This is a genomic window from Methanolobus sp. WCC4 (assembly GCF_038022665.1).
In the GTDB taxonomy this organism is placed as follows: domain Archaea; phylum Halobacteriota; class Methanosarcinia; order Methanosarcinales; family Methanosarcinaceae; genus Methanolobus.
Map to the genome: position 1 here is coordinate 1,959,713 of NZ_CP150629.1, position 57,671 is coordinate 2,017,383.

64 protein-coding genes, 1 tRNA gene and 1 pseudogene (2 of these 66 running past the window's edge) are annotated in these 57,671 nt (G+C 40.7%); 35 read left to right on the forward strand and 31 right to left on the reverse strand.

Features of this window, described 5'->3' with window-relative positions:
- From V7O63_RS09380 to V7O63_RS09390, 3 genes are all read left to right on the forward strand, one after another.
- Nucleotides 1-154: the end of a hypothetical protein gene (locus V7O63_RS09380; RefSeq protein ID WP_340818210.1), read on the forward strand. The gene continues 566 nt to the left of window position 1, outside the view; 154 of the gene's 720 nt are visible here — the last part of the coding sequence; its start codon lies off the left edge, out of view; its stop codon occupies nt 152-154.
- 316 nt (nt 155-470) lie between these two features.
- Nucleotides 471-1,559 carry an asparaginase domain-containing protein gene (locus V7O63_RS09385; RefSeq protein WP_340818212.1) on the forward strand — a complete coding sequence of 363 codons (1,089 nt, stop codon included), beginning with the start codon at nt 471-473 and terminating at the stop codon, nt 1,557-1,559.
- Entirely contained in the window at nt 1,549-2,277 is a 729-nt protein-coding gene (locus V7O63_RS09390; RefSeq protein ID WP_340818214.1) for a hypothetical protein, read from the forward strand. The genes V7O63_RS09385 and V7O63_RS09390 overlap by 11 nt, the downstream gene beginning before the upstream one ends.
- Nucleotides 2,278-2,311: 34 nt before the next feature.
- On the opposite strand, the gene V7O63_RS09395 is transcribed toward V7O63_RS09390, so the two are convergent.
- Nucleotides 2,312-2,968: a YggS family pyridoxal phosphate-dependent enzyme gene (locus tag V7O63_RS09395; RefSeq protein ID WP_340818216.1), complete on the reverse strand. Its 657-nt coding sequence runs from the start codon at nt 2,966-2,968 to the stop codon at nt 2,312-2,314.
- A gap of 171 nt (nt 2,969-3,139) precedes the next feature.
- Between V7O63_RS09395 and mtaA the strand changes: the two genes are divergently transcribed.
- The 4 genes from mtaA (at nt 3,140) to lon (ending at nt 10,253) form a co-directional block, all read left to right on the forward strand.
- Nucleotides 3,140-4,192, forward strand: coding sequence for a methylcobamide:CoM methyltransferase MtaA (gene mtaA, locus V7O63_RS09400; RefSeq protein WP_340818217.1), 1,053 nt, complete (start codon nt 3,140-3,142; stop codon nt 4,190-4,192).
- Between the two features lie 70 nt (nt 4,193-4,262).
- A complete protein-coding gene (locus tag V7O63_RS09405; RefSeq protein ID WP_340818218.1) occupies nt 4,263-7,016 on the forward strand; it encodes a UPF0182 family protein in 2,754 nt (917 codons plus the stop codon).
- A gap of 396 nt (nt 7,017-7,412) precedes the next feature.
- Entirely contained in the window at nt 7,413-7,790 is a 378-nt protein-coding gene (locus tag V7O63_RS09410; RefSeq protein WP_340818219.1) for a MarR family transcriptional regulator, read from the forward strand.
- A gap of 75 nt (nt 7,791-7,865) precedes the next feature.
- Nucleotides 7,866-10,253, forward strand: a complete 2,388-nt coding sequence (gene lon, locus V7O63_RS09415; RefSeq protein WP_340818221.1) for an endopeptidase La — start codon at nt 7,866-7,868, stop codon at nt 10,251-10,253.
- A gap of 117 nt (nt 10,254-10,370) precedes the next feature.
- Here the strand turns inward: lon and V7O63_RS09420 are convergent, their stop codons facing one another.
- Entirely contained in the window at nt 10,371-11,252 is an 882-nt protein-coding gene (locus V7O63_RS09420) for a cation diffusion facilitator family transporter (protein ID WP_340818223.1), read from the reverse strand.
- 71 nt (nt 11,253-11,323) lie between these two features.
- On the opposite strand from V7O63_RS09420, the gene V7O63_RS09425 reads away from it, so the two are divergent.
- A complete protein-coding gene (locus tag V7O63_RS09425) occupies nt 11,324-11,959 on the forward strand; it encodes a VTT domain-containing protein (protein ID WP_340818225.1) in 636 nt (211 codons plus the stop codon).
- Nucleotides 11,960-11,988: 29 nt separating this feature from the next.
- Here V7O63_RS09425 and V7O63_RS09430 read toward each other — a convergent pair whose 3' ends face one another.
- Together V7O63_RS09430 and V7O63_RS09435 are read right to left on the reverse strand one after the other, a co-directional pair.
- Nucleotides 11,989-12,273, reverse strand: coding sequence for a ferritin (locus V7O63_RS09430; RefSeq protein ID WP_340818226.1), 285 nt, complete (start codon nt 12,271-12,273; stop codon nt 11,989-11,991).
- Nucleotides 12,274-12,419: 146 nt separating this feature from the next.
- Nucleotides 12,420-13,025 (reverse strand): isoprenylcysteine carboxylmethyltransferase family protein, encoded by a 606-nt coding sequence (locus V7O63_RS09435; protein WP_340818228.1) that lies wholly within the window; start codon nt 13,023-13,025, stop codon nt 12,420-12,422.
- 156 nt (nt 13,026-13,181) lie between these two features.
- On the opposite strand from V7O63_RS09435, the gene V7O63_RS09440 reads away from it, so the two are divergent.
- Complete coding sequence (locus V7O63_RS09440; protein WP_340818229.1) at nt 13,182-13,610, forward strand: glyoxalase/bleomycin resistance/extradiol dioxygenase family protein; 429 nt, start codon at nt 13,182-13,184, stop codon at nt 13,608-13,610.
- 51 nt (nt 13,611-13,661) lie between these two features.
- On the opposite strand, the gene V7O63_RS09445 is transcribed toward V7O63_RS09440, so the two are convergent.
- From V7O63_RS09445 to V7O63_RS09485, 9 genes are all read right to left on the reverse strand, one after another.
- A complete protein-coding gene (locus tag V7O63_RS09445) occupies nt 13,662-14,264 on the reverse strand; it encodes a hypothetical protein (RefSeq protein ID WP_340818230.1) in 603 nt (200 codons plus the stop codon).
- Between the two features lie 142 nt (nt 14,265-14,406).
- A complete protein-coding gene (locus V7O63_RS09450) occupies nt 14,407-15,372 on the reverse strand; it encodes an NAD(P)-dependent alcohol dehydrogenase (RefSeq protein WP_340818232.1) in 966 nt (321 codons plus the stop codon).
- A gap of 17 nt (nt 15,373-15,389) precedes the next feature.
- Entirely contained in the window at nt 15,390-16,100 is a 711-nt protein-coding gene (locus V7O63_RS09455; protein ID WP_340818234.1) for a DUF4386 domain-containing protein, read from the reverse strand.
- Between the two features lie 122 nt (nt 16,101-16,222).
- On the reverse strand, nt 16,223-16,609 hold the full coding sequence (locus V7O63_RS09460; RefSeq protein WP_340818236.1) for a VOC family protein: 387 nt from the start codon (nt 16,607-16,609) through the stop codon (nt 16,223-16,225).
- Nucleotides 16,610-16,709: 100 nt separating this feature from the next.
- Nucleotides 16,710-17,198, reverse strand: a complete 489-nt coding sequence (locus V7O63_RS09465) for a hypothetical protein (protein WP_340818238.1) — start codon at nt 17,196-17,198, stop codon at nt 16,710-16,712.
- A gap of 49 nt (nt 17,199-17,247) precedes the next feature.
- Nucleotides 17,248-17,565 (reverse strand): multidrug efflux SMR transporter, encoded by a 318-nt coding sequence (locus V7O63_RS09470; protein WP_340820831.1) that lies wholly within the window; start codon nt 17,563-17,565, stop codon nt 17,248-17,250.
- A gap of 274 nt (nt 17,566-17,839) precedes the next feature.
- Complete coding sequence (locus V7O63_RS09475; RefSeq protein WP_340818240.1) at nt 17,840-18,511, reverse strand: DUF4386 domain-containing protein; 672 nt, start codon at nt 18,509-18,511, stop codon at nt 17,840-17,842.
- A gap of 42 nt (nt 18,512-18,553) precedes the next feature.
- A complete protein-coding gene (locus V7O63_RS09480; RefSeq protein WP_340818242.1) occupies nt 18,554-18,949 on the reverse strand; it encodes a zinc-binding dehydrogenase in 396 nt (131 codons plus the stop codon).
- Nucleotides 18,946-19,674 carry a DUF4386 domain-containing protein gene (locus V7O63_RS09485; RefSeq protein ID WP_340818243.1) on the reverse strand — a complete coding sequence of 243 codons (729 nt, stop codon included), beginning with the start codon at nt 19,672-19,674 and terminating at the stop codon, nt 18,946-18,948. The genes V7O63_RS09480 and V7O63_RS09485 overlap by 4 nt, the downstream gene beginning before the upstream one ends.
- 148 nt (nt 19,675-19,822) lie before the next feature.
- On the opposite strand from V7O63_RS09485, the gene V7O63_RS09490 reads away from it, so the two are divergent.
- Nucleotides 19,823-20,248: a hypothetical protein gene (locus tag V7O63_RS09490; protein ID WP_340818244.1), complete on the forward strand. Its 426-nt coding sequence runs from the start codon at nt 19,823-19,825 to the stop codon at nt 20,246-20,248.
- A gap of 182 nt (nt 20,249-20,430) precedes the next feature.
- Here V7O63_RS09490 and V7O63_RS09495 read toward each other — a convergent pair whose 3' ends face one another.
- Nucleotides 20,431-20,850: a GNAT family N-acetyltransferase gene (locus V7O63_RS09495; protein ID WP_340818245.1), complete on the reverse strand. Its 420-nt coding sequence runs from the start codon at nt 20,848-20,850 to the stop codon at nt 20,431-20,433.
- A gap of 399 nt (nt 20,851-21,249) precedes the next feature.
- Here V7O63_RS09495 and V7O63_RS09500 point away from each other — a divergent pair, with 399 nt between their 5' ends.
- Nucleotides 21,250-21,849, forward strand: coding sequence for a 4Fe-4S binding protein (locus tag V7O63_RS09500; protein WP_340818246.1), 600 nt, complete (start codon nt 21,250-21,252; stop codon nt 21,847-21,849).
- A 23-nt stretch (nt 21,850-21,872) separates the two neighbouring features.
- Here V7O63_RS09500 and V7O63_RS09505 read toward each other — a convergent pair whose 3' ends face one another.
- Entirely contained in the window at nt 21,873-22,583 is a 711-nt protein-coding gene (locus tag V7O63_RS09505; RefSeq protein ID WP_340818247.1) for a formylglycine-generating enzyme family protein, read from the reverse strand.
- A gap of 353 nt (nt 22,584-22,936) precedes the next feature.
- Nucleotides 22,937-24,187 carry an ATP-binding protein gene (locus V7O63_RS09510; protein ID WP_340818248.1) on the reverse strand — a complete coding sequence of 417 codons (1,251 nt, stop codon included), beginning with the start codon at nt 24,185-24,187 and terminating at the stop codon, nt 22,937-22,939.
- Nucleotides 24,188-24,453: 266 nt separating this feature from the next.
- On the opposite strand from V7O63_RS09510, the gene rsgA reads away from it, so the two are divergent.
- From rsgA to V7O63_RS09525, 3 genes are all read left to right on the forward strand, one after another.
- Nucleotides 24,454-25,569: a ribosome small subunit-dependent GTPase A gene (gene rsgA, locus V7O63_RS09515; protein WP_340818249.1), complete on the forward strand. Its 1,116-nt coding sequence runs from the start codon at nt 24,454-24,456 to the stop codon at nt 25,567-25,569.
- Between the two features lie 39 nt (nt 25,570-25,608).
- A complete protein-coding gene (locus tag V7O63_RS09520) occupies nt 25,609-26,037 on the forward strand; it encodes a hypothetical protein (RefSeq protein ID WP_340818250.1) in 429 nt (142 codons plus the stop codon).
- 88 nt (nt 26,038-26,125) lie between these two features.
- Nucleotides 26,126-26,566 carry a hypothetical protein gene (locus V7O63_RS09525; RefSeq protein WP_340818251.1) on the forward strand — a complete coding sequence of 147 codons (441 nt, stop codon included), beginning with the start codon at nt 26,126-26,128 and terminating at the stop codon, nt 26,564-26,566.
- 168 nt (nt 26,567-26,734) lie between these two features.
- On the opposite strand, the gene V7O63_RS09530 is transcribed toward V7O63_RS09525, so the two are convergent.
- A complete protein-coding gene (locus V7O63_RS09530; RefSeq protein WP_340818253.1) occupies nt 26,735-27,043 on the reverse strand; it encodes a (2Fe-2S) ferredoxin domain-containing protein in 309 nt (102 codons plus the stop codon).
- Between the two features lie 175 nt (nt 27,044-27,218).
- On the opposite strand from V7O63_RS09530, the gene V7O63_RS09535 reads away from it, so the two are divergent.
- The 5 genes and pseudogenes from V7O63_RS09535 (at nt 27,219) to V7O63_RS09555 (ending at nt 30,831) form a co-directional block, all read left to right on the forward strand.
- Nucleotides 27,219-27,767, forward strand: coding sequence for an N-acetyltransferase (locus V7O63_RS09535; protein ID WP_340818254.1), 549 nt, complete (start codon nt 27,219-27,221; stop codon nt 27,765-27,767).
- Between the two features lie 144 nt (nt 27,768-27,911).
- Entirely contained in the window at nt 27,912-28,301 is a 390-nt protein-coding gene (locus V7O63_RS09540) for a potassium channel family protein (protein ID WP_340818255.1), read from the forward strand.
- Between the two features lie 390 nt (nt 28,302-28,691).
- Nucleotides 28,692-29,771, forward strand: a pseudogene (locus V7O63_RS09545) (hypothetical protein); the annotation flags it as partial.
- 43 nt (nt 29,772-29,814) lie between these two features.
- Complete coding sequence (locus V7O63_RS09550) at nt 29,815-30,279, forward strand: PEF-CTERM sorting domain-containing protein (protein ID WP_340818256.1); 465 nt, start codon at nt 29,815-29,817, stop codon at nt 30,277-30,279.
- Nucleotides 30,280-30,354: 75 nt separating this feature from the next.
- On the forward strand, nt 30,355-30,831 hold the full coding sequence (locus V7O63_RS09555) for an SdrD B-like domain-containing protein (RefSeq protein WP_340818257.1): 477 nt from the start codon (nt 30,355-30,357) through the stop codon (nt 30,829-30,831).
- A gap of 74 nt (nt 30,832-30,905) precedes the next feature.
- On the opposite strand, the gene V7O63_RS09560 is transcribed toward V7O63_RS09555, so the two are convergent.
- Nucleotides 30,906-32,342 carry a TrkH family potassium uptake protein gene (locus V7O63_RS09560; RefSeq protein WP_340818258.1) on the reverse strand — a complete coding sequence of 479 codons (1,437 nt, stop codon included), beginning with the start codon at nt 32,340-32,342 and terminating at the stop codon, nt 30,906-30,908.
- Between the two features lie 252 nt (nt 32,343-32,594).
- On the opposite strand from V7O63_RS09560, the gene V7O63_RS09565 reads away from it, so the two are divergent.
- The 7 genes from V7O63_RS09565 to V7O63_RS09595 all read left to right on the forward strand — a co-directional run bounded on the left by V7O63_RS09565 (nt 32,595) and on the right by V7O63_RS09595 (nt 36,926).
- Nucleotides 32,595-33,458 carry an HD domain-containing protein gene (locus V7O63_RS09565; protein ID WP_340818259.1) on the forward strand — a complete coding sequence of 288 codons (864 nt, stop codon included), beginning with the start codon at nt 32,595-32,597 and terminating at the stop codon, nt 33,456-33,458.
- An 86-nt stretch (nt 33,459-33,544) separates the two neighbouring features.
- Nucleotides 33,545-33,919, forward strand: a complete 375-nt coding sequence (locus V7O63_RS09570) for a VOC family protein (protein WP_340818261.1) — start codon at nt 33,545-33,547, stop codon at nt 33,917-33,919.
- A gap of 71 nt (nt 33,920-33,990) precedes the next feature.
- The gene (locus V7O63_RS09575) at nt 33,991-34,365 is read left to right on the forward strand and encodes a VOC family protein (RefSeq protein WP_340818262.1); all 375 of its coding nucleotides are present in this window, start codon (nt 33,991-33,993) and stop codon (nt 34,363-34,365) included.
- A 174-nt stretch (nt 34,366-34,539) separates the two neighbouring features.
- On the forward strand, nt 34,540-35,331 hold the full coding sequence (locus tag V7O63_RS09580) for an MBL fold metallo-hydrolase (protein WP_340818263.1): 792 nt from the start codon (nt 34,540-34,542) through the stop codon (nt 35,329-35,331).
- A 267-nt stretch (nt 35,332-35,598) separates the two neighbouring features.
- Complete coding sequence (locus tag V7O63_RS09585) at nt 35,599-35,862, forward strand: 2TM domain-containing protein (protein ID WP_340818264.1); 264 nt, start codon at nt 35,599-35,601, stop codon at nt 35,860-35,862.
- Nucleotides 35,863-36,116: 254 nt separating this feature from the next.
- A complete protein-coding gene (locus V7O63_RS09590; protein WP_340818265.1) occupies nt 36,117-36,686 on the forward strand; it encodes a pyridoxamine 5'-phosphate oxidase family protein in 570 nt (189 codons plus the stop codon).
- Nucleotides 36,687-36,776: 90 nt separating this feature from the next.
- A complete protein-coding gene (locus V7O63_RS09595; protein ID WP_340820832.1) occupies nt 36,777-36,926 on the forward strand; it encodes a CRISPR-associated endonuclease Cas1 in 150 nt (49 codons plus the stop codon).
- 330 nt (nt 36,927-37,256) lie between these two features.
- Here the strand turns inward: V7O63_RS09595 and V7O63_RS09600 are convergent, their stop codons facing one another.
- The 3 genes from V7O63_RS09600 to V7O63_RS09610 form a co-directional block, all read right to left on the reverse strand.
- Complete coding sequence (locus tag V7O63_RS09600; RefSeq protein WP_340818266.1) at nt 37,257-37,829, reverse strand: acetate uptake transporter; 573 nt, start codon at nt 37,827-37,829, stop codon at nt 37,257-37,259.
- Nucleotides 37,814-38,038, reverse strand: a complete 225-nt coding sequence (locus V7O63_RS09605) for an acetyl-coenzyme A synthetase N-terminal domain-containing protein (RefSeq protein ID WP_340818267.1) — start codon at nt 38,036-38,038, stop codon at nt 37,814-37,816. Before V7O63_RS09605 ends, V7O63_RS09600 begins: the two co-directional genes overlap by 16 nt.
- 360 nt (nt 38,039-38,398) lie before the next feature.
- On the reverse strand, nt 38,399-39,148 hold the full coding sequence (locus tag V7O63_RS09610) for a class I SAM-dependent methyltransferase (protein WP_340818268.1): 750 nt from the start codon (nt 39,146-39,148) through the stop codon (nt 38,399-38,401).
- Between the two features lie 163 nt (nt 39,149-39,311).
- Here V7O63_RS09610 and V7O63_RS09615 point away from each other — a divergent pair, with 163 nt between their 5' ends.
- The 6 genes from V7O63_RS09615 (at nt 39,312) to V7O63_RS09640 (ending at nt 45,046) form a co-directional block, all read left to right on the forward strand.
- Nucleotides 39,312-40,145, forward strand: coding sequence for a helix-turn-helix domain-containing protein (locus V7O63_RS09615; RefSeq protein ID WP_340818271.1), 834 nt, complete (start codon nt 39,312-39,314; stop codon nt 40,143-40,145).
- Nucleotides 40,146-40,460: 315 nt separating this feature from the next.
- The gene (locus V7O63_RS09620; RefSeq protein ID WP_340818272.1) at nt 40,461-40,898 is read left to right on the forward strand and encodes a MarR family transcriptional regulator; all 438 of its coding nucleotides are present in this window, start codon (nt 40,461-40,463) and stop codon (nt 40,896-40,898) included.
- Nucleotides 40,899-40,906: 8 nt separating this feature from the next.
- Nucleotides 40,907-42,139: an MFS transporter gene (locus V7O63_RS09625; protein WP_340818273.1), complete on the forward strand. Its 1,233-nt coding sequence runs from the start codon at nt 40,907-40,909 to the stop codon at nt 42,137-42,139.
- A 417-nt stretch (nt 42,140-42,556) separates the two neighbouring features.
- A complete protein-coding gene (locus V7O63_RS09630) occupies nt 42,557-43,333 on the forward strand; it encodes a dienelactone hydrolase family protein (protein WP_340818275.1) in 777 nt (258 codons plus the stop codon).
- Nucleotides 43,334-43,564: 231 nt separating this feature from the next.
- Nucleotides 43,565-44,350, forward strand: a complete 786-nt coding sequence (locus V7O63_RS09635) for a winged helix-turn-helix domain-containing protein (protein ID WP_340818277.1) — start codon at nt 43,565-43,567, stop codon at nt 44,348-44,350.
- A gap of 156 nt (nt 44,351-44,506) precedes the next feature.
- Nucleotides 44,507-45,046, forward strand: coding sequence for a hypothetical protein (locus tag V7O63_RS09640; RefSeq protein WP_340818278.1), 540 nt, complete (start codon nt 44,507-44,509; stop codon nt 45,044-45,046).
- 22 nt (nt 45,047-45,068) lie between these two features.
- On the opposite strand, the gene V7O63_RS09645 is transcribed toward V7O63_RS09640, so the two are convergent.
- The 6 genes from V7O63_RS09645 to V7O63_RS09670 all read right to left on the reverse strand — a co-directional run bounded on the left by V7O63_RS09645 (nt 45,069) and on the right by V7O63_RS09670 (nt 51,685).
- Nucleotides 45,069-45,467 (reverse strand): hypothetical protein, encoded by a 399-nt coding sequence (locus V7O63_RS09645; RefSeq protein ID WP_340818279.1) that lies wholly within the window; start codon nt 45,465-45,467, stop codon nt 45,069-45,071.
- A 611-nt stretch (nt 45,468-46,078) separates the two neighbouring features.
- Nucleotides 46,079-47,506, reverse strand: coding sequence for a preprotein translocase subunit SecY (locus V7O63_RS09650; protein ID WP_340818281.1), 1,428 nt, complete (start codon nt 47,504-47,506; stop codon nt 46,079-46,081).
- Nucleotides 47,507-47,907: 401 nt separating this feature from the next.
- Nucleotides 47,908-50,565 (reverse strand): hypothetical protein, encoded by a 2,658-nt coding sequence (locus tag V7O63_RS09655; RefSeq protein ID WP_340818282.1) that lies wholly within the window; start codon nt 50,563-50,565, stop codon nt 47,908-47,910.
- Entirely contained in the window at nt 50,562-50,891 is a 330-nt protein-coding gene (locus V7O63_RS09660; RefSeq protein WP_340818284.1) for an HNH endonuclease, read from the reverse strand. The genes V7O63_RS09655 and V7O63_RS09660 overlap by 4 nt, the downstream gene beginning before the upstream one ends.
- A 15-nt stretch (nt 50,892-50,906) precedes the next feature.
- On the reverse strand, nt 50,907-51,545 hold the full coding sequence (locus tag V7O63_RS09665) for a hypothetical protein (protein WP_340818285.1): 639 nt from the start codon (nt 51,543-51,545) through the stop codon (nt 50,907-50,909).
- Complete coding sequence (locus V7O63_RS09670) at nt 51,542-51,685, reverse strand: hypothetical protein (protein ID WP_340818286.1); 144 nt, start codon at nt 51,683-51,685, stop codon at nt 51,542-51,544. The genes V7O63_RS09665 and V7O63_RS09670 overlap by 4 nt, the downstream gene beginning before the upstream one ends.
- 106 nt (nt 51,686-51,791) lie before the next feature.
- Between V7O63_RS09670 and V7O63_RS09675 the strand changes: the two genes are divergently transcribed.
- Together V7O63_RS09675 and cas1 are read left to right on the forward strand one after the other, a co-directional pair.
- Nucleotides 51,792-52,667, forward strand: coding sequence for a hypothetical protein (locus tag V7O63_RS09675; protein ID WP_340818287.1), 876 nt, complete (start codon nt 51,792-51,794; stop codon nt 52,665-52,667).
- Nucleotides 52,667-53,872, forward strand: a complete 1,206-nt coding sequence (gene cas1 / locus V7O63_RS09680) for a CRISPR-associated endonuclease Cas1 (RefSeq protein ID WP_340818288.1) — start codon at nt 52,667-52,669, stop codon at nt 53,870-53,872. Before V7O63_RS09675 ends, cas1 begins: the two co-directional genes overlap by 1 nt.
- Before the next feature lie 56 nt (nt 53,873-53,928).
- Here cas1 and V7O63_RS09685 read toward each other — a convergent pair whose 3' ends face one another.
- Nucleotides 53,929-54,648: a PEF-CTERM sorting domain-containing protein gene (locus tag V7O63_RS09685; protein ID WP_340818289.1), complete on the reverse strand. Its 720-nt coding sequence runs from the start codon at nt 54,646-54,648 to the stop codon at nt 53,929-53,931.
- A gap of 268 nt (nt 54,649-54,916) precedes the next feature.
- Nucleotides 54,917-55,000, reverse strand: a tRNA-Leu gene (locus V7O63_RS09690).
- An 86-nt stretch (nt 55,001-55,086) separates the two neighbouring features.
- Here V7O63_RS09690 and V7O63_RS09695 point away from each other — a divergent pair.
- Nucleotides 55,087-55,854 (forward strand): MBL fold metallo-hydrolase, encoded by a 768-nt coding sequence (locus tag V7O63_RS09695; protein WP_340818290.1) that lies wholly within the window; start codon nt 55,087-55,089, stop codon nt 55,852-55,854.
- Between the two features lie 97 nt (nt 55,855-55,951).
- Here V7O63_RS09695 and V7O63_RS09700 read toward each other — a convergent pair whose 3' ends face one another.
- Together V7O63_RS09700 and V7O63_RS09705 are read right to left on the reverse strand one after the other, a co-directional pair.
- Entirely contained in the window at nt 55,952-56,494 is a 543-nt protein-coding gene (locus tag V7O63_RS09700; protein ID WP_340818292.1) for a DJ-1/PfpI family protein, read from the reverse strand.
- A gap of 237 nt (nt 56,495-56,731) precedes the next feature.
- Nucleotides 56,732-57,671, reverse strand: partial view of a Cache 3/Cache 2 fusion domain-containing protein gene (locus V7O63_RS09705; RefSeq protein ID WP_340818293.1) — the 3' portion only. The gene runs 1,124 nt beyond the window's last position; only the last 940 of its 2,064 coding nucleotides appear in the window; the start codon falls outside the window, past its right edge; it ends in the stop codon at nt 56,732-56,734.

Genomic DNA, 57,671 nt, shown 5'->3' on the forward strand with positions numbered 1-57,671 from the left:
ATCCAAAGCAAAAGGAATCAAAGTATATCCCGGTGAATCCCATGTCGATGAAAGGATGAGATTATACTATTTCAAAAATGGAAATATCCGTCTTGTATTCGATGATCCTGAACACACTGAGAAAATAACCAATGCACTTGAGATACCATATTGAATCGGTTATTTTGCAGATTTCCTACCCAAATAGAATTATTTAGTGTGCATACCGTCCAAACTCAAGTATCAATATTCTAATAAATCATGCGCTTCTTTCATTAAATGTGCTAGATGTCAATGGGCAAAAATGATATTAAAGAAGACTTTTTGTAGAAACTATCAAATAGCAGACTAACGAATTTAGTTTATTACTCAATCTAGGACAACATAAGGTTCAATCATTTAGGGAAAATTATGCTATACAATTCTTGTACGTTTGTAGTGGAATCATCTTACATCAAAGATACATTTAAATATAGTAATACATTATAAAAATGGTAATGACTAAATTAAGGATAATATACACTGGTGGAACTATTGGTGGTAAATTTAGTGATTCCGGTGATATAGGTCATGATCTTACAAGAAAAACATTTATAAGTACTTTGTCTAATAAGTATTCTTCTCTTGAAGACTATTTGAAAAAAAAAGATGTAAGTTTATCTTTTGACACACCAATTAGAGAATTTAGTGAAAATCTAATTCCTTCTGATTGGTCGAAGTTAGCAAAATCAGTTGATAATGCTATTAATGAAGGAATTGATTCTATAATAATTGCGCATGGAACTGATACTATGTGCTATAGTTCAGCTGCTTTATCTTTTATGCTTCAAGGTATTAAAATTCCAGTAGTATTTACTGGATCAAATATTCCTTTAGAAGGAGAAGGGACTGATGCTGTTACTAATATGCATGATGCATTTAGAGTAGCATTGGATAAAAGGTTTAAAGGAGTTTTTTTAGTATTTTCAGGGATACCTGACAAACCTAGTGACATTCACCTTGGTTGTAGGGTCAGAAAGAAAAAATTTTATGATAACTGCTTTGATTCCATTAACACAAATAAAATTGGAATACTTAAAAAGAATATATTTTCATCAAATTATAATATAAATATTGTTAATGATAAGTTGTTCAATAGTGTTATTGAAGCAAATGATAATAAGGATTATAATTTGATTAATGCATTGGATGAAAAAATTTCTTTTTTCAAAGTTTATCCCGGTTTTAATCCAGATTTGATAAGTTATGTTGTCGAGAAAAAAACAAAAGCTATTATTTTAGAGCTTTATAATGCGGGCACAGGATGCACACGAAATAATCATTCTTTAATTCAATCTATTAAAAAGGCAAATGATATTCCAGTATTTATTACTTCTCAGCATGAAGGTAATGTATTAATGGACACTTATAAGACCTCTTTAGAATTAAAAGAAGCTGGAGCTATTCCTTTAAGGGATATGATTACAGAGGCTGCAATTCCAAAATTGATGTGGATATTAAAACAAAAAACTAATAAAGATGAAATTATAGACTTGATGCTTACTAATGTTTCTGGAGAAATAGATTGTTATGAGCATTAAGACATGTTTGCGTGATATTTTTTTTAAAATAGATTCATCTGAAAGAACAAATACTGTAATTATGATTTTGCAAATAATTGCAACACTTTCTGCATTCTCATATTCCTACTTTAAAGATACACAAATAGAATGGATTGGAATTTTTCCTTTTATTTTTGCATTTTGTCAATTTACAGTTCTAGCATATTTAATTATTGTTGGTATTGTTTCGGGAAAGTACCGCCCAATAAAACTGAGATTAAACAGAACTACTGGAATGCTTTATGACAATACAACAAATTTTAGAAATATTGCGTTAAGAGACGAAACATTAAATCTTATTTTAGATAAGTTTTCAAAGGAGGACGCTTACGACTTGGGAAAAGAAGTAGGTAAGAACTTTTGTATAAACTTTGTGAAAGAACTACACCGCAAGGGAACTGAATTGAGTATAGACGATAAACTAAAAAAATGGATTGAATATGATTCAAGCTCTGGTATAGGTAAATTTCAAATTATAGAACACTCTAATTCTCCAATACACATAAAGATTAAGATTTCTTCTCCATTTATTGGTGATTGCCCTATTAGTAAAGAACCAAATAGTCGATGCAAATTTTTACTTGGATATGTTGAGGGTTTAATTTCCCAGTTATATTCTACTGAACTCACGCTAGGTTCAGGATGTTCGTACAACTCAAGTCCTTCACATTGTACTTTAACTTTGAGCCCTAAATGAGCAAAGAACATGTTCCAATAACATATATAAGTTTTTAAACCCTGTCACCGAATAGTGCAGAACCTATACGGACCATGGTGGCCCCTTCCTCTATAGCAACCTTATAGTCACCGGACATGCCCATGGACAAATTCTGAATGTCGATATTATCATATTTTCCCTCAGTTTCAGTCTTCAGTTCATCAAAGAGGGCTTTCATCTTTTTGAAATAAGGACGTGCCTGCTCTGGTGGAACATAAGGGGGAATGCACATGAAACCTGTGACCCGGATATTCTTGAGTTCAGCAATGTCCTGCAATGCCTGTTCTATTTCCTTTATTTTGAAGCCGTGTTTCTGTGGCTCATCGCCTATGTTGACCTGAAGGTAGATCTCCTGGACCTTGTCTGCTTCCCTGGCTCTCTTGTCGATCTCCTGTGCGATCTTGAGCGAGTCTACCGACTGGATCACATCGAAGAACTGAACGGCTTTTTTGACCTTGTTTGTCTGCAAATGTCCTATCAGGTGCCTTGAAGATGGGAGGAGGTCATCGGATTTTCCTTCATACTCCTGAACCCTGTTCTCACCAATTATCGTAGCTCCGGCTTTGATAGCCTCGTTTATCCTTTCAGGGTCCACGGTCTTTGTGACACAGACCAGTTCAGTATTTCCAAGTTCTTGCAAGACCGCGGTAATATTTTCTTTTACTGACATACTTTTCCCGGAATAAGATCATGTTTCAATTATCATATAGGTATTCTTAGATAGAATATGTTACTACTTAGCTTTTAACCCATTTACCATCTTCGTTATTTTCAGACTTTTTCCATCCCTTAAGCTCTGGTCAGAACTATCTATTTTTTATGTTAGTCCTTCATCAATAAGATGGGGAATTCTATCACTCAGGAAAAAGATGTTCTCAGAAAAAGATTCAATGATATCCTTAAAGGGAAAGGTACTGACATTCCTCCTGTAGGTACTGTCACAACCTCACCTGTACTGGAACTAATGGATATCATCGGTGCAGAACGACCGGAAGCAGACAGAGTGCCTGAGAAAATGGCACAACTTACATCCTCATTACATAGTGTTTCCAAATTCGAGATAATACGTTTTCCTTTTGATGTAACCGTTCTCGCTGAAGCACTTGGCTGTGGAATAGACCCCGGTACCAAAGCAAGGACTCCTGCCGTGGTGTCTCATCCTTTCAAAGACAGGTTCAAAGAACAAGCTGACATGCTCGATGTACATGAAGAACTTCTGGATAAAGGAAGGATCCCGGTAGTCCTGAGAACGTGCGAGATCTTAAGAGAAAATAAAGAACTGAATGCACCCATCGTAGCAGGTATTGAGGGACCTGCTGACCTTGCAGCTTCTATTTGCGGGATCAAACCGTTCCTTAAATGGACAATTAAAAAACCAGAACTTGTGACAGCCATTGTAAACAGATGTGTTGATGCCTGCATATTGTATGCTAATGCATGTCTGGACCATGGCGCTGACGCGGTGGTGATCGCGGATGCGACTTCTTCTCCGGATATGATGGGACCGGATGCTTTCAGGAAATTGATGAAAAATGAATATTCAAGGCTCGCTGATAGTATACAGGGAAATTGTATCAGCCATATATGTGGGCGGACGGACAACATCATCCCTGACCTTCTGGACTGTGGTTTCAATGCATTGAGTATCGAGGAAAATGTGGGTGATCTGAGACACATTATTGCTCAGGCTCACGAGGAGAATATAGCTGTAATAGGTAATATCTCCACATCAGATACCCTGATAAATAAAAGTGCTGCCGAAGTAAAAAGTGAAGCCCGAAAGTGTCTTGAAAGCGGTATAGACATACTTGCTCCCGGGTGTGGGATCGCACCGGAAACACCTTTGAGGAATCTTCTGGCAATGGCAGAGGCACGGGATGAATATATCTCTTAATTCCTGGTGCATTACGGATTAAGCGTGTAATAGATATAACATAGGTTTCACACTGAATAAGGGGTGTTCTATGAAAGTTATAAAAATTCTTCTTTTCCTGATAATTGCATTATTTTTTGGAATCGGACCTTTCGTAGGTATCTATACTGATTATCTGTGGTTCGACATGATAGGCTATACTTCCGTGTTCACAACGATATTACAATGGAAGATCATCACAATAATACCCGGATTCCTGCTTTCTTTTATCTTTCTCTATGTCAATGCGAGATATGCAGGGGATTCCATAAGGAAGATACTGGAAGAAAAGGAGATCAGACGTAGCAGGACTGAGTCGGAAGAGTCGGCCGTTGTCCTGATAGCCATTGCTGCATTCTCATTGCTCTTTGGTCTTGGATTCAGCGCAAGCTGGAGAACGATCCTGTTATATCTGAACAGCTCCACATTTGGAATAGAGGATCCGATACTCATGAACGACATCGGGTTCTACGTGTTCCAGTTACCGCTCATACAGATGATCCGCGGAGCATTGCTGACACTTACTATCATCTCCATCATACTGGCCGTTGTCCTGTACTTCGTCAAGCTTCAACCTGTGTTCAGGTCAGAGGCTATCGAGATCGATGATACGGAAGAATCCTACTTCCTTTATCAGACAGGTGGTCTTAAGGATATAATGCCTTCAAGGGTGCTTGTACATCTATCAGCTCTCTTCGCTTTCTTTTTTGTATTGATAGCATTCGGCTTCTTCCTTAACAGGTACGACATACTGTTCTCACAACAGGGTGTTGTCGCTGGTGCCGGCTATACGGATGTACATGTCAGGCTTCCGATCTTCAACATACTGACAGCATTATCCTTGCTTACAGCTATTGCTTTGGGCGCGAACATTAAACTGAAGAACGTGAATATCCCGTTTGCAGCTATTGCTATGCTTATTTTGTTCATAGTGCTCAGCTCTTTTATACCCAATATCTATCAGCAGTTCAAGGTAGAACCAACAGAGATCCAGTTGGAAGAGCAGTATCTGGATTACAATATCAATTATACGAGAATGGCATTTGGCCTGTCGGACATCGAGGAAAGACCTTTTGAGGCCAATGCCGACCTGACAGCTGAAGAGCTGGCGAACAATACCCATATTACGGAGAATATACGGATATGGGACCGGCGGGCCCTGGAGCAGACCTATAAACAGCTCCAGCAGATCAGGACCTACTATACTTTCAATGATGTTGACACCGACCGTTACATGATGGACGAGGGCTACCAGCAGTACATGATATCCGCAAGGGAACTCGACACCATGCAACTGGCACCTGAGGCCAGGACATGGGTGAATGAACGTCTGGTCTATACACATGGGTTCGGTATCGTTATGAATTCCGTGAGTACCAAGACAGAGGATGGACGACCTGAGTTCGTGCTACAGGACATCCCTCCTAGCGGAGAGTTCAGCGTTGACAATCCACGTATATACTACGGCGAGATAACCACCGGCTATAAGATAGCAGATACAGGACAGGCAGAACTGGATTATCCTCGTGAAGGGCAGAACGTTTTCACACAATATGAGGGTGAGAGCGGGATACTTCTGGATTCATTTGCAAAGAGAGTTATATTCGCTTTTGTTTTCGGTGAATCCAATTTCATCCTGAGCGAGTACATAGATGATGATTCCAGACTGATGTATCACAGGGAGATCGTCGACAGGGCAGAGACCATAGCCCCGTTCCTTGAGTATGACAGCGACCCGTATCCGGTGATATATGAAGGAAAGATATACTGGATCATCGATGCATACACCACAGCAGACAGATATCCTTATTCTGAGAACTACTACGGTGAAAAGTTCTATGGTATCAACTATATCCGCAATTCCGTTAAGGTGGTCGTGGATGCCTATGAAGGGACGGTGGACTTCTATGTTATGGAAGATGAGCCAGTGGTGAATAGCTATTCAAAGATATTCCCTGACCTTTTCAAGCCTTTCAGCGAGATGCCGGAAGGTCTTCAGAACCATATCCGTTATCCAAAGGACTTCTTCAAGGTACAGATGGACCTGTATGAGAATTACCATATGACAGACGCTGATACCTTCTACAATAAGGAGGATGCATGGGAGATCCCTAAGGAAGTCTACAGGGGAACCAGCATCGAAATGGAACCCTACTATATGATCACGAAACTCCCGAATGACGGCGGACTGGAATATGTCCTGTTGCAACCGTTCACACCAAGGAACAGGGAGAATATGATCGCCTGGATAGCCGCCAGATGCGACGAGCCGAACTACGGTGAGCTCAAGCACTATGAATTGCCAAAGGGTGAACTCATCTACGGACCGACCCAGATCGAATCCAGGATAGACCAGGATCCTGACATATCGGAACAACTGACCCTGTGGGGCCAGACAGGTTCCAGGGTAATCAGAGGAAACCTGCTGGTCGTACCTATCGGAAATTCGATTTTGTACACAGAACCGATATTCATCAGTGCCGAGGAGTCGGAGATACCTGAACTCAGGAGGGTCGTGGTATCCTCCGGACAGAAAGTAGTAATGGGAGAGGACCTGCACGAGTCACTTCAGATGCTTGTTGAAGGCAGGATTCGTGTTGAAGAGGAAGATAGCGGACAGGATACAGAGGTTCCTGCAACCGCAAGGGAACTTGCACAGCAGGCTCTGGAACACTATGACAGGGCTCAGGAGTACCTGGCAGAAGGCGACTGGGCAGGATACGGCGAGGAGATCGGCAGGATGGAAAATGTACTTGAACAACTGGCTCAGGTGCTTGAAGAAGCAGATATAAGTGTATCCGGCTGAGAGCAGGACATCTTATCTTTTAGAGAGCAGGGGTATATCGATGGTATGTGACTATTTGTCTGGTCATTTACCATCTTTTTTTTGTTTTTATAGTGATTTGGACTCTATGGAAATCCTAATTATCAACGATTTTTGAATCATAGCCGCAAATAAACACAGATGACGTAGATATTGATTATTTGCATCTGCGTAACCTGCTGAACGAAAGTTCAGCAGGCATCCAGCTCCGAAGGAGGTGGATGTATCCGTGTTTATCTATGGTTCATATTATCCAGGGAGTCCTACAAGGCCGTAATTTACCCAAACCGACAGGTTTTTATTTAGGTAAAGCCTAACTAACTATCTGGCCAGAACATGACGGAGAACAAAGAGCATTTATTAGTGGTTTTTGAAAATTTGCTGAGTATCAGAAACCAGTGCTCTTCTGAGATCCTCTGTGAATGCGGATCACCGGACCTGACCATGAAGCAGGTCAGATATCTGCAGGTCATTGACGAGCATGGGGAGATAACATTCAGCAAGCTTGCTGAGGTAACAAGGAACTCCAAACCAACTATCTCGGAAATGATCAGCAAGTTCATCCGTATGGAATATGTTTACAAGAAAAGATCTCCTGACGATGGCAGAGCATACTATATCTGCCTGACCGAGAAAGGACAGAACATCTGTCGCAGTGAACAGATCGCTTTATTGAAGCTTACTGAGAGAATGTCTCATTCACTGAACGAAGCAGAGATGTCCACTCTTATCAGGATACTGGGAAAGGTGAGATGATTTTTTTATATCTCTATAGTTAGGTAAAACCTAACTAACGAATTAACAGACCAACGACCATAGAACAAGAGAACAATGTACCCACAAGCAACCGAAAACAAGACAGAAAGCATTGTGATAAGACTTTCTGAAATGGTAGTATACCCGGAAAGCAGGACAAAGTTCCTCGCTGACAAAGATACTGGACAGATACTTCTTTCAATGATGGAAAATGAGGAAACTGCATATGCAGTGGGACTCACAATGAAAAGTGGAGCATCCCTTTCTGAGATATCAGAAGAGTCACTGTACAGGACCGGAAACCTTCTGGAGATAAGATCGATCATGCCTGCAGATAAAGGTTTTCTCGTTTCTGCAAGATCAGTACAAAGGGTGAAAGCTGTTTCATTGTACCAGAAGGACAAAATGTTCTTCACTACATATGAAGAAGTTCCTGACATAAATGATATTGACGAGAAACTTCAGGAAGAGATCGTAAAGGATATCAAAAGGACGATCCACGAGATAAGTGAACGTTTCAAGAGCTCGGAAGCCTTTACCAAACCAATTGACAGTATGACGTCAGTTGACCAGATCATGGGTTATGTAATGCCTTTCATCTCAATAGAACTGGCCGACAAACAGGACCTTCTGGAGACTACATCTGTCCGTGAACGTTACCTTACATTCCTGTATGTTCTGACAAACCATAAGGAGAACATCAATATCCAGATGGAGGTAGCTAAGAAGGTTGCTGAGAAGGTCAACAGGTCACACAGGGAAGCAATGCTGCGTGAACAACTGAAGGTGATTCAGGAAGAGCTTCACGAATTCGATGGTCCGGCTTCAGGTGAGGACAACTATCGTGAAAGGATAGAAAGCTCCGGCATGCCTGACGATGTTAAGAAGAAGGCACTTTCTGAACTGAAGAAACTTGAGACCGGTGGTCACAATAATCCTGAAAACCATGTTATCAGGAACTATCTCGATCTCCTGCTCGATCTTCCCTGGGAAGTCACTGAAAAGAAGAGCATTGATATCGAGCAGGCCCGTGAAGTGCTTGAAAGCAATCACAACGGACTTGAAAAGGTCAAAGAGAGGATCATACAGCATCTTGCGGTAATGAAACTCAAGCATGAGAAGCAGGGCTCGATACTGCTCTTCACAGGACCACCAGGAACCGGGAAGACAAGTCTTGGCAGAAGCATTGCAGATGCACTTGGCAGGGAATACGTACGTGTGAGCCTTGGTGGCGTCAGGGATGAGGCCGAGATCAGAGGACATAGAAGGACCTATATAGGTGCCATGCCCGGTAGGATTGTACAGGGTATCAGGAAAGCTGGAACGAAGAATCCTGTGTTCATCCTTGATGAGATCGACAAGCTTTCATCATCCTATTCAGGGGATCCTGCAAGCGCTCTTCTTGAAGTGCTTGATCCGGAGCAGAACAATACGTTCTCCGATCACTATCTGGAAGTCCCTTATGACCTGTCCGAGGTACTGTTCATAGCAACAGCCAACTCACTGGCAAGCATCCCGGGACCACTGCGTGACAGGCTTGAGATCATTGAGATATCAGGTTACACCAAGAATGAGAAGCTTGCAATTGCAAAGGACCATCTGCTGCCTCTCATACTTGAGGAACACGGTCTTGATGAGGATAAGCTCAGGATCGATGACGATGCCCTGAAACTGATGATCGACAGGTACACCCGTGAAGCAGGAGTCCGCGGACTGAAGAAACAGCTTGCAAGGGCTGCAAGGTTTGTGTCAGAAAGAATCGTTTCAGGGAATGTAGAACTCCCTTACACGATAAAGGAGGATATGCTGAAAGAGGTTCTTGGAAAGGAACTTGTCCGCCAGGATGACGCCAGGAAGGAACATGTGCCCGGTGTTGTCACAGGACTTGCATGGACACCTGTAGGTGGTGATATCCTTTTCATAGAAGGGACATTCATGCCTGGAAAGGGAAAACTCACACTTACGGGCCAGCTTGGGGATGTGATGAAGGAATCTGCACAGATCTCCCTCAGTCTTGCCAGATCAAGGCTTGCAGGATCAGCAGATACTTTTGATTTCGCTGAGAGCGACATCCATATCCATGTACCTTCAGGTGCAACACCTAAGGACGGACCATCGGCAGGTGTGACCCTCTTCACTGCGGTCACGTCACTCATCACAGGAAGGACTGTGGACCCGAAACTTGCCATGACAGGTGAGATCACCCTTAGTGGTGCTGTACTGCCTGTAGGTGGTATCAAGGAAAAGGTCCTTGCAGCCCACAGGGCAGGCATAAAGAAGGTGATCCTTCCAAAGGAGAATGAGAGGGACCTTGAGGATGTTCCTGAGGACGTCAGGAAGGAGCTCAGGTTCATACCTGTTGAGACCATCGAAGAGGTCCTTAAGGAAGCACTGGATATCGACCTGCACAGGCCTGTTGTATCATATACAGGACACAATATGGCATCCGCAGGGAGTGTATAAGAGTATTGAATAAGGAAGCCGGACAACGTGGACAGGTTCAATTGTTCGCACGGTCCGGCTTTGCTTTTTTCTTTGCTTTATATCTACCATCTTTACAGACCCTTTCTTTCAGTTCCTTCATGTGCCATTAGGCATCTCGAAGATACATTCTTCCTCAGAACAGTGTCCTTCACTTTCCAGTTCCAGGGTCGAATGTCCAATTCCATGCTTCTTTAATCTGGTCTTTACAGCTTTTTTGATCTCATCCGGTCTTTGCAGGTATTCATCCTCAACAACGATGTGGGATGTCAGGATATCAGTTTCTCCTTCAAGTGACCATACATGGAGATCATGCATCATCTTAACACCTTCAACTCCAAGAACCGATGCTTTGATCCCATCAATGTCTATATGCTCGGGAACTCCCTGTAACAGTAGGTTAAAGGTTTCTTTTGAATTTCTGGTTACACCCCACAGCACAAAGAGGGTGAACCCTATTGTCATAATGGGATCGACCACTGGTTTATCCCAGAACCTGATTATGACAGATCCTATGAGCAGGATCACCCAGCCTGAGATATCTTCCAGGAGATGCCATGAGAGGACCTTCTCGTTCTGACTCAGACCAGTTCTTAGCCTGAGGTATCCTATTCCGTTAATTGTCACTCCGAGAAGTGCCACCAATATCATTCCTTCAGCATTCACAGGTTCGGGGTTCAGCAGTCTGGGAATAGCCTGCGACAGAATGAACAGGGAACCAGCTATAAGTACGATAGCAGCAAAGAACGCAGCAAAAAGCGATAACCTGCGGTATCCGAATGTCATCCTGTCTGTTGGAGGTTCCTTTGCCTTTCTTTCAGCAAACCATGCAAGTATCAGGACACAACTGTCACCAAAGTCATGTAAGGCATCTGCAAGAAGTGCCAGACTATTTGTCAGTATGCCTCCGATGATCTCTATTATTGTGAAAAGGACGTTCAAAGATGCAGCTAAGCCTATGTTCTTTTGCCTGTCCCCCATAATTAATTCATGAGTTTGCATTGCTGTTAAATCTTCTGTTCTTTAGGAGGAAAGGACTTTATCAGATCGGTATGAAACAAAAGGCTGATCCAATGGAACTCAATGACAGGAAAGGGACACATAAAGAAAACGATGCTTTTTGTCCTGTATACAGCAGCAATGAAAGTACAAAGATCATCTGGGTGATTCTCCTTTTCATCATCTCATGGTCCGTACTTCTTTATTTCTACCCTCCAGAAGTGATAGTTGAGATGCTGGGCGTTCACAATGTCTATCTTCTTATTTTCCTGCTGGCTGCCATAGGTGGTGTTTCTACGTTCACCTCGACCACTTTCTACACGACACTTGTCACAATAGCTCTGGGTGGTGTCAATGTATTGTGGGTTGCACTCTTTGCAAGTGTTGGTCTGACATTGGGGGATATGCTGTTCTATTATCTTGGAACTAAAAGCAAAGGATGTGTCAGAGGAAGATACGGACGTTATGTTGGCAAATTGATAGTGCAGTTCGACAGGTTCGGTGACAATATAGTGATGATGCTCATATTCCTTTACTCACTGACACCTCTACCAAGTGATATACTTGCCATTGCTCTTGCGATAGTCGAATTCCCCTTCAGGAAAATGGTCGCACCGCTGCTGATCGGTAATTTTGCTCTAATAATCGTACTAATAGAGCTTTCAAGATTAGGATACAGCCTGATATGAATCTATAAAAAAATAAAAGAGAAAAAGCCTTAATCCTCAAGGCTTGCTATGTCTTCCGTTTCGGCAAAAAGGTATTCTTTAAGCTCTTTGGAGAAAGCATCATCATTCTGTCTGATCCATTCCAGAAGCATGGCAGCATGTTCTTTTTCCTCGTTTGCATTATGGATGAGTATCTTTTTGAGATTCTCATCGGTGCAGGCATCTGCCCTCTGGTTATACCAGTCAACAGCTTCCAGTTCCTCTCTTAAGGAGTCGATGGCCCTTTTCATGTTCAAAGTCTTTTCTGATGTTTGACTTCTTTCTTCATGCATCATTTTTTTAACACCTTTCTGTTGTTTTTAAAAATATAATATTTCAGGGGATATGATATCTCTTTAAATTGAATTCCGTTTAGGAATGAGAACAACTGAGATATATGCTTTTTCTTTTATGTCGACCGGAATACCAGCTTTAAGGGTCATTATTTCTCATAATAGGGTTTTAACCGTGGGATTATCCTGCGAACATGTTTCTGGTATTCCCTGTATTCATCGCCGAACTGAGCCAGAAGCCTGCTTTCCCAATGAAGAGAACCCATGACAAGATAGATCGTTGTCAGGATGTATATGATCAGCAGGTTCGTTGTCATGAAAGGGGTCAGACACATGAAGACCAGTCCGGAAAACAGGAATGGGTCTCTTATCCAGCGATAGATACCATGGATATCCAGATGGCCTGCCTCTGGTGTATTTGGTGCAGATAGCTGTCCCTTTAACTTGAATCGATGAGGAGCATCCCTCAATGCCCTCGGACCAATAATGGCAACTATTATCTGGCCGCCTACCATGAACCAGCGCCATGGTGATGGAACGATATAGATGAAAGGACCCGGGTTCTTATAGAGCAGGTATACCAGTGGGATAAGAGTTAGAACAGCTATGATGTTGTAGACAGGCATATACAGGTCGTCAGCTCTTGAACCCAGAGAACGCCTGATGAATCGTTTGACAGGAAGACTTGCCAGCACACTGTGAATAACTGCAAACCCTAACAGACAAAAAATGAGCACTATTATAGATACGACCAATGACTCCAACCTCCTATATAATATTAGGAGGATGTTGTATTTAGGGTTTGTGAGAATGGAGAAATTGCTTTTCGAGATGTAGAAGAATTGTCGGGAACTTATTTAACAAAAAAGGTCTCAATTATTGATACTAGTACTCAAAGTGGGAGTGAAGTAATGGCAATAGAAGCATACATAAATTTTAACGGGAACTGTCGTGAAGCTGTCGAATTCTATGCTGATGTCTTTGGAACGGAGAAACCTGAGTTCATGCTATACAGGGATATGCCGGAAGATGACGACTCCTTCCCTGTTACAGAGGAAAATGCAGACCTGATATTGCATACCTCTCTGGAAATAGAGGGAAGCGAAGTGATGTTCTCTGATATCCCTCCGGGGATGCCTTTAACCATTGGGAACAATATCAGCCTTGTGATAATGGGCAATGATATGGAAAAGCTGACTACGATGTATAACAGGATCCTTGAGGATGGCGGCACGGTGGGCATGGAGCTTCAGGAAACGTTCTGGGCCAGACTGTACGGCTATGTGATAGACAAGTTCGGGGTTGGCTGGCAGTTCAACTATGATGAAGAAACTGAATGATACATTTTCACATGAATGTTTGAAAAACAGGAATAGACTTGAGATCCAAGCCTATGAGAACATGTCTTCTAGATAACTTGCAAGTACCTGCTGTACGTTGGTATCCCTGGCTGGGGTCTTGCCACATTCCATGTATTCCATGATATATCCAGGGAACACATAGACCCAGCCACCACCCAGACTGTCCATGATAGCACGAAGCTTACTTCCACCTACAGCAAGTGCGAATCTAAGCTGGGACAGGCTGGTCATGCTATCCGGTACTATCATGACGATAGAACCTGATACGAAATTGTATATCAGGGATTCCTTTATTGCAGGGTCATACTCAAGGCTAAATTTCTTATTCTCTTTTGTATTATCCTTAATGTAATCGAGACATTCATTATAGCGGTCACAGTTCCTGGTAAAAGGTGATATGAACTGTAAATTCGTTTTATCATCACTGTATGAAAGGGACCCTGAGTTCTCATCAACTGTTGCCTGAATATCTGTATCTGTGATACCGAAATCATTCGTTTCTTCCAGAATGCTGGTAACAGGAATTGAGAAGGTCATAGGTTCGTCACTGACCTTTGAAGCAGGATTATAGTCAGTATACTGGGTGATCATTGCTTCAATAAGTGCATTCTTTAGTGGCATGGGTAACTTCATTGTGGAGGCTCCTTGATAAGGATAGATGATTTTGCTTGTAGACAGAAGTCATATACCGAGGTTCTAGTATTTATTTTTTTCTAAAAATACCCAATTATTGTCTCTACTTAAAATCACATATCCCGGTTCATATCAAAAAACATCATTCATCAATGATTATTACTACATTCCCTTTTTTGTGGCCTGTTTCAACATATCTGCAAGCTTCTACTATCTGCTCAAGCGAATACTTCCTGTCAATAACAGCTTTCAGGTAACCTTTCTCCAAAAGTCCTTTGAAGAAAAGCACATCCTCTTTTGTGTATTTAGGAAGCGGGAACATGGCCCTTTTGTTGCCGATCACAGAGGTAAGGATGTCCAGGAAAGGATTCTGGGCCATAAAACCCAGTTCTGTTGAGAAATAGATACCACCGGGTTTCAGAATGTCCCTACATCGCAAGAATGAGCTCTTGCCGACAGCATCGAAGACCACTTCATAATCCAGATTATCTTTTGTGAAATCCTCTTTTGTGTAGTCGATCACCCTGTCTGCTCCCAGTTCCTTCACCAATTTCATATTCTCAGTGCTGCAAACCGCTGTGACCTCCGCCCCATAATGTTTTGCGAGCTGCACTCCTGCTGTTCCTATGGAACCCGAAGCACCATTGATGAGAACTCTTTGCCCCTTTTGGATATTCGCTTTGCGAAGGTAAGTCCAGGCCAATATCGCACCATCACAGACAGAGGCAGCTTCCTCAAAGGTCATATTATCCGGTTTGATCACTACAGGGTCTTCTTCTGTCAGGCAGATGTATTCGGCATGAGCACCGAATTTATCGCCGCTATGGCCAAAGACATGGTCACCTTCTTTGAACTCCTTTACGTCTTTGCCGGTTGTCTCGATAATTCCGGCAAACTCGGTTCCGAGTATCTTTTGTTTTGGTTTGAGAAGACCGGTGAAGAATCTTGCAATAAAGGTTTCAGCTTTCCGAAGACCACAATCGGTCCTGTTCACTGTTGTAGCATGGATCCTTATCAGGATCTCATCGTTCTCAGGGACAGGTTTTGTCAGTTCTTTTATTTCGAGAACTTCAGGCGGACCATATTTTTCATGCACAATTGCTTTCATTCAGTTTTCCCCAACTCTTAGTTTTCATATTGGTCCTTTATTTCAGGTAATTTATACCATTTCAATAGAAGCCAGAGCATAAATAATAATTCACCCCATCCAAAAAGTGTGCTGACCTCAAGACCGAGGTCCGGTAGAAGAACCCTTCCCAAATAATCTATCAGATAACTTAAGCCTGCAAGCATCACCAGAATGCCAAGTATCTTCGGGATGTAGTCTGACCTGAAAATCAGATAACCAAGAAGTACTAAATGAAGACCAAAGAAGATAAATCCGACAGCCCATCCCTCATTGAATGCATCAATAAATAACATCATTTGAGCATACAATTGCTCTGTTCCAAAAGCAGTCAGATAGAAGTTTTCTTCTAAAAGTAGCAAAGCAATGACAAGAAAAACGAGACAAAACACCAGGACCGAGGCATATACCAGCCTGAACCATGCCATAAGAAGGGAAATGCTCCTGTTAACCGGTCTGAGGAATACATAAAACGCCCAGGCCACCAGCACATCAAGAATAGCAACGACAATAAAGCAAAATATGGATATGCGGAACAGTCCTTCATTAGCCATGATATTCTTCGCTGTTTCCGCAGCATTACCTGGTATAATAATACCCGGGAGAATTAAATAATAGGCTATGATGGCAAATATGGTCATGGCCAGAAGACCAGATCCGGCTACGAGTGCAGCTTTGCGTTGCGACAGATCTGTGAAAATATCTGGCATTCCAATCCCTTCCTCCAGACTAACTTTTATTATATATGATATTTAGTTTTTCCCGAATATGATGAATATCCTGAACCTGACCTATTTCGTTGACAAATTCATTAATTATTCATTATAGAGTTTTAGTTCACATGGAATATAGCCCAGATATGTCCATCCAGATCCTCAAAACTGCGTCCGTACATCCACTCATTGTCCTGTATTTCTGCCGCTTCAGAACCACCGGCTTCGATGGCTTTTCTGATAAGTTCATCTACCTTTTCCCTGCTTTCAGAAGATAGGGAAATTGCAACACCAGCACACTTATGAGGGTCACATGTCTGCTTTGAGGTGAACAGGTGGAAGAGCTCCTCTGTCACCAACATCACAAAGCTATCATCACTCACGATCATGCAGCTGCCTTTCTCATCTGACAATTGAGGGTTGAATTCAAAACCAAGTCTGGTGAAGAACTCAACTGATCTGTTGAGGTATTTTACAGGTAAATTAACGAACATTTGAGTGGTCATAAAATTAAGATGGGTCTGATCAGCCATAAATCTGATCAAAAAAAGAAAGTGAATAGAACTGCCTGAGAATTAATTAACAAACATGGAAAACATCAATTGACTAATCCTTGTTCTTTTTCAGCTGATCGATGTGGTCATATATATGGCGGATAAGTTCTTCAAATTTATTGATCTCTACCAGATACATCTCATATGTCTCTAGCTTCACTTTTTGTTCTTGCGTAACAGCATTGTCTTTATACTCATCTATAAGAGGAGCTATTTTCCTTTTTGCAATGTTCAGCTCGGTTTCATATCCATTTCTGATCTGGAGGGCAAATGCATCTAAAAGGTTTTTTTCCATGGAGAGATAGGTTTTGCGTGATCCGGGCTTAGTAATCCTTTTTATGCTCCAGAAATGTTCAATATTCTTAATCTTGAGGCTGATAGAAGCACGACTGTAACCTGTTCTTTCTGCCAGCTCTTCCATACTGATCTCATCTGATTCAAAGTTAAGTATGGATAGTATCCGGGCAGTGGAATCATCAACACCATATCCTTTAAAGATCTCATGACCAATGTCAATTATCTTTTTTTCAATTTCATTCATTTAGATCAATCATTTTGAATATCGAATATTAAAGTATTGGGCTATAGCATTATGCTGAAACCATTTTCAGGCCACTAATGCCTACAACGATCATTGCAATGAAGAAAAGTCTGGATACATTCATTGATTCATTGAGAAAAATGATTCCCAGAGTAACCGTACCAATGATCCCAATACCGGTCCATACAGCATACCCGGTTCCAACAGGTATTACCCTCAAGGATCTTTCCAATAGGTACATACTCAGGATCAAACAGATCACTGTAAAGATTGTAGGGTATAATCGGGTCAAACCATCAGTATACTTTAAACCAACAGCCCACCCGGTTTCGAAAATTCCTGCAATGATCAAGTATATCCATTCCATTATCAATTCATTCCGTATTTTTAATAATTATTAAATCTACTAAACGCTAATCCTTATTTATTCTTGTCGATAAAGAATTCATATTATTGCTATCACTTTCGCATAAAGGAACCTGAATTAGTCATCAATGCAATAATGCTGCAAAAGGAAGTCACCGATGAAGATCCTGAAGTGTTTTTGTTACAGGGTATGATGACTCATTGTTCCATTGGAAAAGTTGGTTTTCCTGTATACAAAGACAGCAGATCCATATATCAGATGTCTTTCCTGAGAACTATGTATTATGTTCCTGAATATCGAATCCTTTAATGATCAGCCACACCGCAAAAACCATTTCCTGCACAGCTATCGGGACGAACAGAATGTCAGCCTGAGCAATGCCAAAGGCCTGTAACAGGTAGTAAACCCACAATAACAAGGCTCCTGCAAAACCCCAGACCGATATCCATCGAGGAACAAGTCTTGATATGAACAATACATAGTTCAGGATAAAGGCAGATATGGTAAAAGCCACTGCAAACCCAAGCAGAAAAGTCCAGTCAGCTGCTGCCAGCAATAAAGAACCCAGGGTTTGGTAATAAGAAGTATCAGGAGTTCCTGCCTTTACGAATTCCTGACCTAGTGTCATCAGTATCAGTATGGGAATTACATTTATAGCAAATAGTACACCCTCGGCCAGTCTGGCACCGGTGTATCCGAGAGCTAAAGTCTCACTATATCTTTTCAGGATCGGGTATATGACTATTCCGATGCCTGCAACTGCAATCGCATCGACCAGCACAAGTAATGACCCGATCATTAGGTCTCTATCCTTTTCAGCAGCCAAGACCAGATGATCTGTGCTACTCAGGACAGGAGTAACTAAAATAACACTAAGCGAGTATGCAACCGTGGCAGTTATGAACAATACTCCAACGATGATCGCAGCCTTCCTTTCTGAATTCATTGTTCCTTCATCCTGTTATTTGAACTTCCTGTTTGTATCATCTTAACTAAAATAGTCATCTACAACACTGATGACCACCGTTCCTTTTTTCTCCCCTGATTCGACATATCTGTGAGCTTCGGCAGCCTGTTCAAGGGAATAGGTCCGGTCTATGACCGTTCTTAGCTTTCCCCCTTCGATGAGCCCTTTGAGGAAGAGCAGGTCCTCAGTACTCTCTTCAAGGAGCGGGGATAGCGCTTTCTTACTGTTTGTCAGGTTGAGCCACATTATCTGAAAGAACCGCAGTGGTCTGTATGTGGTTAAAAGATATACCCCATCTTTCTTCAATGAGCTGACACTACCTGCAAAGGGGCTCTTACCTACAGTATCAAAGATTATCCACTTCTGATATATGAAGTACTTCATGGGGCCGAATTTATCGTATACTGCTGTTTTCACATTTCTTCTCCGGATAAATTCAGTTTCCTTCCTTTCAACAGAAGCCAGAATGTCAGTGACAATTCTCCGATGACACCGGGAACGACAACTATGAGCATGAATATGCCTGCATATTCAGCATAGCTGGCAAGCATAACGTTGGCAAAACTATCGATCAGGTATCCCAGAGCTGCTATCACCAGAAGGATACCAATGAATTTTGGTATGTATCCTGAGGTGATGATCAGATAGCCAAGTACAGCAAGATGCAGTCCGAAGAAGATCAGGCCGATCAGCCACATATCGTTGAAAGCGGTCAGGAAAAGCATTACCTGAGCCTGCAATTGTTCAGTACTTAGTAATGTTGTGTAATTTGCATCACCTAAAAGTCGCAGGATACTGAAAAGGTTGTAGAGAGCTATCCCGAATATTGTTACGTTCACCAGTCTCAGCCATGCAGCGAACAATGAAAGTCCCTTGCTTACCGGTTTGAGAAGAATGTAAAGTGCCCAGGCCACCACTACATCGAATATGACCATGATGATAAAGCCCAGAATTCCTGAACGGAACTGGAATTCATTGTTAATAAGATTGCTCAGGGTCCCTGCAGCGTCCCCTGCAATGATAAGTCCTTCAAGAACGAAGAAATTGGCCAGTATTCCCATTACGAAGATTATCAGGTAACTGATACCTGCAACCACTGCAACTTTACGCAGAGGTATGTCGTCGACTATGCTGTCTTTCATTTAAACCCACATCCTTGAAGATTCAATTTGATAACAGGTTTTATTTATGTGTTCCTGAATTGATCGGGAAAAGACTTACAGCAAACAAATGCTATTTATTTATGATAAATACATATTTATTTATGTTGTCAATCAGCTATTCTAAGATATGGTAAATGGGGTTACAAATATCTGGTTCACTATTCTGAAGAACAATTTCCAGATGCTCGGGCTTGATAGATCAAAGCCCAGAGGAATAATTATCCTTGGGATACTTATTGGCATAGGTGCAATAGGCCAGTTGATCATGGGCCTTACAGGTCAGTCCATAGCCATTCTGGGTGGTGTATTACAGGCAGATGCCGCACTTTTTGCTTACATGTTCTATGCATTGGTTTCAGCAGGAATATCATACGGATTCCTGAAGCTTAAAAAAACGGTTTTCTATCTTTCGATCCTTTGGTTCCTGTGGGGTGCAACAAACGGAACATCGAATTATCTGGCACTGGACAATTATGAAATGCTTGCCGATGGTGTGTTGAGTATTGTTTTTCTGGCTTATATAATTTCAAAGAAGGTATATTTCGTAAATTGATATCTCAGAGATCAGGCAGATGAATTGGTATAAACTACTGAACAATAATTCAATGAGCATTAACTAAAGAGTGGGGCTAGATTTGGAAATTATAAACGGACCGGGAATAAAGGAAATATATACAGTAAGATATCATTTGCCACGATATTCTTCCCCAATAACAATATAAGGTTGTGCAAGACTTAAATATGCTTCATCATGACCAGCACTTTCCTTTTCTCTTTTCCGACTTCGTACCAGTCTTCTCCGCAAAATGTGTATCCCCACTTCATGTAAATATTCTTAGCAGTGGTATTGCCGTTCCATACGCGCAGCCACATCACCCTGAAACCTTTTTCCCTGGATATAGAGTCCCCATTCCTGGAAAGAAGTCTTCCAATACCTTTACCTTTCTCCCCATCTTTAACATAAAGACGTTGCAATTCTATTGCCTCGTTATGTGCCACACAATCAGGTACTACGGATCTCAGGAATTTTGCGTAGCCATATATCTCTCCCTTTGTGTCCTTGCAGATAAGATAAAGAACTTCTGAGCTTTCGACCTCACGTTCGATCACTTTTTCCGAGAAAGCATCATTCACATAGGCTCTAAGTTCTTCCATGGGAAGTGTAACCTTATATGCGTCTATAAATGATCGTTTTCCGAACCTGGAAAGAAAGTTGACATGCGATCGATCGGCCTGTACTACATGAAACTGGTTCTTCATATCATCTCCTGAGATCAAAACTCACCTGTTTGCTTCGGTAGAATAAAATGGCATGTCAGGTGGAGTACATTATTGCTCTCTAATTTCAAATTGACGTAAGGACATTTCTTAGCTTTTTTTGAGGCAATATTTACCTGCTAATATCCTCGATCACCTAATTGTTGCAATGTCATAACTTGATCCCTTAATAGCTAACAAAGACAGTAATGATTATTTCAATATCTGATCTGCTGATGCATGGTGAGATCACTTTTACTACCAGAACATAAATAGATAGGATAATGAGGTTCTAACATGGATGACCCACTGGAATTTTTGAGGAATATAAGGTCAGTAGCCATTGCAACTGTTGACGGAAACAGACCGGAGGTCAGGATCGTTGATGTAATGGTCCATGAGGATGATAAACTGTATTTCGTGGTGGCAAGGGGAAAGCCCTATTATGAACAGCTGAAGGCGAATCCTTATGTGTCGGTAGTTGCCATGGACGAGAACTATGTCACAGTAAGGGTAAAAGGCAGAATAGAATTCGTAGATAATGGCTTTCTGGACAGGGTCTTTGAACTGAATCCTGTCATGAACCATATATATCCGGGGGATACAAGAGAGATACTTGAGGTGTTCTGCCTTTCAAAAGGTACAGGGGAGATATTCGACCTTTCAACGAACACTCCTAAACGTGAGAGGTTCGCATTCGGAGGGGAAAAGGTCGAAGAACCGGGCTACAGGATCACTGACAGATGCATTGCCTGTGGTATATGTAAAGATGCATGTCCGGTAGGAGCCATAAGTGAAGGTGACATCTATGTCATTGAAAGTTCTCTCTGCCTGGAGTGCGGCAATTGTTATGAGAAATGTTCTTATGATGCTATTGAAAGGCCATCAGGGTTCTGATATTCAAAATATGATCCGGATGATCACAAGGACCTGAGAAGGCGGAAACCAACAGAATATGTACCGTAATCTGAGTTAAAATTACTGCGGGATATTGAATAACACTTCTCGGGATCATTGACCCAGCTTCCGCCACGCAGAACGATCGCTTTGTTGCCTGCGAGTTCCCAGGCCGTGCCTTCTTCAAGGGCTTCTTCGTAACTCCAGTGATGTTTGTCCTTACACCATTCCCAGACATTTCCATGCATGTCATATAGTCCCCATGGATTTGGTTCCTTCTGACCTACAGGGTGTGTCATGTGCTCTGAGTTACCGTAGTACCAGGAATATTTATCCAGTTCAGCCTCACTGTCTCCAAATGAATATCTGGTACCTGTTCCAGCTTTGCAGGCATATTCCCACTCATTTTCGGCTGGAAGGCTATATTTGTCTGTTTCTTCCATTGAATTGAGTTCTTTGATGAAATTTTGCACCTCGTTCCATGAGATACACTCAACGGGTCTGCCATCCCCATCAAAACAGGAAGGATGGTCTCCCATCACAGCTTCCCATTGTTCCTGTGTGACCGGATATTTTCCAAGGTAGAATGACTTCATGATGATATTCTGATGGTCTGGTATCCTGAACCCCAACTCACCGGGACCAATATGGGATATTTGGGATCTGCCGGCAGGGATCAGCACGAATTCCATTCCTATGGAATTCTTCAAAGTTCTGACAGGACTTGTAACCATTTATTGCCACCCATGGTCCTTTTCACCGGGACCATTCTCTTAATTCAGGGTCTATAAGAGATTATATCCGGTCTTTACATTTAGGCCTATGCGGATCTTTGTAAGCCTATATATGTCCTTTTGACCAGTTCTAAATATGATAGAAATGAAGAAAGGACTGATTGGTCGGGTTGGTCGTGGACCTGCTAATTACAGAGTGGATATGGTATACAGGACAAGAGTAACACTTTAACTGGGATCAGGTGTACATCACAGGCACTGGAATAGGTGGCCAGTGTCTGTTACTTTTCTTTTATGATCGGAATTCACACATAACCTCTGAAATGTGGTCCTATATCCACTTTGTCCTTATTTCAATTATTAGATCCATAGTTCTCTTTTACAGGCATTGTAAAAGTGAACGTACTTCCTTTTCCAGGTTCGCTTTGTACTGTAATGTTCCCATCATGCAGTTCTACGAACTTTTTAACAAGTGACAAACCCAGACCGGTTCCCTGGTATTTTCGTGAAAGAGATGAATCGACCTGATAGAATGGTTCAAATAAAAGTTTTTGATCATCTGAGGATATTCCAATACCATTGTCTATCACGGATACTGACAGTTCACCAGATATCATATCACTTTTTATCCATATTTTTTCGCCGGAAGGAGTGAACTTTATGGCATTCCCGATAAGATTGTAAAGGATCTGACGGAACTTTGCCCTGTCAGCATAGAACCAATCAACTTCTTTACTTATCAGGACCTCTATTTCAATACTTTTCTCACGCGAAAGAGGAGAGATGATCTCCAGTACTTCAAAGATGGCATCAGCTACTAAGAATTGTTCAGGCAGTGTTTCCATTTTCTTTGCTTCGATCTTTGACAGGTCAAGGACACCATTTATCAGTTCAAGTAATTGTTTTCCGCTGTACTTTACATTTCCAACATATTGGGTTTGCTTTGAATTCAATTTACCAGAGGAGTCCGTGAGCAAGAGTTCAGAAAAGCCAATGACCGAGTTCAGGGGTGTTCGTAATTCATGACTCATTTTTGCAATGAATTCACTCTTTGCCATGTTTGCATTTTCAGCCTCGACCTTTGCATTGATAAGATCCTGTTGACTTTCCCTTAATAAATGCTCGGTCTTTTTTTGTTCGGTCACATCGTCAACAGTCAGTAACACCTTAGGATGGCCAGCGGAATATATATGCGTAGTGGATATTATTAGATCTCTTTTTGATGGCTGGTCATCGATCATTATCGTAAGCTCAGCCTCTCTCTTATACACGTTCTCCTGGGTCCGGAAGGTATCAAGGACAGTATTTTTAATAGTACAATCTTTGCAGTTCTCATTCTTTCCACATCCATCGCCATCAAATGAATGGACACAGGAAAAAAGCTCTCCACCCAGTAATCCCAGGGCATCTTCTTTTTTTATTCCAAGAGTTTTGGAAGTAGTATGATTTATGTTCTCAACCCTTCTTTCAGAACTTACAACTACCATTATTAAAGGTGCATTCTCAAAAATAGAGTGAAATAAAGATGTATCATTAGAAATGTTATTCTGAATTGCTCTATTATGAAAATCGGACAATTCACAGAGTTCTTCTGTTCTTTCCATTTGAACACCTATATATTTTTATACAAAAGATAAAATAGACAGCTAATGTATCTGACTTTCAGATATAATGTGTTATTTTTACACTTTTACACAGGTCATTGTGCAATCAATATACTTAAAGGTTTATGGTCACATAATAATATAAAAACACACAAATATATATGGTGTGCATTTTTTCTAGACCCCTCTAATCTTTTATCAACCAAAAACCAACGTATTTCATTTCTGTCAAAAAGTTTATCCACCATAACATTTTGGTAGATCATATGGATAATGAAGACAGGAACGAAATAATCGACATATCGGGCAATTATGATATACCCGGATGGAATGTTTCTCTTGAAACTGCATTTGCCGCATATAATGGACCATATATTCCCGGCAGGATAGCTGCCCGGCATAAGACTTTATTCAATATACTTACTGAAAAAGGCGAGGTGCAGGCGACAATATCAGGAGCCATGCGCAAGATCGGAAAGCAACCGGTTGTCGGGGATCATATTGTGCTGCTCGATCAGAGTGATATAAATTCATACACCATTGTGGATATCCTCCCACGCACATCCTGTCTTTCCAGAGGTGCTGCAGGAGATTCCGGTGAAGAACAGTTGATCGCTGCAAACATCGATACTATTTTCATCGTCACGGCTGTGGGGCATGACCTCAATGTAAGAAGACTTGAAAGATATCTCACCATCGTTCATTCTTCCGGAGCAAGACCCGTTATTCTGATCAACAAGATCGACCTCGCTGACAATCTATCAGGCGACCGGGCAGATGACCCATCAGGAACCATACAGGAAATAAAGGATATTGCCGGCGATGTTCCAGTGCTGACCATCAGTGCTCTTTCAAAGACCGATCTGGATAAACTTGATCATTTCATGAACCCTGATGAATCAATAGCACTCATCGGTTCCTCAGGGGTCGGGAAATCAACTCTGATCAATGCACTTCTGGGACATGATATACAGAAGACATTAGGTGTTCGTGCAGATGACGATAAAGGGAAGCACACCACTACTGTGAGACAGCTTTTCGTCCTGCCGAACGGGACGATATTCATTGATAACCCTGGCATCCGCGAGATCCAGTTAGGGGATTCATCCGACGGTATTGACAGGACATTCTCCGACATTGCTGAACTTGCACATAATTGCCGTTTTAAGGATTGTACCCATCAGAACGAGCCACACTGTGCTGTCAAAAATGCGGTAGCTGAGGGAATCATAACCCGGGAAAGGTTTGATAGCTATCATAAGCTGAATGGTGAACTGGCCTTTCAGACTGATAAGGCTGAGATAGGCTTAAAAGGAGTGGAAAAGAAAAAGTATAAAGGGATAGCGATCGCCAGAAAATATATGGGTTCTAAGAGGCAGTGATGACAAGATCGATCATATGAGAGTTGCAGGGGAGGGGTTATGCTGGAATTTATCTCAGGTTTACACATTTTTGTTGGTATTCTGATTCTCATTGTGGGATTCATTTTTCACTGGATAGGACAGCTCATTTCCATATTGGACTGGGACCTGGCCACAAGCCTGGGGTTACAGGAAAAGGATATGCCTCCTGAGTTCAAGGTATATGAACATGCGATAGCTGTTGCCGATGTATCAATTGGGTGGACCTATGGAATAGCAGCAGTAGGTCTGGTCCTGGGTCTTCCATGGGCAGTAAAGCTTGTGTGGATCCCGGGTGTAATTTTGATATATCACAGCCTGAGCTTCTGGTACTGGACCGGAAATCGGATAAAGTTAGGATATCATCTTGAAACGAGAAGATTGAGAGTTGCATGGTCCTTGTTGAATTTTATAACAGGTATCCTGGCAATTATCATCGCATGGCAATGATAGTATATCGATTACATGTGCTCATTTGAAGAACTGATACAAATATTTAAAGCGTATCAGAACAGAGATCAATACAGGGGTTTGGAATATGCAGGAACTTGATCTTCTATCAGAAATGACCTTGTATGTCCTTTTATTCTTGTTCGGAGCAATAACACTTCTTCTACTGTGGTTCCAGATCAATGTCTACAAAGGTAAAGCAATGGACAATCCGGATGGATCGGTCGATGACTGGCATGAACAGAAGATCCTGTACGGGATGTCATTTGCAGATATAGTCATCATTTTTCCGGCTACCTTTATCGGGATTGCCTTGATACTGATCGATTCTCACTGGGGTTTTTATATTCTCGGAATGATCAGTTTCTGGCATGTGTGGGCCAATACTGCTTTTACGATTAGCAGCTTGCGTTTTGAAGAACCTGAAATCACTTTCACGTGGATTCTGGTCTACCCTTTTGGAATACTGCTTGGTCTTTTCTATCTTATCTGGCTGTTCATCCACTTCGATAGGGTGTTTTTTCCGTGAACACACAGAGATAATTTACAGATAAATAGGATAACTGGACTATTATGCAATTCAGAATCAGTATATTTACTAACTTTTGTACCAAATGCCCTGCAAGAGTACTTTTGAGATTATGAAAAAAGTGGGTCATTCGACCAAATCGAACAACCTTGGCTAACGTATGTGTTCTTATGATATGAGCAGTCTGTCTACGACTCCGCCTTCCTCAACTGCATCAAGTATGTCCTCGATATCACCTGCGGTGACCTCGCCATACCATATCTGCTGAGGGTAGATCATTACTATAGGTCCTTTCTCACAAAGACCCACACATCCGGTGGCAGTGACCATCACTTCACCTTCCAGGTCCCTGTCCATTACTTCTTCGGCAAACATTCCTACAAGGTTATGTGATTTCTTGTTCTCGCATACGCCCTTTACCATTCCGTTTAGTCTTGTGCTTGCGCAAACAAATATATGAGTTTCTGGTTTTTGCATGATGAGCCTCCTTAGAGTTATGTCTTGTCGACATATCCACGGAAGGCATTTACTGAGGTCTTGATATTTAAAAGCATTGCTTAAAATGTCCTGAAGAAAAAAGCACACATAGTAGTAAATACATTGAAATTATACTGGCTATGCTTGTAATAATTTTCAAGGGGACACAATAACAATGCATGATATTCTGATAAGAGATGCAGAAAGATCGGACTTTGATGATGTAATGCAAGTCGAAAAGGAAGCTTTTGGTTATGAGAAGGAAGCAAATCTGGTATCTCAGCTTCTTGAAGACGAAAGCGCAGAGCCGATCATATCCTTACTGGCTTTCAAGGGTGACGAAGCAGTCGGACATATTCTTTTTACAAGAGCAACTATTGATGGAAACAATGGATCTCCGTTGATCTATCTTCTTGCACCTCTGGCAATTAAACCCGAATATCAGAGGCAGGGAATAGGTGGGATGCTGATCAATGAAGGCTTGAGGAAGTTAAAAGCAAACGGTGCTGAAATGGTCTTTGTTCTGGGCCATGAAAGCTATTACCCACGATATGGATTCAAGCAAGATGCCGGAAGTATGGGGTTTGCAGCACCTTATCCTATACCCGAAGAACATGCAGGTGCATGGATGGTCTATCCTCTGAGTTCAAAAGCTGTCAATAGAATCAAAGGTAGGGTCGTTTGTGCTGATGCTTTGAACAAACCGGAACACTGGAGAGAATAATGATCTTTTTGCTGTTATCATGTGTATCAGGCGATCTGACAAGAACAGCGAATAGTATTTGCATGCGAAGAAAGAATTGAGAAATAGAGAACTATGCTCCCATTGATCCTGCCATTCATTATATTCTTCAGTTCACTCTTTAAAATGCTCAAAGAGCCAGAATTCAGAAGCACTTTTATGCTTGCTATAATCACGCTTGCTTTTGGAACTATTGCATATCATTTGATAGAAGGATGGAGATGGCTTGATTCTTTATATTTCTCTGTGATGACGCTGACAACGATAGGTTATGGGGACCTCGTGCCGGTTACAGACTCGGGGAAGATCTTTACCATAATATACGTGTTCATGGGACTTGGGATACTGCTAGCTCTTATTAATGCCACAGGGGAGCATTTCAGAAAACATCAAAAAGATATACCGTCATTAAGAGCACAGAATTTTCTTTGGGATTCGGGAAACTCCCTTCAAAAAATGGAAAGAGACATTCTGGAAAACATCCAGGATGACGAAGAAGACCATATAAGGAATTAAGAAAGCATGACCCATGAGATCGCATTCAACAAAGCATAGGGTCAGATTGCAGAGCTTACTCCTTCTGAAAATTAAATCGGCCGTATTTTACGGATAGCTATAAGGTAAAAGTAACTGAGAGGATGATACTACTGAGGATATTGCGATGATGTTGTTCCATCTGGCTGAACAGATCAGTGATTTTCGTTATTGATCATCTGGCATAGAGTGTTCTTGATCTTATTATTTTTATTCATGCAATTGTACAGTTCCCCTATCAAATTAACCCCGTTAACTTTTCAAATAATAATGTTCCGGAACATAGTTTCGCAAAGTCTATAATCAGTTCTAAAGAGAAACTATACCAGCACATCAAGATCAGAGAATAATGGGTTCATGGGGGTCACTGAAATGAAATTAAAATCAATTTGTTTACTTGTAGTTCTGACATTGATTACGATAGGAACTGCAAGTGCCACGATAACAATCGAAGTCTATGATGGGAACAACTGGCAGCTGTTCGGAGAGGAGGAGTTTGAAAGTCAGTCATATCCTGATCATCGATACACTACAAAAATGATAGCATTGCCTTTTGCTACTACAGAAGTTCGTTTGACACAGAGCGGAACTGACACTGCTCATTTAGATGGGGCACTTCTTAATGGGAAAGTTCCCCTCAGCGTTATGGATAAAAGTATTAACACTGAACTGAACGCTGCTAAGCTTGCACAGGCAGACTACGATGTAATAGATGCAGCGTCACGTACGATCGAAATTTCTTGGTCCGATTCGGGAACATGTCTGGTTCTAACGGGTATTGAAGAAGACTTATTTGGTGTCCCATTTTTGTGGCCCCTGGAAGGTTATGAATATACACTTGGTGGACCAGAAACATTTTCTCAGTATTTAGTTCCAGCCTCAAGTCATCCTGCAAGTACATACTATGCAACATTTTCAGCTACATCTGAAGAATTGGTCGTTGATCTGGATGCCACAGGAGATAACACTCTGGACCTTGATGGAGATTGGGCAGAACTTCATATAAGCACCCCGGATGGTGTTAAGAAATTCAGAATAAGCAATGCTATGAAAGACTGGGGAACAAGTACTTTTGAATACACAAACAGAGTAAACTGGGAACATAAAACATACCAGTTCAAAATCCCATTTGAGGAAATAGGTAAATCCCAGGGGGATAGCATACAGTTCCAGATAAGTTATTATGGAACGTCAACAGGCCATGAGAATGATGCAGATTCGGATGGATGGGATGATGTTGATGACAACTGTCCATTTGTATCCAACCCGGGCCAAGAGGATGAGGATAAAGACGGTGTAGGAGATGTCTGCGATATTTGTGAAGGGTTTGATGACTCAATTGATTCAGATGGGGATGGAGTACCGGACGGTTGCGATAGTAACGGAGTGATTCCAGAGTTCCCGACCATTGTACTTCCTGTAGTTGCAATACTGGGTCTGGCATTCATATTCAAGAGGAGAATGGAGTAGTTTGTTTGATCATGGGGGAATTAAAATGAGTATTAAACAAAATATGATATTCTATATGGGCGTGGCCTTGATACTTCTAATGATATTTACAGGGAATGCTGCTGCCAATGGAGAGGCATTGTACAATATAATTCTAACTCAAGACACTGATACTAACGAAGTTGGAACATCTCATACTGTTACAGCAACTTTGTACTATGCAGGTAATAATGCAGGAGAGGATTGGGGTGTGACATTTGAAGTATATGGGTTCAATCCCCAGACTAGTGGTACCTACTATACGGATGGAAATGGACAGGCATCTTTCACATACACGGGAAATAATGCTGGTGTCGATACCATTGTTGCGGTGTCCAATGAGTTCGGAACATCTAATACACTTACAAAAACATGGACTCCCAGGGAAGAAATACCTGAGTTCCCGACAATTGCACTACCTGTAATTGCAGTTATTGGTATTGCATTTGTGCTAATGAGGCGAAGGGAATGATTTCTTTAATTGTGGGGAATATGTATGGGAATCAAACAAAATATGATACTTTCCATTTTTATTTTTCTGTCAGTTTTGTTACTGCTTATAGGAAATGCCACTGCCGAGAACATAGGGGATCTTGTATGGGAAGATATGAATCGTAATGGCATACAGGATGCAGGTGAACCTGGCATTGAAGGTGTATCAGTGGAGCTTCATTATAATAGCACCGGATCACTGGCTTATTCTACTACAACAGTTTCCAATGGATACTATCGTTTTGATATAGACCACGGAGAAGCCTGTAATGAAGAATTCTATGTGAAATTCATCTCTCCTTCCGGCTGGGTGTTCACCACTCCCCATGCAGGAGCAGATGATACATTGGATAGTGATGCAAATCCTTCAAGTGGAGAAACTGATAGTTTCGGGAATCTCTGTGATACAAATGACTATACACGGGATGCGGGCCTCGTCCGTGAGGAAAAAATACCAGAGTTCCCGACAATTGCACTCCCAGTAGCTGCAATACTGGGTCTGGCCTTCTTCTTCAAGCGCAGGAAGCAATAGAAATAATTAACTGGAGGTATTTTGCCTCCATCTCTTTTCTCTGAATATCATCAGACCATAAACCAAATTATCCTTCAATGCTTCCAGAAAGCCGGTGTCAGCAGCACTATAACTGTGAAGACCTCAAGTCTTCCAATCCACATATTGGCGATGAGGATCAGCTTCCCGGGGTCAGGTATGTTATCAAAACTGGCCATGGGTCCTACTAGACCAAGACCCGGTCCGACATTTCCAAGTGTTGCAATGGAAGCGCTAAGGGTGGTAATGAAATCCATCCCCATCATGGAAAGCAGGGTTGAGCTGGCAGTGAATATGAGGATATATATCACCAGGAAGGACACTATGGACTGGATGATCTCTTCAGGAACTTTTTTACCATTAAAGCGAATCGGTATGACAGCTTTTGGATGGATCACATTGAGAAGGACCTTCTTTGTGTATTTTAGCAGAAGGAGCAAACGCACCACTTTCACTCCGCCTGATGTGGAGCCTGCACAGCCTCCTATGAACATTAGAAGGAAAAGTATGAATCTGGGAGAATCCGGCCAGAGATTGAAGTCCACACTTGCATAGCCTGTTGTTGTCAGAATAGAAATGACCTGGAAAATACTGTACCTGAAAGCGTCGGTGATAGAATAGACTTCGGCTCTGAAGAGCTCATAGACAAGAACAAGAGTAGCAGATACGATTATCAAAAAGTAGAACTTGAATTCCTGGTCCTTTATCAGGCTTTTTCTGTCAGTATGTATCGTTTTGTAATGGAGGGCAAAGTTTGCTCCCCCAAGGAACATGAATACAACAAATATCCCCTCTACCAGGGGGTCACTGAAAGCTGCTATGCTGTTAGCATAAGGAGAGAAACCAGAGCATGAGATGGATGTGAATGTATGGGTGATAGCATCATACGGAGTCAATCCGGCGATCATCAGTATAATGAATTCTGCAACTGACAACAAAATATAGACGAGCCACAGGATCTTGGCTGTCTCCCTTATCCTCGGACGAAGTTTCTCCTCCTGAAGGCCCGGTACCTCTGCACGGAACATCTGTCTCCCAGCAACGCCTAGTTTTGGGAGGATCGCAACGAACAACATGATAATCCCCATACCTCCTAGCCATTGGGTCAGACTTCTCCAGAAAAGCAGGCTTTTGCTATGGCTTTCTATATCAGGAAGCGCAGTCGCTCCTGTAGCTGTCACTCCGGACATGGATTCAAAAAGGGCATTTATCGGGGGTACGCCTTCAAGCATGTAAGGACAGGAGTAAAGCAGTGCTGCAATGAGCCAGGTCGATGCCACAATGAAGAATCCTTCCTTTAGATTCCATTCATCTTTCTGTCTTTTGAACAATAATGTCAAAATATAAGCAATGATCACAGCGCTGACAAAAGGAATGACAAAGATATGCAGGGGTTCCCCATAATACAGGGCAACGATCAACGGTATGGTCAGAAATCCGGAAAGCAACCAGATAATAGGACCCAATACTCCCAGGACTACCCGTGATCTCAAACCTGTCATACCTCCCACATTGACATTGACGTCTTCAGTTCTTTCTCCACGAACACAGAGTTACAGACAAAAGGACATTTCTCTCTGTAAGTCCTCATATTCAGCTATTCAGCGGAGATTGCGATGTAAATGATCCAGCATAATATACGTTGTGCTAATGATTGATATATTAGTATCCTAGTATCCTATATATTCAAAAGACCTGTAAAGTCAGCACAAAAGCCTGTACACATCGGTAGGGGAGTTATCATCATGAAAATACGCGAGCTTATCAGCCAGTATTGCAGCAATACTGAAAAAAAAGGAAATGGGATCACTATCTATACAATCGATGTTCCCGAACCCATAGAGACACCTGAACTTTTCAGCTATATGGATCATCTGTCAGAGGATCCCTTCAGAAAGATCTGGGCCAGCGATGCTTACAGGATGATAGCAACAGAGATAGATGGCAAATTGACCGTTTACGAACACGTAAGAATGGCAAACTACAGGATACAGTTGAATGACCTTCAGGAAAAGTATGAGCTACACAAGGAGGCAGACCTGGCAGAACTTGCTGATGCCTTCGCATTTGCCGTTGGTGCACACAAATACGATCAGAGGAAATCAGGGACTCTGTATATATCGCATCCAATGGATGTAGCGTCCACGCTTCTCAAAGAGAATGCATCCATTGAACTTGTTATGGCAGGATTGCTCCATGATGTTGTCGAAGATACCGATGTAGACATTGAAACAATAGCAGATAAATACGGTCAGCAGGTTGCTGACTATGTGGATGCTGTAACCGAGCCTGAAGAGCTCAGAGAGCCCGCGACCTGTGAAAAGGTACAGACCTGGAAAGAAAGGAAGGAACACACCATAAGAATGATGGAGATGGCTGACAGTGAGATCAAACTCCTCTCATGTGCAGACAAACTTGCCAATATCAGGGACCTTCTCAGCGAGCTAAGGATGAATGGAGAAGACTTCTGGGATAAGTTCAATGCACCTAAGAATGAACAGGAGTGGTATTACCGCTCAATGCTGGAAGCTTTCGCTACGGGGCCACAGAACATCGCAAATACCCGTGCATATCGAAATCTCAGGGAATGTGTGGAAGAGCTGTTCTGAATTCTACATTTTCCCTCTGCATTTACATTCTGTTTTCACGGCAATTATATATGGAATTGGTCCCCAGTTGAGTTCGGGGTATAAATATGGGCATCAATAATTTGTTTCCGGTCACAATAACAGATAAGATCGGGTTGTGTAAAGATTTCTATACCGAATATTTTGCGTTTGAGGTTATCTTTGAAGCTGAATGGTATATTCATCTCAGGAACGGATCAGGAATAGAGATTGCATTTATGTTGCCTGACCTGGAAAACCAACCAGATTTTTTGAATGAACCATTCTCAGGAAAGGGAATCGTACTTTCTTTTGAGGTTGACGATGCTAAAGTTGAGTACGATAGGTTAAAAGGATCAGGAGCTCCTATAGTTTATCATTTGAAGGATGAAGAATGGGGACAAAGGCATTTCATGATAACTGATCCTGCAGGCATGATCATTGACATTGTTCAACAATTATGATCTCCCCTGGGTTTCTGGTTGTTGATCTGTAAAAAGGCTGTGTGTAGAAGATCGAAGGTGATGAAATAAAATTGGAAATAGACATGGTAGTTGAGGATGCAATTGGTGCAGCTGATCACTATGCAGAGCTGTTTGGAGCTATGATCCTGTCAAAGACCGATATGGAAAAGAACCTTAATGAAGCCATTCTGATAATCGCAGGTACAGAGATCAGGTTGTTGAATGAAAATAAGGACTATGACCTATTTTCGCCTAACAGTGATATGAGCAGTGCTATGTGGATAAGTTTGACTGTTGAAGACATCGAGAGTCTCTACGAAAAAGCACTGGAAATGGGTGGCAGATCAATTCAACCAATTACCGAATACAAAGAGATCAATGTAAAAAATGCGGTCTTTGAAGACAAGTTCGGTCATGTATGGGTTTTGAATCAGGTTTTGGTTTGATGGTTGATTGTGTCCTGTTCTTAATGGAAGAAGATGGGATTCTCTAAGGCTTGAAGGAGGGTGAATTGACTAAAAGTTTACCACTGCCGGTAGACGATATTGTGACTTTTTTAATTTTAAATAATTGCAACAATTATATGTACAGTGGTGATCGAGTAATTATGGGGGAGTACTATGAAAATTAAATATTATCGTTACAATTCTTTTACTATCGAGAATAAAAAAGTAAAAATTGTAATTGATCCAGGTAGAGATCTGCTCTGGTATAAACTTAACAGTTTAATTCCCAGACCAGAATGGGAAGGAGTTACTCATATCTTAGTCACTCATGGAGATCCCGATCACTTTGTTTTCACGGTTCCCATGGCAAAAAAGTCAAAAGCACAGGTCATTTGCCATGAAGAACTTGCAGAAGATATTGCTTCTGAAAAAATAGATTCAGTTAGATCAATTGATGTAGGCGAGGTTATTGATCTAAAGGACTTTCAAGTCAAAGGATTGAAAGTAGTACACGGTCCTTTAGAAGCTAAATTATTATTTGGCCTGGTAGACATTAAAGCAGAAAAACAGGTTCATAGTCATGGCACGATCAAACTATTATTTGGATTGATAAAGCTTGAAAAGGATGACATTGATTTTGCTCGCGGTTCAATGGGATTTAAAATAACAATTGATAATAAGATCATTGTCAACCTGGGAGACTCGCTTCCTCAAAAAGAATGGGAGGGTTTAGAACCAGATATATTGATGATCCCTATTGGTGGAGGGATGAGCATGGATCAGGAGGAAGCATTGGAGGCCGTGAGATCAATGGCACCTAAAAAAGTGATACCCTGCCATTACAATAATGATCTCTTATGGCAAAGGAACTTCTATCCTGCAGATGATCAACTGTTCAAGAGAGAGGTCGAGAAAATGGGTATTGAATGTACCATCATGGAATATGGGGATGAGATCGAAGTTTGATATGGTATCACAAGGTGACTACAAATAAATGATCCATTGGATCCGTGGAAAGTTTCAATCCATCAACTATACTACATAGTTTTTGAGAATGGCATTTTTACGAGATACCACATCCCTGAATATATCAACGATTATCAGGTTTTCCGAGCCCTGTACTTCATAGACCTCGAACCTGTATTAATCTGGTTCATTTAAGTTTTCTATCTGCCACCTCCAAAATACTAATTAATCAATCCTTCATAGTATAAAATGGAGAGGCGATATTAAGTGGAAGAGAAAGACACGAAATTATTACGTGCACAGGCACGGGTAAAGGAACTTAAGAACTTCTACAACCATCTGATACTATACCTGGTGATCATGGCCCTATTATTTTTCATTGACTATTCTGATGGAGGAAACTGGTGGGTCCAATGGCCAATCATCGGATGGGGGATCTTTGTAGTGATACAGGGAATCAATGTGAGTAAATTCGGAAAGAACTGGGAAGATAAAAAGATCAAAGAGATCATGGAAAAAGAAGAAGACTGATCTCAAGACTCCTCCCACTATAGGTACATCGCATTACATATAATCGAAGATGTTTGAATAAGCATCGCTATTGTACAAACATTACGGAACCTCTTTTTTATTCCCCTTTTATTCATATATCACTTAATTAAAAAAGAGAACACTGCTAGCTTATTCAGTAATAATGTTTCATAAATAATATAGAATATAAAAAACAACCTTATAATGTGCAAGTATATGCATGTTACTCATGCTACTTCAAGGAGAGTGCGGGAATGCCTGGCAATTTACCAGAAACTAAGAAAAGCCGTGGATCAATACAGAAAGAAACCTATTCAAATGGTATCAATGAGATGACTGACGAATTGCATGAGAAGATCATCGAGATCGTCTCGTCCTGTAAGGATATGGCGATCTCCACCGTGCGGGAAGATGGCTGGCCACAGGTGAACACCGTCAGCTTCGTGAATATGGGACCAGACATTTACTTTGAAACCTCCAAATACACTTCGAAGGCGAAGAACATAGCACGTGACCCTCGAGTTTCGATCGCCATCTGGCCTTTCTATGAGAGATTCGTAGATGGATGCGGTATTTCGCTGGCCGGATACGCCGAAGGAGTGAACGACGAAGCAGTGGCCAGGGAGTTTCACCGCCTGTTGCTTGAAAAAACGCCAGAACTTGCGAATATAACCGACAACGACGGTAACAAGGTCTTCCCCGACCCCAATATGATCCTGTATCACATCCGTATGACCATGATGTCTGTTCTCGACTTCTCAAAGGGGTTCGGACATGCCGACCTCGTCCTCTTTGACGACAGCGGTAATGCGAGTAGAGCCTGATAATTCCAGATGAATTTTATTTTGAATCATGGATTGATTCGAGCCGGAGAGCAACAGGAGCAGAGGGCATGGTTAATGCTATGCTTAACTATGTATGCTCTCCTTGAAGCTGAATGCCTAAGAGCCTTTAATATAGCAGGTCTTGATGCTCATGTTGGATTCTTACATGAGATGAATCCTGGTTTTCATTGTTTGTCTGTTCTTTCTTATTCAGGAAAGATGAAACAGTTTTCTGGATGAATGCTATTTCGTCAAGTGAGAAATACATGAAGACAGTCTCACCAGTATGACGGTTGTATTTCCTGATACGTAACCATCTGTCAGAATAAGAGCTTATACGGGTGTAATTTTCACTATTACAGTGCATAAACTCCTTTTCGTTATCACATATCTCCATATTTGATTAGAGTTTCAGATCAAACTTATACTTATGTTATATATTTTGTATAACTGCAAGTGTGCTATAGAGCAGTATATAAATGTGGTATTTTTGGGAACTTTGTTTGCAAATAAGAGAACAGAACAAGCTTTTAAGAGAGCTTGCCCTTGAATATATCATTAGCTTTCCTGTTATTCTCCCAGTGGCAGAATCGTTCTACCGAATTTTTCATTGATCACTTCAGCCAGAGCCAGATAGATCGCACTAAAACCACAGAAGATACCTTCGTAACCAGCAAACTGTTTTATGGACCCATATCCTGTGAACTCGGCTATTGCCAGCAGCAGGAATAGCAATGTCAATGTTGCAAAAACTATCTGTAAGGCTCTGTTAGCTTTGAAAGTTCCTATGAACATTCCAAAAGTGAACAGTCCCCACATGAACAGGTATGCAGCCATTTCGAGCGCGCCTGGAGCCTCTCCCAGACCAAATTGAGGTGCTATGACTATAAAGACAAGAGTAAGCCAGAACATTCCGTATGAAGTGAATGCTGTTGTCCCGAAGGTGTTGCCTTTTTTCCACTCCATAATGCCTGCTATCATTTGAGCTATCCCTCCATAGAACAGGCCCATAGCCAGGATCATTGACCCAAGTCCGAATAGTCCTGTGTTATGTAAATTAAGTAATACCGTGGTCATCCCGAATCCCATCAATCCCAATGGAGCCGGGTTTGCTGTTATGTCCTTTATCAAAGTTTCATCCATACTGATACCTCCTGAAATTTATTATTAATGACATTATAGTGTAATTTGAACCAACCAAGTTCTTCTGCAACACTGTCCCAGTGCTTTTCAGGGTCCTTAAGAGATTCACTATAAATCTTTTCATAATCCTGTATCCAGGAATTTTCCTTTGCTGATGGATCAGGATAATAGTTTTTACTGTCCAGTTTTACGTCAAAATTATCAGACATGTTCTACTTATTCCTAACTATTATTCATTATATATTTCACATGACCTGACTTTATCCCAGATCAATTGAACTCAGCTTTGGAACCATACAACAGAACCCGGCAGCTAAAAATGCAGCTATCGTTATGGATATTGATGGGACCAAGTAAGGAAGAGATAATGAAACCAGAGGTTAATAGTTCCCATCCATCACGAATAATGATGATAAATACATTTATCTCTTGTGGTCCCTGATCATGCAACTCATTGAACGAAAATGATAGCATAAAAAATATGATACAGAAGTAATGGCAAGCTGCGTATAAATATGACCTGCTTTTATGAGCAAGTCACTACGCATATACATTTTTAAATACCGTTCTTATTTATTCTTCTGAAAAATGTAGAATGCATAACCATATTCATCCGGGCGTTCCCTGAAGAGTTTTATCTCTCTTCTGTTAAATTCAAGTATCATTTCTGCTTCGGTGTTCCCTTTATATTTATCGCCGATATCATCGACCCTTTTTTCAAGGTGGTCGTAAAACTCATGCCAGACTGAAACTGGCAGTTTAAAGTGGTCAATGACATCATATCCTGCTGCTGTGATTACTTTCTCAGTGTCAGGTATGTTCATTATACCAGGATATATTTCCTGCCAGAATTCAACAACTTCCAGAGAAGGTTCGTCCGTGAACCATGTGTTCTCTGTAATTGCCATATAGCCACCACTACTAAGGAACTGTTTCCAGTAGCTGATCCCCTTTTCTAAACCAAGGATAAAGATGGAGCCTTCTGCCCAGATCACGTCGAATTCTCCTGCTTCAAAGGGAAGTTCATCCATGGAAGCACAAACTGTGGTAATCCTGTCTGCAACTCCTTCTTTAGCTGCATTCTCCATCAGTTTGTCCAGAAAAGGCTGGTAAATGTCAGTTGCAGTGATGTGACAATCCTTGCAGATCTTCGCAAGATGTATTGTCTGCATGCCTGCACCACATCCAATATCAAGGATCTTAGTGCCTGCTGGAAGGGAAGAAAGCATATTAAAGGCTTTTTCAGTACATTCATTACTACCCGGACCCTGTCTGGGTAATCCATCAAATATCTCAAAGATTGGTGATTGCGATTCCATATTTGTCCCTGTACTCATCATTTATTTTGCCTGACATGGATATATAATAAAGTCAATATGACTTTTTGACAATTATAATTTTATATGTTCAAGCAGTGATTCTTAATATCACGCAGAATACATAACAATTTTACTTTGCGATAAACTCAGAAGTAGTGAAAAGATGGATGAAAAGTTGCTTGCAAATATCGGTTTGAACAAATATGAAAGCACCGTTTACTGGACGCTTTTGAAAAAAGGAGAGCTGGAAGCAAGTAAATTATCACAGTTATCACGGGTTCCCATTGGAAGGATCTATGAGATCTTGCGGAATCTGAACAAGTATGGCCTTGTGGAGATAAAACCTTCAAGGCCACGAAAATACAGAACTGTTGATCTGAAGATCGCTTTTGAACTCATGTACAAAAGAAGAGAAGAGGAAGCACTCAATGAGCTCAAACTACTCAGGGAAGCACTTGATGAGATCGAACGGCAACTTTCCAATGACGATTCACCAAAGCATGTTGAAACAATATTCTGGCCCGACAAGTTCCATGATGATGAACTAAAAGAGACAGTTACTTCATTTTTTGAGGATATTGAGCACGAAATATGTGTTGTTACTCCCCTTAAGTATAAGCCAGGAGTATCTGATCAATATGATGATTCAATGTCGATATTCAGCAGGGCGTACTTAGATCTGGCACAACGTGGAATTCATGTTAAGATACTGGATTCCCACTCTCAACTGTTGCCGTCAATAAAAGAACTTGTTGATCCAATTGAAGATGGATCAGTAAAGGACCACTTAAAGGAGTTCCTGGAAATAAGAATTCTGGAAACTGAGCATGATTTCGTGATCTTTGATTCAAAGACCCTCTTCCTTGATATTGAAGACCAGATCGATACGGGTACCAGTCTCGGTATGACGCAAATCCATGATGAGTCATATACAAAGCGTTTCAAGGCTAAATTCGAAGACCTCTGGACTAAGGGGAAACGATTCGATCTTGCATGAACTGGTCCAGGCTACAATCTGCAAGAGCCATTCAGATTCCTTTTTGATATGTCTGTAATCAGCCTTATTGAGTCCAATTGAGGATAATACGGACTTTTCAGGACTGAGAGCTGATTCACTCAGGCTCAACCTTCAGGAGCTAAGAAGGTTACTGAGGACTTTTCACGAGAAGTACACATCCAACTCTATACTAAAGTTCTGCAAGCAATTAGTTGCATCAGCAACTATATATCTGATAGAGATGTATTCAAGCGAAAATGGTTGCATCTGCAACTAATTGTCCTGAAACTAACGACAATCAACAAGGGTGTACAAATGCATGACAATAATTTCAGCGGGAAGTTCATCTCATATCTCCACCGATACGGACAGATCTATATTGATAAAAAGATCGAACCATATGGCATAGGAAGTGGACAGTTCTCTTTCCTTGTGCGATTGTACCACGAGGATGGTGTCAATCAGGAATGTCTTTCAAATTACCTGAAGATCGACAAGGCCACTACTACGAGAGCTATAAAGAAACTCGTTGATGAGGGCTATGTTCTCAGAAAGACAGATGAAAAGGACAAACGGTCTTACCTGATATTCCTTACTGATAAGGCGAAAGAGCTGGAACCTGAGATGAAAAAGATAGCTGCAGAATGGGAGAATATCCTCTTCTCGGGTTTTGATGAAAATGAAAGAGAAGATATCGTGAGATCACTCGAAATTATGTTCAGGAACGTATCCGAAATAATGCAGGATAAATAGGTCTTACAATGGAATTTAAACGAACGCACCTTCTAATGCTTTGTGTCACTGCCTTTTTTGCAATGGCAGGGAGTGCTATTTTAGCACCGGTGTTGCCAGAGATGGTGGCACCTCTGAATACAACATCCCATGAGATCGGACTGATGATATCGGTCTACACGATATCGACAGCTATTTTCACTCTGGTGATCGGCCATTTCATTGACCGGGTGAACCGCAAGCGTATACTTGTTCCATGCCTTGTATTATATGGCCTGATGGGACTTATCAGTTATTTTGTCTCTGATCTGCAATCACTTCTTATCATGAGGTTCATACAGGGTATTGGTGTAGCAGGAATGATGTCTTTGTCCATGCTGATCATAGGGGATGTGTACAAAGGTCATGATAGTTTACATGCAATGAGCAGGGTTAGTATGGCTATTGCCATTGGAACGGTATCTGCCCCTCTTATAGGCGGAGGGCTGGCAATTCTGGGATGGAACTATCCATTTCTTTTCTATGCACTTTCACTGCCATTCGCTGTTCTTGTAATATTTTTCCTTCCTGAAACAAGTGTAAAGAAAGAAAATGATAGCCATAAAGGTATAATTAATGTACTTCCGGCACTCAGGGATCTGCGAATACTATATACAGTCTTCCTGAGCTTTGCTATCTTCTTCCTGTTATTTTCAGTGGTTATCTACATGCCTTTTATGCTTAAGGCTACATTTGCTTATACAGCAAAGCAAGCAGGATATGTATTGGCTTTCCAGGGAATGGCTGTTATTATAATGGCATCCCGTGTAAAGGTCCTGGTCGCAAAGTATTCGATGATACAGGTTATTACCGCCGGTTTTGCACTTGTCGGACTGGCAATACTCTCTATTCCATTTGCAAATTCAATTGTAACAGTTCTTCTTCTAATGTTGATATTCGGGGCAGGCTATGGGCTTGCTCAAACCACAAATGATGCACAGATAATTCGTATCTCTCCTCCTGAATCAAGAGGAGGCGTATTATCTATGCACAATACTATGAAGTACACCGGTCAGAGTCTTTCACCCATAGTGCTAGGTGTAGTCCTGCTACATTCTAACCTTGACACGGTCTTTATGATATCAGGAATCCTGGGTTTGCTTATTGCTCTGACAACATATCTGATGAAGGGGCAATTTGAAAGAACAGATGATGTACATGTCAAAAATACGAAAATATCATTGCCGTATTCAGCCTGTCCTGAACCGCTGGATGATAGGTAGTTTGATTAAGAGATTTGAGTGAAATACAGGACAATTGTTTCTGACAGAATAGTTGATCAATGGTTGGGTAATTTACCTACTCAGCCATATGAACTTTTTTAGAAATAATGAATCTTTCATCTGCTGTAACGTAATCCCATAACCCTAAAAGTAAGGTTAGAGTAGAGTACATACTAAATAAATAAAGGACAGTAACCTTAACAGGTTGCTTCCTTATCCTACATTCACACCTTCCTCCATAGTGAGCACTCATTATTTTTCCACGAATTAAAGGCGATAGAATAAGATCCAACGACATAGGAACTTTGACTTTGTACCCGGAATATGATCTGTCATAGCAAGGCGCATCGTAGAAATAAGATAGTAACTTATATTTTATGTGGGGTTAAAATGAGGAAATTAATACTTTGTCTGTTAATGATATTATTTGTTAGTTCATCCGGTTGTATCAATGATACAAATGAAGTTGCCAATGAAATGACAGATAATACTGAAGAGCTAACAGGGTCAGGAGATTTTCAGGTAGAAGGTACGGAAGTAATGATCATTAGCGCTAACCTGAGTTATCCTACGTACGTTGCAGCACCTATAACTGAAGACAGAAAACCGGCAATAATCCTGATACACTCATTCAGAGGAATGGAACCAGGATATATCGAACTTATCGACAGGTTTGCTTCTGATGGATATGTGGTAGTGGCTCCTGAGTGGCAGAGCTTTGAGACATCCCCATCTGATGAAGTTGTAGAACAATTGATAAGGGATTCTGTTGACTATGCAAGAACAAGGTCTGATGTAAATACCGACCTTCTTGGACTGACAGGCTTCTGTGCAGGTGGAAGATATACTATGCTATTACTTCCTGAGATCAAGGATTTCAATTCCGGGGTCGCATGGTATGGTTTCCCATATTCAGGAGGAGATGAGAACCGACCATTTGCACCTGCTGATGTGATAGAGGGACTTGATGCTCCCATGTTGATCATCCACGGGACTCATGACCAGCCCAGCAATATATCGGATATCTACAGATATTGCACTGAACTGGATAACGCCGGCAAATACTTTGAATTGAAGGTATATCAGGGTCAACCACATGGTTTCATGCTTGAGGATGGCCAGCTTTCACAGAGTTTTGAAGCCGAGGATGCTTACTGGCAGATGGTTACATTCTTTGACAGGACATTGGGCTAAGTGATCGATCTTTATCACATTGAACTTTTGACCTGCTTTAAATTCTTCAAGTTGTACAAATACGAAGGAGATGAGGAAGGTATTGGGTCATTTAGGTTGAACAATTGTGTCATAGGAATATTATATGTTTAATTTTTAAAAAAAGATATTAATAAATATGAATGAGATATATTATTAATTAATTTAAGGTGATGTATGCAATATTAGTGGCCTGGATAGGATGTGAAGTGAATGAAGAAACCATTGCTGGATGTTGTATTTAGTTCTAGAAAAAGAAGAGATACACTTATACTGTTGCAAGAAGCCCCTCAGGAAATGGATTATCTTCTTAAGTCACTGGATACAAACAGACAGGCTTTACTACCCCAAGTTAAGATTTTGGAAAAACATTATCTTGTTACTAAATCTGATGATGTTTATGAGTTAACTAAAATTGGTAAACTAATTGTTGATGAAGTGAAGCCTTTGTTGGACACAGTAAGTGTCTTTGATTCTGACATTGAATACTGGGGAACCCATGACTTGAATTTTATTCCCCCATACCTTTTAAAGAGGCTTCATGAGCTTTCTCCATGTAAGGTGATCTCTAAAATCTCTCCTGCCCAGCTATATGAACCAAGTGAGAATGTTATCGAAAAAGCAAAGCATTCTAAAGTTCAGACATCTGTAACCACATTTCTTTTTCCCAACTTTGCATCGATACTTAAGGACTTCACTAAAAACGGAGTTAAGATGCGTTTGATAGTTACCCAAAAACTCCTTTCCAAAATAAGAGATGAGATGGAGGAGATAAGATTCCTATTAAATAATGGTAATCATGAAGTATTCCTGTACTCCAAAGAAATGAATTTTGCATCTTTTGGTACTAACGATTTTTGCTTTATGGCGAGGGCATTAACTAAAAAAGGAGAGTACGATATGAAATACATAATGTCTTGCGAACCTTCTGCAATTCAGTGGGGAAATGAACTATTCGAATATTACCTGAAAGATTCCATTCCGATATCTGATGTATGATGTTTTTCGAAGTATCATACATTGTATATTTTTCACATGTGATTGGATTGTAAACCTAATACTTATTTTATCTATCTACTTGGACATTACAATGACCATGCAGTTATCTCTAACCTTACAGTATCAACTGGAAATATTCTGATACGCTTCAAGAAAATGAACGAAGGTAATGAATTTTCTGAACAAATCAAGCCTTTTAATTTCATGTTTGTTGGTAGTGGTGCAACAATCAATGAGGATGGGGAAAAGGTCAAGCCTGTTGCTCCTTACAATAATAATCCACAGGTTGCTATTGAGCAAGAGTTCATAGACTACAATACAGGAAATGAGCTACAAGGAAGGGAATACTGGAAGCCATTAAGTGATGTGTTTCTTGATTACATAGACCATCCTGAAGCCAAATTTGAAGGAGACATAGGAGTACTGCAAAGGAGACATCTTACTCCTACTGGATGCGTGTATATTGGTAAGGAAGCCAACAAGGTTGAAATGCAGGAACTTGAGAGCAATACTATTGAGACGTATCATGATATTGAAAAGATAAGAGAGTATGTACTCAATCTTACTCCTGCTGAAGCTAGGAAAATAGGAATAAAATATAGGAGTACTCTTAATAAATTGAAGGAAAGGGTAAGAGAAGGGTATTTTAATATGAATACGAAGGAGATGAGGAAAGTATTATCCACAAAAATCTAAAAAATGAAAAAAATAGTATCGTTTATGCCACGACACTAAAAGTACCATCACGACTGTATGAGTAACTGGTACCAATATATGTTACCACATGCCAGCGATAATCATAACCCGGTGGGAATAATGCTTTATCATATTCGTAATTTGATACCGTTACATATTCAGTATGTTGTATGGGCACCCAATTTTCTTGACCCGATTCTGAATACCATATACCAATTGTGTAAGAATCTGCATTTTTAACATCAGTCCAATCAAAGGTCAAAGTATCTCCGAATGAGCTATATGATATTGTTTTTGTAGGAAACAGTAACCTTGCTTTTGGAACCTTCTTTTCACCAGGTACAGCTTCTGCTACAGATACGAGCACTAACGAAAGTGCCAGAAGTACACCTATTAATAAGTAAATCTTTTGTTTGTTCATTTACCATTCCTCCAAATTATACAGAGAATCATCTACATCTATAGAGACTACTATTAAGAAGGCAGGACATGCCAAGAATCAGCACATTCAAAAAAAGAGGCAGTGACGCCTTACCAATCCCCACAGATCAATATGAACTCCCATGTGTAATTCGTATTTCTTTGTATATATACATTTGCAAATAATTTCATATGATTTATAAAGATATATATTTTTAGTATAATATTAATTACGCTGTGAACAGTAAAAATAATAATGCAAATGAATCAATACAAGATTAATAATATGTGTTAGTTAATATAATATTGCCCTGATGACAACATGAAATGATAAAACTAAACTATTATAATATCCAAGCTTTATTATTATACAATCATTTGAAATTTTATAGCGTACACTTTTTTCGCCTTGTATATATCCCGAAGCGCAGGTGCGGGGTAATAGTAATAGCCAAAAAACGCAACGATTTTAATTTTGAAGAACAATCATAAATAAATAATTAATACTATTAACAAAGATATATTACCATAGACACTATCAAATTTTATGACAATAATATAGATTATATTCTGTTAGTTCAACTTTTTAAGGTTGATTAGTACCAGTTATCTTTATTCTACATCATCGTTTTCAGGCGGAGTTCTTTCTGGAAAAAAGAAATTACGCAAACGGGGTGGCAAATCTAGTGTTTGAGCGTTTTCAACTTCTTTATATATTTTTATGAGTATTTGTATTGCTATCAATAAACCTACGACGTCGTTACCAACGATTCCAAAAAAAGAAGAAATTAAAGCAAGAAGGCCTAAAATGATTCCTCCCCAAACCGTGACTGTTGGAATATACCTTGCCATTACTTTTTCTATCGAACCAATATTTCGTCTGAATCCAGGAATTTGATAGCCAGAATTAAATATTTTACGAGCAGTTGGTCTTGCTCCAATACCTCTTGTTTCAACCCAAAAAAGAGAGAACAATACACACCCTCCAACAAGGAATACAGCATTAATAAATATTTTAATAATTAACCCACTTATATCTCCTTCATTAAACATAAGCATTGGAATCCATTCTGAGGCACCACTTAATGGTTGTAAATATTTAAAAAATACAGGTAAAGACTCCACCCCTATGTTACCCCTTAAAGGATGCCAATTTGGTACTACATGTATACTAATTTCACGATTATAAAGAAAAGAAAAAAATGAAAATAAGAATATTCGCAGACTTTCCACTAGTGCAAGAGGAATTGAACTAGCATAGATTAATCTAACTGGGAACCTACCACGTGCCCCTCTAACTGCTGAGTGTGCTAAGGGTATTTCAATTTTAATAGAAAATATGTAAATATATATAAAGAACATTATAATGGTTCCAACCAATGGGATAATTTTACTAGTTGCCACAAAATACTTCAATTCATTTTGCTTCATAAGCAGGCCGTTTTCCAAAACTAAAGAATATATTCTTGGAAATGTTCCTAAGGGCAAGCCATCTATTATTTTAGGATTGAATAAATCAAAAAAGATTGAAATCGAAACACCCGCAATGATAAACCAACCAACACCATTACCAATACCCCATTCATTAATGATATCAATAAAAAATTCAACAAGAATAGCACCAACAACTAATTGAGCAACTAAAAGCACAAGCATAGAAAAGTCACTAATTCCTAATGAGGCAGCCAAGTCTAAATTTGGTTTTATTTGAGTAAAGGTGACAAAAAAAATTGCTTGAACCACTGTAAAGATTAAGAAGCTTGATTTCGATAATTCTTTAAAATAATATTCATCTGCTGGGTTAGACATATCTAATTTAATGTAATTATTAGCAACTAAAGCTTCAAGAATAAATATTTCACCAATTAATGGGAAAATTCCTAATGTCAATAAAGATCCAAATGAACCCCCTATCAAATTACGAAAAGGTTCTAAATAATCAGTCGATTCACTGGACAAACCAAAAAGAGGAACTTCTGATAATAATAAATAAATAATAAGAACACTGATTGTCCACATAGCTTTTTTATTAAGTCTCACGTGACCTTCTGGGGACGAAATTCGTGGATAGTATCGTGAAATGTATGGTGAAATAAATTCTAAAAACATTCCTAAATATTTAAGTAACAAATCTAAAGGATACGATAAAACCTTACTAATTTTGATAATACATTTTATTATTAGCGATAATGTAAGCCTTAGTATATCAAAAAAATAAACATAAATATACACTAAAATAACATATAGAGTAATGATTACAGTTAATGTGAGTATACTGAAGAATAGAAAATAAAACATATAATCATGTAAAAAAAGATGCAATCATTAATAAACTTTTATATTTGTTCAAACGTATATAGGAGACTGCGTAGAATGCATCCTTTGATTCAAAGTAGTCACCGTAATCATTTTCAGGCGGTTTACGATAAAAATAGTAAGCATCAAAATACACTTACTAATTTCCTCACCTCCTTTGTCCAGAAATTGAACTTCCCACCACTCAAAATCCTGTCCTTCATCCTCTTGAGAGTGCTCCTCTCCATAACTCCATATCCCCTTGCTTCCTCTGGAGTCATAGCCAGTATCATTTGCTTGATACCTTCCTCATCAATGAAGGTCTGTGCTCTCTGAAGCTCTAATTCCTCTTCATCAATGTTGTTGGCTTCCTTTCCAATGTAAAGGATACCATCCGCATGAATGTGTCTCCTTTCCAGAAGTCCAATATCACCCTCAAACTTATGTTCTGGGTGCTCTGCATACTGCAATATGGTTTTACTCAATGACTTGAAATAGTGTGACCCTTGCATGATTTCACCAGTTTCATAGTCTATGAATGGTTCATGAACTATCTTTTGTGGATTGTCACAAAAAGGAGCAAGTGGTTTTATCGCTCTACCATTCTCCTCAACAGCCTGAAATCCCACCAGACAGAAGTTGAAAGGTTTGATCATCTCCTTCCATGATTTGCCTTTATTGAGCTTCTTGAACCTGTTCCATACATTAGGAGTGCTAACAGCAAGCTTTGAGATAGCATACATATTGCTGTATTTTTCCACAATATCTCTGGAACTGATCATATCATATTCTAATTGCAAAAGGTCTTCCCATATTTCCTCATGCCAATCCCCTTTTCCATCCTTTGAGAATGGATTTGTCAGGTGCCCTAATCCATGCAATTTGAAATCCTTGAATATGATTTTATCTTTCCTGAATTTATACAATGGATAGCGTTTAGATGAGATTCCATAAAACCAGTAATCCACCTTTTCAGGCTTTAGCAGTGGAATATCTAGGTTATAGGGATTTAGAGGTTGGAAATACTCTGTAATTTCCTCTGCATATTCAGGAGGAACAAAGATAGAGTCAGTATCCATATAGGAGTGTCTAGCCCCTAATTCCTCTACTTTTGCCTCTGCCATTGCCAAAAATAGCTTTGAACCAGAGGTAATCATAACAGCCAGTAGAGGATGATAGAAGTTACCTGGCTTTTCATACCTATTCTGTGAGGTACTGAAAGAATCGAGCCCATAAACCTCTATGTCACTTTTCCTGTCCTCTGGATTAAGCTCAATGAATATCCCGTAGCTCATAGCATTAACAAGAATCTTGATTGCCTGTGCTCTGCTCTTTAGCTGTTGATACTCTGGACTTTCGGAATCAATATTCTTCATTTCAATCTTGATCTTCTGTCTTTCCTCGACAAGAACCTGAACAAGATTATCCTTTTCAGGATCAATATCAATTCCAAGTATCTGTGACTTTCTTAATCCTTCCTGAATGCCTACTGGAACAAATCTGACAGCTTCAACAATCTCCGGAACTTTGCCAGTGAGAATTACAGAAGCTATGACATCAGGTAATGCATACCATAGTTCATGCGCTGAGGACAGATAATTGACACCAACATTAAATGAACCATTATCTTCCTTGTAATCCATTCTCACAGGTAGTATATCACCATCGGGACGAAGCTTAACCATTACAACAAAGTCTTTCCAATTATCCGCATTTTGCAGATACCCAAGATTAATTATTTCCAGTAGCTCTCTGATTTCCCCTGTTACATTCTGTGTTTCAATGTAGTCTGCAATCATAAGATTCCACAGACCCATTACCATTGTAACCGTTGGATACATGCTTGTAAAATCAAGAGTTGTAACCTTTGTTGGAACTTTCCGATTTCTGCATTCACACCTACCACCATAATATGAGGTCATTATCTGACCCTTCATATTATCAGGGAAATCAAAATTCTGCTCACTCAACGGTTTAATTCCCAACTGTTTCAAAGCGTATTTTCCAATTGATGCATTGCTGTATATCTTGGTTGGAGGAACATCAATATTGTAGAGATCAAGCTCCTTGATCAATCCCTCATATACATCAAAAGTGCTCTCTACATCCTTTATCAGATAATCAAGATATCTCTTGGTGATAGTACCGTGTTTAATATCCTTCATCTTCTTGTGTCTTGTATCAAGTAATTCACAGGCTTTTGCGAGCGATATATGATTTTGTTGAAGCAAGACAGTTCCAAGGGTTTGAGCATCTAGGAAATGACCTGAAAAATAATCAGCTCCTTGATTGTACATTGTAGTGAATTTGAAGCTGTTAGCGGCTCCAAGTTTCCTGATCACAACAGGAGGATTATGCTTTTTCTTGGAAAGTGTGAATGTGAATCCTCCTCTGTTCTTCCCTTTTGATGGATTACCAAACATTGCCAGTCTGCTTATATCAAAAGCAAGATTGAAGCCTACACAAAGTGATTTTAATCCAAAGACCTCTGGATAAAATACACCATCTACAAACTCTTCATGGCGATATAACTCAATACAATGCTTTTCGGAATAATCTTTGAGAATCTTTACTTCTCGATCATTAAGCATTGATGGGTCATAGAAGAGTCCTTCATACTGAAGGTAACCTTCATGATATTTCTGGAAGAAACCAACCTTCATATTCTGATACTGATCTATTGTGGTTTCAGTATCGAAAACAAATACATCCTCATGCTTTAACTGGAGGTTACTGTTGTAAAACTGATTGGATTGGGAATCTTTAGCTTTAACAGTATATCCTCTTACAGCAATCTTGCTCATATTAGATCAACCTCCAGACCTATCATACGAAGCTGCTTACCCATTCCTTCCAGTAACGCACCCATAGAAACAAGAATAAACCTTATGTTATCCTCACGTGATGCAGTGCTTGCTCTTACCTTGCGGGGTAGTTTGTTTTGCTGTTTTGTTATTTTGAAATGACAGTTCTTGCATAGTGGAACGGTCTCTTCAGAATTGTTCCTTCCGTACACGTGGTGTAATTCTATCACATTAGGGTCATCTTCTGCACACTCGATACATCTAAGTGCTGTTTTTCCTTCTAATTTCTGTCTCTTAATACTTCTTTTTGATATTGATTTATCCATAGTTACCACTCCTCATCATACATAGCGTTCTTGAAAATCATGCTCTACCTGTGCTTCATCAAGCTCGTAAAGTCGTTCTAATCGTGTTTCAAATGAATGTTCATTACCTTCAGCATCAACAAGTTTGATATTATCGAACTTTTTCAACCGAGATGTATCACCATCTTTTAGGGTTTTCTCGACTGCATCAAAGTATTCGTTAATCAGGTAACGGTCTTTGGAGCTTGTTGTTACTATCGTTGTATTGCCAGCGTTTCGGTCATAGAACCTCATTTCAGCCTGAATACTATCTATTTTTGTAACTTTCCATCTTCCATTCTCTTTGTACAGATAACGTCCTAGATTCTTGATCGCATCTTTGTTGCTCATTCCAAGCTTTTTTGTCATCTGCTCAAGACTTGCTCCTTTTCTCATAGCTCTCAAAATCTGGAAAGAACTACGTCTATCCGTCTTCTGAAGAGATGTCAGTGTTTCCCATTTTGCTTTAGAAAGGTCATAATCACTTATTTTGAGGTCTCTGAGTTGCTTCAGGCTCTTGTCTGGAAACATCTTGTGTTTCCTGATGATCTCCTTTGCATACCTGGTATCTCTGGGCATAGCTTTGAGCCATTGACCATAGGTTCTGAAATCCTTGGAGAATTCAGGTCTGGTCACTTCTCAGCCTCCCAGAGTTTCATTAGTGCTATCCTGACAACTTCAGCCTGAGAGCATCCAAAGTAATCTGACATCAATACGAGTTTCTCCTTTAGGTACGGAGATAGTGTGGTTAATATTCTTTCGCTTTTGGTGGTCATAATACGTCACCAATAACCACTATGCAACTCATAATATCTGTACAGAATATGAGTATAAGATTAGGTATAAATATGATATAGTTCTTATATCAGCTAGGGTATAATTATGTATAAAAAAGGGTTAGATTTTGACCAAGAAGTCAGACGTATATTATCCAATCAAGGCTATGTTAGAAGGTCGCAACTCATACAAAAACTCAAAAATAAGCATCGAGGGGATAGTGGGTATAGTGAAAAGAGTATCAATCGAAAGCTTGACAGTATGGTGAATAGAGGGATAGTATCTAAGCTAAAAGGAGATGCTCTTAAAGAAGCAGGCATAACCGATGATGATGGGCGTTCTAGCTATTTTACCCTTAAGAAATCAGATGACATAAGGAGACATATAGATTCAGTTATAGCTAATATCTCTTCAGATAATCCTATAAAACAAAAAATGGCGCTTAAAGAACTTGAAAGATATGAGAAACACTGTCTACTCAATCCTGTCCAACTAGACATACTTATAGCCCAATTAGACACAGAAGACATAGACCTTATCGACAATATCCTGAGAATAGTCTATACATACATAGAAAAAAAGGAAATAGAACCCTATAACAGACAAGAAGTCATTAAGATGCTTAGAAGCCTATTGAACAAGTATCCTAAGCCATTACCACATGGATACAAGAACCTTAGAACTCATTTTATCTATTTACTTGGTCACTACAATGATTATGCTGTTATTGAAAGGCTCAAAAAGGATGCTGAAGAGTTAGACAACCTTCATGAAATCCTCCATGACTATGAGTCAAACTACACAGCCTTTGTAATCGAGGAACATAGGGAAGAACTCTATGAGTTTGAGGAAAAGCTAAGACTTGAAGGTATGGAAGAACCTGCTCAGTTCATTGCTCAGACAAGAGTTACAGCTATGATCCATCTTGAAATGTATGACGATCCTTTTAAGAAGAATAATGCTGCTGTGAGGGATTTCTAATGAAAATGATTCTCCTTAATGGTCATGGAATAGACACACGTGTAAATGGGTCTAAATTGCATATCAGGGATGGTAGACATACCACAGACATAGAACCAGAGAAGTATGTCTTTTCTCCCCAGAAAATAGACATAGACAATATAGTGATCTATGGTAAAAATGGAAATATGACCATTGATTCTATCAGATGGCTGATAAAACATAATGTGCAGGTCACTATTCTTGATTGGGATGGTAAGCTTCTAACAACCATGCTTCCTCCTGAAAGTACTAATGTCAAAACCAAGTTCGCACAGTATCACGCTTATGAGGATCAGGAAACAAGGTTAAAGCTTGCCAAGAAGTTCATTGAAGCCAAGTTTGATAAGACTCAGGTAGTTCTGGATTACCTGAAACAACGTTATCCTGATATTTACAACGAGTTTTCAAAGGACTCTTCAAAACTTGATGATGCAAATAACATCAAGGAAGTCATGGGTGTTGAGGGGGCTGTTGCTGTCTATTATTGGGGGCAGTTTGAAAAGTTCATTCCTGAGAAATATGAATTTGATGACCGTACAGGCAGGTACAAAACACGTCCTAGTGGTGCAGGTGATATGGTCAATTGTATGCTTAATTATGGCTATTCACTCCTTGAAGCAGAGTGTATGAGAACTATCAATGCTGTTGGTCTGGACGTTCATGTAGGCTTCCTGCATGAGATGGCATCAGGTAAGAACAGTTTAGCCTATGACCTGCAAGAGCCTTTCAGATTCCTTGTTGATCTAGCTGTAATTAACCTCATTGAGACTGACAGGATGGAAAAGAAGGACTTTATCAGGACTGATAATTACGCTCTCAGACTTAGACCAAGTGGAGCTAAGAAGCTTACAGAGGAGTTCCAGACTTGGATGAATAAGAAGGTAACTTATCAGGACAAATCAATGATGTGGAGCTATGTCCTTTTACTCAAAACAAGGGAATTGGCTCAATTCCTGAACGGTAAAAAGAGGAAAATTGATTTTGTTACTCCCTCTTACGTGATTGAAAGACAGGATACTGATGAGATCAGGAAGAAGATATTGAGTATTTCTTATTCTGAATGGAAGGAGATGGGATTTTCTAAGGGTACTCTGCATTACATGAAGAAAAATGCAAAGGGAGATAAACCGTTTACTCTTAATTCTCATGTAAGGGAACGGTTGGAAATGTGGGAAAATTGTTGATGCTATAACTATACGAAATGTAGCAGAAAATTAAAAAGAAAAGTTAAGGAGTAAAATTACTCCTTTCTACGCTGGAATATGAATGCCAATCCGATAATTGCAGCTATTGGGAGAGCAATTGTTGGGAATTCTGGGATGTCATTTTGTTCTTCCCATATTTTTTTGACTACATTAGATTCAACATCCCCGTCATCTAGGATTGCTGTGGCTTTGATATAATCAGTACCCGGTAAATTTCCTGTGTCTGTATATATGAACGTTGCTGTTCCATCTGTATTTGTATAATCCTCGCCATGCTTTCCGACGTTTGGACCAGCAATGACCTCAAATTGAACGGTAATTCCCTCTATAGGTATGCTAATAGTTTCACCAGGGACAGCAGGCTCTCCAGGCTCACCGGGTTCACCGGGTTCACCAGGGTCTTCACTAGGCTCTCCAGGCTCTCCAGGCTCACCGGGTTCACCGGGTTCACCAGGGTCTTCACTAGGCTCTCCAGGCTCTCCAGGCTCACCGGGTTCACCAGGCTCACCGGGTTCACCAGGGTCTTCACTAGGATCACCAGGTTCTTCACTAGGATCACCGCCAGTTTGATGCATCATTACTGTTGCTGTAACTTCATGCTCGGTGCCTACTGTATTAGTAGCAATTATCGGAACAAGATCAACAGTGTAGTCTATCTCTACTGATACATCATTAGATGCTGCATTCCCCACAAACATTATTAGAAATATCAAGAATAATCCAATGCAAAGAACTATATCCCTTTTATATCTCATTTCAATTCCCCACAAATTCACAGTGTAAACATGAATTTTTCTATTTACTGTATAGTTGCTTTACATTAACTATATTATTTGTGAAACTTAAATTCGAATCATTATTCAGAAAAAAGTTAACAGTGTTATCATCGGTGACGTAAACTCAAGGAGCAAAACACAGATTCTTTTAAGCGACATTAGTAACTATTTTTGCAAAGTAACCTTCATTGTTGGTTTAAGGTAATGCGTTGCGTTTTTTGGTTATTACTATTACCCGAAGCGCAGGTGCGAGGGGAGGGATTTGAACCCTCGAAATCCTTCGATACTGGATCTTAAGTCCAGCGCCTTTGACCAGCTGGGCAACCCTCGCATTAAGAATAGTAGTGGTATGCCGGCCTTTTGGTCTTGAACACCAGATAATAACAATTAAGTTACTTAAGTCTTATTATAGCGAGTATGAAGATCACGTTTCTGGGAACAGGTACTGGCATACCACAGGATGGCAGGGTACAGTCCGGTGTACTCGTTGATACAGGGGAAAAACTGTTGCTCTTTGACTGCGGATGCGGTGTCCTTGGAAGGATATTCGAGAGCGGGTACGACCATAAGGACATAGATGCGATCCTGCTCTCTCATCTGCATCTCGACCATGTGGGGGATGTGCTGGCACTCATCAAGGCCAACTGGCTTGTGGGAAGGACCGACATGAGGATATACGGACCGCAGGGCACCCGGGAATGGTTCAGGAGGACACTGGACGTTTACGACTATCTCATTGACAGGTTCACCGTGGATATCACAGAACTCTCGCCGGGTGATGAGTTCATTCCCGAAGGCACGGATGGGGCCTGTAACTGCAGTATCAGGACCGCAAAGACCGTCCATACAGACAACTCACTGGCCTACCGCCTTGAAAAGGATGGTAAGAGCATCGTCTATACAGGCGACACAGAGCCTTGTGATGAGGTCATGGAACTGGCAGAGGGTGCGGATGTGCTCATACACGAATGCTCCTTCCCGCTGGGTTTCCCCATGACCAACCACACCACTCCTGACATGTTGACCCTCATGATAGAAGAAGCCCCTCTGGACGTAAAAGAACTCTACCTGACACACCTCTATCCTCACATGCAGGGGCGCTACAGGGAGGCAACGGACCACATAAAGAAATACTTCAATGGTAATGTCACGGTTGCTAAGGACCTCATGGTGATCGAGCTTTAGTTTTAGTTTTAGCTTCAGCTCAGCAGGACATCAGGATAGAAAAGAAGTTAAGAAAAAAGAAGGACGTATGAAAACTATAAGGCCAGTTCAACCGGCTTTAGATGTTCTCAAGTGCTTCAAGGACAGCCTCACCGAACTTCTCGGCGGCAGTGGGGTCACGTCCTGTAACCACATTATCGGTTACGATGACATCCTCATTCTCATAGTCTGCCCCGGCATCAAGGAGTTCCTTGATACATGCAGGGTCATTGAACACCGTGGCCTTTTTACCCTCAAGGATACCTGCCCTTGCAAGTACAACAGGGGATACGCAGATAGCAGCAACGATCATCCCCAGATCAAAAGCCTCTGCAACCAGGTCCTGGAGTTTCTTATCAGGCCATAGCAACTTCCTGGCACCCGGTCCACCTGAAATGACAATAGCGTCGTACTCACCTATACTCACATTCTTGATCGCGATATCGGGTTTTGCACTTCCTCCCAGAACACCCATAGCCTCATCAGTGGAATTACTTGCAATGGTTATAGAGAGTCCTTCATCTTCGAATACATCCCTTGGTTCAAAGAACTCCTCATCCCTGAACCCTTCCTGTGCGATAACCATCAAAACTTTTTTGCTGCTAAGATCTGATCCTGCCATATTATCACTTTGGTCCTTACTGATCAATATCATTTTTCAACTTTCCGGTAGGCACTCACCGGTATCTTCAAACGACCTCACTTTAAACCCAATATACAATTCTTTCATTTCCGATACTTATATCTGACGAATTGAATGCAAGAACAGAAAAAAGAATTGCAAATGAGCACTGGAAAACAAGGAATTGAAAAAGAACTAAAAAAGAGAGGAAACAGAAGGGAAATCCCCTTCTTATCCTTATTCTGTCATGTATTTTGCAACGAATTCCTGCATCTCAGCAGACATCTGGGCAAGTTCCTGTGAACTCTTGGCAAGCTCCTGCATGGATGCATTCTGCTGTTCCACTGCTGCAGAGGTTTCCTGAGTGCCTGCTGCTGCCTGCTGTGAGATCGATGCGACCTCATCCACACTTGAAGTTACCTCTTCGATGGATGCAGACTGCTCCTCAGCGGCTGCTGCAATGTTCTCTGCCATAAGAGCAACCCTGTTACTCTCCTCAACGATACTCTGCACGGCTTCCACGGTATGGGTGAGTGCGTTGACACCTTCTGTAACAGTCTTAGTACCGGATTCCATTGATGATACTGCCGCATGGGTGCCATTCTGGATCTCAGCAATGAGCTCGGATATCTGTGATGCCGCATTACCTGAATCCTCAGCAAGCTTCCTTACCTCATCTGCCACAACAGCAAAACCGCGACCATGTTCTCCTGCTCTTGCAGCCTCAATAGCTGCATTCAGAGCCAGAAGATTGGTCTGGTCAGCTATGTTGGTAATGAGCATGACGATCTCACCTATCTGGTTGGACTTGCCTTCAAGCTCTTTGATAACATTTGCAGAACCATTGGTTGCATTCTGAATAGCATCCATCTGTACAAGCATCTCTCTGGATTGGTCACCAACCTCTGAGATGAAGTCCTTCGCTGCATTTGCTGCTTCTGCTGCCTGCTGGGCATTGGTTGCAATATCCTGTACACCTATGGACATATCGTTCATGGTCCTGGCAACATCCTCTGACCTTGCAGACTGCTCCTGTGAGCCTCTTGCAATCTCATTAACGGTGTCGGATACCTGTGTGGATGCTGCGGTCATCTCTTCAACAGATGCGGACATTTCCTCTGCAGTTGCAGCAACGCTATCTGCACTCCTGGTTACTACGTTTATAACACCTGTCAGG

Bases quoted from the DNA above. Each gene is read 5' to 3' on its own strand.
- V7O63_RS09430 (WP_340818226.1), bottom strand. From the start codon at position 12,273: ATGATGCATGAAGAAAGAAGTCAAACATCAGAAAAGACTTTGAACATG.
- V7O63_RS09590 (WP_340818265.1), top strand. From the start codon at position 36,117: ATGCCTGGCAATTTACCAGAAACTAAGAAAAGCCGTGGATCAATACAG.
- V7O63_RS09550 (WP_340818256.1), top strand. From the start codon at position 29,815: ATGAGTATTAAACAAAATATGATATTCTATATGGGCGTGGCCTTGATA.
- V7O63_RS09655 (WP_340818282.1), bottom strand. From the start codon at position 50,565: ATGAGCAAGATTGCTGTAAGAGGATATACTGTTAAAGCTAAAGATTCC.
- V7O63_RS09510 (WP_340818248.1), bottom strand. From the start codon at position 24,187: ATGGAAAGAACAGAAGAACTCTGTGAATTGTCCGATTTTCATAATAGA.
- V7O63_RS09440 (WP_340818229.1), top strand. From the start codon at position 13,182: ATGGCAATAGAAGCATACATAAATTTTAACGGGAACTGTCGTGAAGCT.
- V7O63_RS09505 (WP_340818247.1), bottom strand. From the start codon at position 22,583: ATGGTTACAAGTCCTGTCAGAACTTTGAAGAATTCCATAGGAATGGAA.
- V7O63_RS09625 (WP_340818273.1), top strand. From the start codon at position 40,907: ATGGAATTTAAACGAACGCACCTTCTAATGCTTTGTGTCACTGCCTTT.
- V7O63_RS09535 (WP_340818254.1), top strand. From the start codon at position 27,219: ATGCATGATATTCTGATAAGAGATGCAGAAAGATCGGACTTTGATGAT.
- V7O63_RS09700 (WP_340818292.1), bottom strand. From the start codon at position 56,494: ATGGCAGGATCAGATCTTAGCAGCAAAAAAGTTTTGATGGTTATCGCA.
- V7O63_RS09685 (WP_340818289.1), bottom strand. From the start codon at position 54,648: ATGAGATATAAAAGGGATATAGTTCTTTGCATTGGATTATTCTTGATA.
- V7O63_RS09420 (WP_340818223.1), bottom strand. From the start codon at position 11,252: ATGGGGGACAGGCAAAAGAACATAGGCTTAGCTGCATCTTTGAACGTC.
- V7O63_RS09605 (WP_340818267.1), bottom strand. From the start codon at position 38,038: ATGTCTGATAATTTTGACGTAAAACTGGACAGTAAAAACTATTATCCT.
- rsgA (WP_340818249.1), top strand. From the start codon at position 24,454: ATGGATAATGAAGACAGGAACGAAATAATCGACATATCGGGCAATTAT.
- V7O63_RS09660 (WP_340818284.1), bottom strand. From the start codon at position 50,891: ATGGATAAATCAATATCAAAAAGAAGTATTAAGAGACAGAAATTAGAA.
- V7O63_RS09460 (WP_340818236.1), bottom strand. From the start codon at position 16,609: ATGACCACTCAAATGTTCGTTAATTTACCTGTAAAATACCTCAACAGA.
- V7O63_RS09485 (WP_340818243.1), bottom strand. From the start codon at position 19,674: ATGAAAGACAGCATAGTCGACGACATACCTCTGCGTAAAGTTGCAGTG.
- V7O63_RS09475 (WP_340818240.1), bottom strand. From the start codon at position 18,511: ATGAATTCAGAAAGGAAGGCTGCGATCATCGTTGGAGTATTGTTCATA.
- V7O63_RS09490 (WP_340818244.1), top strand. From the start codon at position 19,823: ATGGTAAATGGGGTTACAAATATCTGGTTCACTATTCTGAAGAACAAT.
- V7O63_RS09630 (WP_340818275.1), top strand. From the start codon at position 42,557: ATGATATTATTTGTTAGTTCATCCGGTTGTATCAATGATACAAATGAA.
- V7O63_RS09405 (WP_340818218.1), top strand. From the start codon at position 4,263: ATGAAAGTTATAAAAATTCTTCTTTTCCTGATAATTGCATTATTTTTT.
- mtaA (WP_340818217.1), top strand. From the start codon at position 3,140: ATGGGGAATTCTATCACTCAGGAAAAAGATGTTCTCAGAAAAAGATTC.
- lon (WP_340818221.1), top strand. From the start codon at position 7,866: ATGTACCCACAAGCAACCGAAAACAAGACAGAAAGCATTGTGATAAGA.
- V7O63_RS09600 (WP_340818266.1), bottom strand. From the start codon at position 37,829: ATGGATGAAACTTTGATAAAGGACATAACAGCAAACCCGGCTCCATTG.
- V7O63_RS09640 (WP_340818278.1), top strand. From the start codon at position 44,507: ATGAACGAAGGTAATGAATTTTCTGAACAAATCAAGCCTTTTAATTTC.
- V7O63_RS09540 (WP_340818255.1), top strand. From the start codon at position 27,912: ATGCTCAAAGAGCCAGAATTCAGAAGCACTTTTATGCTTGCTATAATC.
- V7O63_RS09645 (WP_340818279.1), bottom strand. From the start codon at position 45,467: ATGAACAAACAAAAGATTTACTTATTAATAGGTGTACTTCTGGCACTT.
- V7O63_RS09525 (WP_340818251.1), top strand. From the start codon at position 26,126: ATGCAGGAACTTGATCTTCTATCAGAAATGACCTTGTATGTCCTTTTA.
- V7O63_RS09670 (WP_340818286.1), bottom strand. From the start codon at position 51,685: ATGACCACCAAAAGCGAAAGAATATTAACCACACTATCTCCGTACCTA.
- V7O63_RS09445 (WP_340818230.1), bottom strand. From the start codon at position 14,264: ATGAAGTTACCCATGCCACTAAAGAATGCACTTATTGAAGCAATGATC.
- V7O63_RS09610 (WP_340818268.1), bottom strand. From the start codon at position 39,148: ATGGAATCGCAATCACCAATCTTTGAGATATTTGATGGATTACCCAGA.
- V7O63_RS09390 (WP_340818214.1), top strand. From the start codon at position 1,549: ATGAGCATTAAGACATGTTTGCGTGATATTTTTTTTAAAATAGATTCA.
- V7O63_RS09580 (WP_340818263.1), top strand. From the start codon at position 34,540: ATGAAAATTAAATATTATCGTTACAATTCTTTTACTATCGAGAATAAA.
- V7O63_RS09395 (WP_340818216.1), bottom strand. From the start codon at position 2,968: ATGTCAGTAAAAGAAAATATTACCGCGGTCTTGCAAGAACTTGGAAAT.
- V7O63_RS09455 (WP_340818234.1), bottom strand. From the start codon at position 16,100: ATGCCAGATATTTTCACAGATCTGTCGCAACGCAAAGCTGCACTCGTA.
- V7O63_RS09615 (WP_340818271.1), top strand. From the start codon at position 39,312: ATGGATGAAAAGTTGCTTGCAAATATCGGTTTGAACAAATATGAAAGC.
- V7O63_RS09695 (WP_340818290.1), top strand. From the start codon at position 55,087: ATGAAGATCACGTTTCTGGGAACAGGTACTGGCATACCACAGGATGGC.
- V7O63_RS09495 (WP_340818245.1), bottom strand. From the start codon at position 20,850: ATGGAAGAACTTAGAGCCTATGTGAATGATGCTTTCTCGGAAAAAGTG.
- V7O63_RS09385 (WP_340818212.1), top strand. From the start codon at position 471: ATGGTAATGACTAAATTAAGGATAATATACACTGGTGGAACTATTGGT.
- V7O63_RS09620 (WP_340818272.1), top strand. From the start codon at position 40,461: ATGCATGACAATAATTTCAGCGGGAAGTTCATCTCATATCTCCACCGA.
- V7O63_RS09465 (WP_340818238.1), bottom strand. From the start codon at position 17,198: ATGAATGAAATTGAAAAAAAGATAATTGACATTGGTCATGAGATCTTT.
- V7O63_RS09565 (WP_340818259.1), top strand. From the start codon at position 32,595: ATGAAAATACGCGAGCTTATCAGCCAGTATTGCAGCAATACTGAAAAA.
- V7O63_RS09570 (WP_340818261.1), top strand. From the start codon at position 33,545: ATGGGCATCAATAATTTGTTTCCGGTCACAATAACAGATAAGATCGGG.
- cas1 (WP_340818288.1), top strand. From the start codon at position 52,667: ATGAAAATGATTCTCCTTAATGGTCATGGAATAGACACACGTGTAAAT.
- V7O63_RS09675 (WP_340818287.1), top strand. From the start codon at position 51,792: ATGTATAAAAAAGGGTTAGATTTTGACCAAGAAGTCAGACGTATATTA.
- V7O63_RS09425 (WP_340818225.1), top strand. From the start codon at position 11,324: ATGAAACAAAAGGCTGATCCAATGGAACTCAATGACAGGAAAGGGACA.
- V7O63_RS09520 (WP_340818250.1), top strand. From the start codon at position 25,609: ATGCTGGAATTTATCTCAGGTTTACACATTTTTGTTGGTATTCTGATT.
- V7O63_RS09530 (WP_340818253.1), bottom strand. From the start codon at position 27,043: ATGCAAAAACCAGAAACTCATATATTTGTTTGCGCAAGCACAAGACTA.
- V7O63_RS09595 (WP_340820832.1), top strand. From the start codon at position 36,777: ATGTATGCTCTCCTTGAAGCTGAATGCCTAAGAGCCTTTAATATAGCA.
- V7O63_RS09470 (WP_340820831.1), bottom strand. From the start codon at position 17,565: ATGGAATGGATATACTTGATCATTGCAGGAATTTTCGAAACCGGGTGG.
- V7O63_RS09450 (WP_340818232.1), bottom strand. From the start codon at position 15,372: ATGAAAGCAATTGTGCATGAAAAATATGGTCCGCCTGAAGTTCTCGAA.
- V7O63_RS09635 (WP_340818277.1), top strand. From the start codon at position 43,565: ATGAAGAAACCATTGCTGGATGTTGTATTTAGTTCTAGAAAAAGAAGA.
- V7O63_RS09500 (WP_340818246.1), top strand. From the start codon at position 21,250: ATGGATGACCCACTGGAATTTTTGAGGAATATAAGGTCAGTAGCCATT.